47 protein-coding genes and 1 tRNA gene (2 of these 48 only partly in view) are annotated in these 57440 nt (G+C 70.6%); 32 read left to right on the plus strand and 16 right to left on the minus strand.

Annotated features, from left to right (window positions below; translation table 11 throughout):
• A protein-coding gene (locus tag HJ588_RS07855) for an ATP-dependent helicase (RefSeq protein ID WP_171153721.1) crosses the window boundary here: on the plus strand, positions 1-2021 show its 3' portion. The gene continues 1402 nt to the left of window position 1, outside the view; only the last 2021 of its 3423 coding nucleotides appear in the window; its start codon lies beyond the left edge, outside the window; the stop codon is at positions 2019-2021.
• Positions 2022-2342: 321 nt separating this feature from the next.
• Here the strand turns inward: HJ588_RS07855 and HJ588_RS07860 are convergent, their stop codons facing one another.
• The gene (locus HJ588_RS07860) at positions 2343-3704 is read right to left on the minus strand and encodes a phosphotransferase (protein WP_171153725.1); all 1362 of its coding nucleotides are present in this window, start codon (positions 3702-3704) and stop codon (positions 2343-2345) included.
• A 48-nt stretch (positions 3705-3752) separates the two neighbouring features.
• Here HJ588_RS07860 and nudC point away from each other — a divergent pair, with 48 nt between their 5' ends.
• The 4 genes from nudC to HJ588_RS07880 all read left to right on the plus strand — a co-directional run bounded on the left by nudC (position 3753) and on the right by HJ588_RS07880 (position 7850).
• A complete protein-coding gene (gene nudC / locus HJ588_RS07865; protein ID WP_171153727.1) occupies positions 3753-4673 on the plus strand; it encodes an NAD(+) diphosphatase in 921 nt (306 codons plus the stop codon).
• A gap of 8 nt (positions 4674-4681) precedes the next feature.
• Positions 4682-6841 carry an ATP-dependent DNA helicase UvrD2 gene (locus HJ588_RS07870; RefSeq protein ID WP_246241778.1) on the plus strand — a complete coding sequence of 720 codons (2160 nt, stop codon included), beginning with the start codon at positions 4682-4684 and terminating at the stop codon, positions 6839-6841.
• Between the two features lie 224 nt (positions 6842-7065).
• On the plus strand, positions 7066-7353 hold the full coding sequence (locus HJ588_RS07875) for a hypothetical protein (RefSeq protein ID WP_171153729.1): 288 nt from the start codon (positions 7066-7068) through the stop codon (positions 7351-7353).
• A 104-nt stretch (positions 7354-7457) separates the two neighbouring features.
• A complete protein-coding gene (locus HJ588_RS07880) occupies positions 7458-7850 on the plus strand; it encodes a WhiB family transcriptional regulator (RefSeq protein WP_425483534.1) in 393 nt (130 codons plus the stop codon).
• A gap of 362 nt (positions 7851-8212) precedes the next feature.
• Here HJ588_RS07880 and HJ588_RS07885 read toward each other — a convergent pair whose 3' ends face one another.
• Both HJ588_RS07885 and HJ588_RS07890 read right to left on the minus strand, forming a co-directional pair.
• Positions 8213-9532 (minus strand): AarF/UbiB family protein, encoded by a 1320-nt coding sequence (locus HJ588_RS07885; protein WP_171153731.1) that lies wholly within the window; start codon positions 9530-9532, stop codon positions 8213-8215.
• Positions 9529-10398, minus strand: a complete 870-nt coding sequence (locus HJ588_RS07890) for a hypothetical protein (RefSeq protein ID WP_171150735.1) — start codon at positions 10396-10398, stop codon at positions 9529-9531. The genes HJ588_RS07885 and HJ588_RS07890 overlap by 4 nt, the downstream gene beginning before the upstream one ends.
• 178 nt (positions 10399-10576) lie before the next feature.
• Between HJ588_RS07890 and HJ588_RS07895 the strand changes: the two genes are divergently transcribed.
• Entirely contained in the window at positions 10577-11140 is a 564-nt protein-coding gene (locus HJ588_RS07895) for a M48 metallopeptidase family protein (protein ID WP_171153733.1), read from the plus strand.
• Between the two features lie 28 nt (positions 11141-11168).
• On the opposite strand, the gene HJ588_RS07900 is transcribed toward HJ588_RS07895, so the two are convergent.
• On the minus strand, positions 11169-11696 hold the full coding sequence (locus tag HJ588_RS07900) for an NUDIX domain-containing protein (RefSeq protein ID WP_171153736.1): 528 nt from the start codon (positions 11694-11696) through the stop codon (positions 11169-11171).
• Positions 11693-13294: a zinc-dependent metalloprotease gene (locus tag HJ588_RS07905; protein ID WP_171153738.1), complete on the minus strand. Its 1602-nt coding sequence runs from the start codon at positions 13292-13294 to the stop codon at positions 11693-11695. The genes HJ588_RS07900 and HJ588_RS07905 overlap by 4 nt, the downstream gene beginning before the upstream one ends.
• A 208-nt stretch (positions 13295-13502) precedes the next feature.
• On the opposite strand from HJ588_RS07905, the gene HJ588_RS07910 reads away from it, so the two are divergent.
• A complete protein-coding gene (locus HJ588_RS07910) occupies positions 13503-13931 on the plus strand; it encodes a molybdenum cofactor biosynthesis protein MoaE (protein WP_171153740.1) in 429 nt (142 codons plus the stop codon).
• 14 nt (positions 13932-13945) lie between these two features.
• The gene (locus tag HJ588_RS19955; RefSeq protein ID WP_171153743.1) at positions 13946-15031 is read left to right on the plus strand and encodes a PDZ domain-containing protein; all 1086 of its coding nucleotides are present in this window, start codon (positions 13946-13948) and stop codon (positions 15029-15031) included.
• 43 nt (positions 15032-15074) lie between these two features.
• Here HJ588_RS19955 and HJ588_RS07920 read toward each other — a convergent pair whose 3' ends face one another.
• Entirely contained in the window at positions 15075-15629 is a 555-nt protein-coding gene (locus HJ588_RS07920) for a PPA1309 family protein (RefSeq protein WP_425483535.1), read from the minus strand.
• Between the two features lie 118 nt (positions 15630-15747).
• Here HJ588_RS07920 and HJ588_RS07925 point away from each other — a divergent pair, with 118 nt between their 5' ends.
• Positions 15748-18828 carry a UPF0182 family membrane protein gene (locus HJ588_RS07925; protein WP_246241779.1) on the plus strand — a complete coding sequence of 1027 codons (3081 nt, stop codon included), beginning with the start codon at positions 15748-15750 and terminating at the stop codon, positions 18826-18828.
• Between the two features lie 171 nt (positions 18829-18999).
• Positions 19000-19076 (plus strand) — tRNA-Met (locus tag HJ588_RS07930).
• A 186-nt stretch (positions 19077-19262) separates the two neighbouring features.
• On the opposite strand, the gene HJ588_RS07935 is transcribed toward HJ588_RS07930, so the two are convergent.
• Positions 19263-23555: a type VII secretion EssC family protein gene (locus HJ588_RS07935; RefSeq protein WP_171153749.1), complete on the minus strand. Its 4293-nt coding sequence runs from the start codon at positions 23553-23555 to the stop codon at positions 19263-19265.
• 251 nt (positions 23556-23806) lie between these two features.
• Here HJ588_RS07935 and HJ588_RS07940 point away from each other — a divergent pair, with 251 nt between their 5' ends.
• The 9 genes from HJ588_RS07940 (at position 23807) to prfB (ending at position 30234) form a co-directional block, all read left to right on the plus strand.
• A complete protein-coding gene (locus HJ588_RS07940; RefSeq protein ID WP_212755337.1) occupies positions 23807-24292 on the plus strand; it encodes a mycothiol transferase in 486 nt (161 codons plus the stop codon).
• 99 nt (positions 24293-24391) lie between these two features.
• Positions 24392-25615 carry a TadA family conjugal transfer-associated ATPase gene (locus HJ588_RS07945; protein ID WP_171153753.1) on the plus strand — a complete coding sequence of 408 codons (1224 nt, stop codon included), beginning with the start codon at positions 24392-24394 and terminating at the stop codon, positions 25613-25615.
• Positions 25612-26475 carry a type II secretion system F family protein gene (locus tag HJ588_RS07950; RefSeq protein WP_171153756.1) on the plus strand — a complete coding sequence of 288 codons (864 nt, stop codon included), beginning with the start codon at positions 25612-25614 and terminating at the stop codon, positions 26473-26475. The genes HJ588_RS07945 and HJ588_RS07950 overlap by 4 nt, the downstream gene beginning before the upstream one ends.
• Positions 26472-27404, plus strand: coding sequence for a type II secretion system F family protein (locus HJ588_RS07955; protein ID WP_343036637.1), 933 nt, complete (start codon positions 26472-26474; stop codon positions 27402-27404). Before HJ588_RS07950 ends, HJ588_RS07955 begins: the two co-directional genes overlap by 4 nt.
• Before the next feature lie 52 nt (positions 27405-27456).
• Positions 27457-27684 (plus strand): hypothetical protein, encoded by a 228-nt coding sequence (locus tag HJ588_RS07960; protein ID WP_171153758.1) that lies wholly within the window; start codon positions 27457-27459, stop codon positions 27682-27684.
• A gap of 4 nt (positions 27685-27688) precedes the next feature.
• On the plus strand, positions 27689-28090 hold the full coding sequence (locus HJ588_RS07965; protein WP_171153760.1) for a TadE/TadG family type IV pilus assembly protein: 402 nt from the start codon (positions 27689-27691) through the stop codon (positions 28088-28090).
• Entirely contained in the window at positions 28087-28569 is a 483-nt protein-coding gene (locus HJ588_RS07970; protein WP_171153763.1) for a pilus assembly protein, read from the plus strand. Before HJ588_RS07965 ends, HJ588_RS07970 begins: the two co-directional genes overlap by 4 nt.
• Positions 28566-29066 (plus strand): hypothetical protein, encoded by a 501-nt coding sequence (locus HJ588_RS07975; protein ID WP_171153765.1) that lies wholly within the window; start codon positions 28566-28568, stop codon positions 29064-29066. Before HJ588_RS07970 ends, HJ588_RS07975 begins: the two co-directional genes overlap by 4 nt.
• A 58-nt stretch (positions 29067-29124) precedes the next feature.
• Positions 29125-30234 (plus strand): peptide chain release factor 2, encoded by a 1110-nt coding sequence (prfB, locus tag HJ588_RS07980; RefSeq protein ID WP_171153767.1) that lies wholly within the window; start codon positions 29125-29127, stop codon positions 30232-30234.
• Positions 30235-30324: 90 nt separating this feature from the next.
• Here the strand turns inward: prfB and HJ588_RS07985 are convergent, their stop codons facing one another.
• Positions 30325-31098, minus strand: coding sequence for a hypothetical protein (locus tag HJ588_RS07985; RefSeq protein WP_171153769.1), 774 nt, complete (start codon positions 31096-31098; stop codon positions 30325-30327).
• Between the two features lie 176 nt (positions 31099-31274).
• Here HJ588_RS07985 and ftsE point away from each other — a divergent pair, with 176 nt between their 5' ends.
• From ftsE to HJ588_RS08020, 7 genes are all read left to right on the plus strand, one after another.
• Complete coding sequence (ftsE, locus tag HJ588_RS07990; RefSeq protein ID WP_171153772.1) at positions 31275-32003, plus strand: cell division ATP-binding protein FtsE; 729 nt, start codon at positions 31275-31277, stop codon at positions 32001-32003.
• Positions 32003-32923, plus strand: coding sequence for a permease-like cell division protein FtsX (gene ftsX, locus HJ588_RS07995; protein ID WP_171153774.1), 921 nt, complete (start codon positions 32003-32005; stop codon positions 32921-32923). The genes ftsE and ftsX overlap by 1 nt, the downstream gene beginning before the upstream one ends.
• A gap of 9 nt (positions 32924-32932) precedes the next feature.
• On the plus strand, positions 32933-34282 hold the full coding sequence (locus HJ588_RS19755) for a peptidoglycan DD-metalloendopeptidase family protein (RefSeq protein WP_171153776.1): 1350 nt from the start codon (positions 32933-32935) through the stop codon (positions 34280-34282).
• A gap of 67 nt (positions 34283-34349) precedes the next feature.
• Positions 34350-34847 carry an SsrA-binding protein SmpB gene (smpB, locus tag HJ588_RS08005; RefSeq protein ID WP_171153777.1) on the plus strand — a complete coding sequence of 166 codons (498 nt, stop codon included), beginning with the start codon at positions 34350-34352 and terminating at the stop codon, positions 34845-34847.
• A 66-nt stretch (positions 34848-34913) separates the two neighbouring features.
• Entirely contained in the window at positions 34914-36041 is a 1128-nt protein-coding gene (locus tag HJ588_RS08010) for a LolA family protein (RefSeq protein WP_171153779.1), read from the plus strand.
• Entirely contained in the window at positions 36019-37008 is a 990-nt protein-coding gene (locus HJ588_RS08015) for an ABC transporter ATP-binding protein (RefSeq protein WP_171153781.1), read from the plus strand. Before HJ588_RS08010 ends, HJ588_RS08015 begins: the two co-directional genes overlap by 23 nt.
• 26 nt (positions 37009-37034) lie before the next feature.
• A complete protein-coding gene (locus HJ588_RS08020; RefSeq protein ID WP_212755339.1) occupies positions 37035-37886 on the plus strand; it encodes an ABC transporter permease in 852 nt (283 codons plus the stop codon).
• On the opposite strand, the gene HJ588_RS08025 is transcribed toward HJ588_RS08020, so the two are convergent.
• The 5 genes from HJ588_RS08025 to HJ588_RS08045 form a co-directional block, all read right to left on the minus strand.
• Entirely contained in the window at positions 37876-40233 is a 2358-nt protein-coding gene (locus HJ588_RS08025) for a GNAT family N-acetyltransferase (protein WP_171153786.1), read from the minus strand. The genes HJ588_RS08020 and HJ588_RS08025 overlap by 11 nt on opposite strands.
• Positions 40230-41528 (minus strand): lysine N(6)-hydroxylase/L-ornithine N(5)-oxygenase family protein, encoded by a 1299-nt coding sequence (locus HJ588_RS08030; protein ID WP_171153789.1) that lies wholly within the window; start codon positions 41526-41528, stop codon positions 40230-40232. Before HJ588_RS08030 ends, HJ588_RS08025 begins: the two co-directional genes overlap by 4 nt.
• 14 nt (positions 41529-41542) lie before the next feature.
• The gene (locus tag HJ588_RS08035; protein WP_171153791.1) at positions 41543-43012 is read right to left on the minus strand and encodes a pyridoxal phosphate-dependent decarboxylase family protein; all 1470 of its coding nucleotides are present in this window, start codon (positions 43010-43012) and stop codon (positions 41543-41545) included.
• A gap of 169 nt (positions 43013-43181) precedes the next feature.
• On the minus strand, positions 43182-45740 hold the full coding sequence (locus HJ588_RS08040) for an FHA domain-containing protein (protein ID WP_171153793.1): 2559 nt from the start codon (positions 45738-45740) through the stop codon (positions 43182-43184).
• An 82-nt stretch (positions 45741-45822) separates the two neighbouring features.
• Positions 45823-47037: an FHA domain-containing protein gene (locus HJ588_RS08045; protein WP_171153795.1), complete on the minus strand. Its 1215-nt coding sequence runs from the start codon at positions 47035-47037 to the stop codon at positions 45823-45825.
• A 195-nt stretch (positions 47038-47232) separates the two neighbouring features.
• On the opposite strand from HJ588_RS08045, the gene HJ588_RS08050 reads away from it, so the two are divergent.
• Positions 47233-48702, plus strand: coding sequence for an NAD(P)/FAD-dependent oxidoreductase (locus HJ588_RS08050; RefSeq protein ID WP_171153797.1), 1470 nt, complete (start codon positions 47233-47235; stop codon positions 48700-48702).
• A gap of 54 nt (positions 48703-48756) precedes the next feature.
• Here HJ588_RS08050 and HJ588_RS08055 read toward each other — a convergent pair whose 3' ends face one another.
• Complete coding sequence (locus tag HJ588_RS08055) at positions 48757-48981, minus strand: hypothetical protein (RefSeq protein WP_171153799.1); 225 nt, start codon at positions 48979-48981, stop codon at positions 48757-48759.
• Between the two features lie 147 nt (positions 48982-49128).
• Between HJ588_RS08055 and HJ588_RS08060 the strand changes: the two genes are divergently transcribed.
• Both HJ588_RS08060 and HJ588_RS08065 read left to right on the plus strand, forming a co-directional pair.
• Positions 49129-50403, plus strand: a complete 1275-nt coding sequence (locus HJ588_RS08060) for a M16 family metallopeptidase (protein ID WP_171153802.1) — start codon at positions 49129-49131, stop codon at positions 50401-50403.
• Complete coding sequence (locus HJ588_RS08065; protein ID WP_171153804.1) at positions 50403-51752, plus strand: M16 family metallopeptidase; 1350 nt, start codon at positions 50403-50405, stop codon at positions 51750-51752. The genes HJ588_RS08060 and HJ588_RS08065 overlap by 1 nt, the downstream gene beginning before the upstream one ends.
• Here HJ588_RS08065 and HJ588_RS08070 read toward each other — a convergent pair.
• Entirely contained in the window at positions 51736-53085 is a 1350-nt protein-coding gene (locus tag HJ588_RS08070; RefSeq protein WP_171153806.1) for a threonine/serine exporter family protein, read from the minus strand. The genes HJ588_RS08065 and HJ588_RS08070 overlap by 17 nt on opposite strands.
• Before the next feature lie 185 nt (positions 53086-53270).
• On the opposite strand from HJ588_RS08070, the gene HJ588_RS08075 reads away from it, so the two are divergent.
• The 3 genes from HJ588_RS08075 to HJ588_RS08085 are packed head-to-tail and all read left to right on the plus strand — an operon-like array spanning position 53271 to position 56727.
• On the plus strand, positions 53271-54740 hold the full coding sequence (locus HJ588_RS08075) for an MFS transporter (RefSeq protein ID WP_171153809.1): 1470 nt from the start codon (positions 53271-53273) through the stop codon (positions 54738-54740).
• A gap of 35 nt (positions 54741-54775) precedes the next feature.
• Positions 54776-55432 carry an ArsR/SmtB family transcription factor gene (locus tag HJ588_RS08080; RefSeq protein WP_246241781.1) on the plus strand — a complete coding sequence of 219 codons (657 nt, stop codon included), beginning with the start codon at positions 54776-54778 and terminating at the stop codon, positions 55430-55432.
• Entirely contained in the window at positions 55429-56727 is a 1299-nt protein-coding gene (locus HJ588_RS08085; RefSeq protein WP_171153811.1) for an MFS transporter, read from the plus strand. Before HJ588_RS08080 ends, HJ588_RS08085 begins: the two co-directional genes overlap by 4 nt.
• 43 nt (positions 56728-56770) lie before the next feature.
• Here the strand turns inward: HJ588_RS08085 and gabT are convergent, their stop codons facing one another.
• Positions 56771-57440: the end of a 4-aminobutyrate--2-oxoglutarate transaminase gene (gene gabT / locus HJ588_RS08090; protein WP_171153813.1), read on the minus strand. Its footprint extends 671 nt past the window's final position; only the last 670 of its 1341 coding nucleotides appear in the window; its start codon lies beyond the right edge, outside the window; the stop codon is at positions 56771-56773.

The raw sequence follows: 57440 nt of genomic DNA on the forward strand, positions 1-57440 counted from the left end.
GCAGCGGCTTCGTGCCGGTGGTGGAAGCGCTGCGCGCCCGCAGCATCCCGGTCGAGGTGATCGGTGTGGGCGGTCTGCTCACCACGCCTGAGGTCGCCGACATCGTGAGTTTGCTGTGGGCAGTGCAGGATCCGACGCGCGGCGACCAGCTGATGCGGCTGCTCACCGGCCCGGCGGTGCGCCTCGGAGCGGCTGATCTCGACGGGCTCGGGGAGTGGGCCCGGACCATCGAGCAGCGCGACCGACCGCCCGTGCAGCGAGAGCAGGCGGACATCGAGAGTGAGACCCGTGACCGCGCGTCGATCATCGAGGCGCTCGAAGAACTGCCCGACGAGGACTGGCGCGGGCCGGCCGGGCAACGCATCGGCGCGGCCGCGCTGGGCCGACTGCACGGGCTTGGCAGGACGATCAAGCGGCTGCGCTCGCTGACGGGTCTGCCCCTCAGCGAGCTGGTCGTCGAGGCCGAGCGCGCGCTCGGCCTCGACATCGAGGTCCTCGCCATACCTGGTCAGACGCCGGAGACCGCCCGCGTGCACCTCGACGGATTTGCAGAGGTGGCAGCGAGTTTCGCGGCAGCGGCCGATCGGCCGACACTCGGTGGTTTCCTCGACTGGCTGGCCGCGGCCGAGCGTGAGGAGCGCGGTCTGGACCGGCCCAGCCTGGAGGCCGAGGCCCGAGCGGTGCAGGTGCTGACCGTGCACGCCGCCAAGGGGCTGGAGTGGGACCTGGTGGCGGCGCCCGGCATGGTCGAAGGCACCTTCCCGAGCCATTCGGGTGCGGTGACCTGGCACGAGGAGCTGCACGGCTGGAAGATCAGCGCCGACGGGCTGCCCGGCGATCCGAGCAGCTGGCAGGTCAATTCGGCCGAGTGGACCGGCGGACTCGACGGCGTGCCGTTCGACCTGCGCGGCGACGCGGAGGGTCTGCCGCAGCTGCGGTGGGCGGAGGCGAGCGACGCCCGCGAGCTGAAGGAGGCGGTGCTGGAGTTCCGGGCCGCGGCGGGCGCGCACGATCTCGACGAGGAGCGTCGTCTGGCGTATGTCGCCTTCACTCGCGCGCGGTCGGAGCTGTTGCTCACCGCCTCGGTCTGGTCGACCGCGGCCACACCGCGGATCACCTCGCGCTATCTCACCGAACTCGTGGACGCCGGTCTGCTGCAACTGGATCCGGCCGAGCCGATGCCCGAGCCGCCGCCAGGGGAGAAGAAGGTCGCCGACCCCAGGGGTGACGAGGACGCGACCGCGAGCTGGCCGGCTGATCCGCTGGCCCACCGGCGCGGGCAACTTGCCGACGGCGCGCTCCGGGTGCGCGAGGCGATCTCCGCGGGCACCGGACCGGATCTGCTGCCCCTCGACGAACGTGACCAGGAGATCGACCTGCTGCTCATCGAGCGAGACCGAGCGCGACGGCGCGAGCAGCGCCCGGTGCAGTTGCCGCGGCACCTCTCGGCATCGCAGGTCGTCGCGCTTGCCGACGACCCGGTGGAGTTTGCACGGCAGATCCGCCGGCCGCTGCCGTCGCCGCCCGCGCTCGCCGCCCGGCGGGGCACGGCCTTCCACGCCTGGATCGAGCAGCACTACGCGCGGGCGGCGCTCGTCGACGTGCTCGAGCTGCCCGGTGCCGCCGACGAGGACGCCGACGACGGTGCCGACCTGGAGACGCTCAAGGAGCACTTCCTCGCCTCGGAATGGGCCGCGCGCACCCCTGAGGAGATCGAGGTCGCGGTCGAGACCTGGATCGACGGCATCTCGGTGCGCGGCCGCATCGACGCGGTGTTCCGCCGGCCCGACGGAGGCTACGTCATCGTCGACTGGAAGACGGGGCAGCGGCCGCACGGCGCGCGAGCGGCGTCACGGGTGCTGCAGCTCGCGGCATACCGCCTCGCCTTCGCGCGCCTCCGCGGGGTGCCGACCGATCAGGTCGACGCCGCGTTCTACTACGCCGCGAGCGGGGAGACCGTCTGGCCCGACCTGCCGCCCGACGACGCGATCGCCCAGTTGCTGGAGGAGATTCCCGGCTGACGGGCGTGCGTAGGTCGCGATCGTCGCGACTTGTGCACGGTGCGGGCGGGTTCGGCGTGCGTAGCCCGCGATCGTCGCGACTTGTGCACGCTGCGGGCGGGTTGGGCGTGCACAGCCCGCAACCGTCGCGACTTGTGCACGCCGTGGGCGGGGTCGGCGTGCACAGCCCGCAACTGTCGCGACTTCTGCACGCGCTGGGCGAGTGCGGCGGGGGAGGCGTGCGCAGGCCGCAACCGTCGCGACTTCTGCACGCTGCGGGCGGGCTCGGCGTGCATAGCCCGCGAGCGTTGCGACTTCTGCACGCCGCGGGCGCCCGGGACGTCAGCGGCGTTCGGCGTCCTCGGCGTTCTCGGCGTCCTCGCCGTCCTCCAGCGGGTATGACGAGGGCTCCGGGCCCTCCTCGGCGTCGTCGTCCGGTCCGGTCTGCGCAGCTCCCGCAGTTCCCGTAGCCCCCGCGGCCGACGCCTCGCCCACCGACCGGGCAGACGTCTGATCCGCCGACCGAGCAGACGTCTGATCCGCCGAACGACCAGACGTCTCGGCCGACTCCTGAGCCGACTTCTGAGCCGAACCGGCCGCCGAATCACCTTGCGCACCAGCGATTTCCGGCTTCGTGTCCGCCTCGTCCGACACCTTGGCGATCGGGATCTCCACGGTCTCGTCGTCGGACTCGGCGTCGGTGAGTTCGACGACCTCGATGTCCTTCGGGTCGACCGCGGGGGCCGGCTCTTCCTCGACCGGGGCCGGACGACGCCGGCCCGGGGTCGGCGGCATCAGCGAGTCGTCGTCCTGCGTGGCCTCGTCGAGCCGGCGCAGCGCGGAGGCGCGCCGCCGGACGAGGTCGTCGTCGTCGGTGGAGACGGCGTCGAGCAGCGCGTTGACCCGCTGCAACTCGGCCGCCAGCCGCACCCGGCGCTCCAGGTGGGGGTCGGGTGCGTCGCGACGCGCCGCGGCATACGCCTCGAGCACGGTGTCGAACGACTCCGGCGGCGCCAGCACCGACAGCACCGCGAAGTCCTCCGCCGGGTCGGAGACGCCGGCGCGTTCCCACCCGGTGATCGCCGAGATGTCGCCGTCGACCAGCACGTGCGCCCCCTCCAGCGGGCCGTGCACCGTGCAGGTCGCGAACTTCCAGAGGGTGACCTCCTCCAGCGCCCGCTCCCAGCGGGCGAGCAGACCGGTCGGCACCTGACCGGTCGCCGCGGCCCGGTCGAGGGTCGCAAGGCGCCGCGCGCGGTAGGCGTCGGCGTCGTAGGTCGGCAGGCCGGCCTCCTCGACCACGCGCGGGTCGACGTCGTGCAGCACCGCGAGCGCGCTGCCGACCGCCCGGGCGAGGTCGCCACCGGCGGGCAACTCCCGCCATACCGACGGGGTGCCGCGCAGCCGCGGCTGCACCGCGATCGTCGACCCGTCGTCGGCGGTGATGCTGCCCTCGATGCGCGGCAGCGCATAGGGCAGCCGCTTGGCGAGCAGCTTCAGCAGGGCGTCCGACTGCTCCATCTGCGCGCCGGCCGCGGTGCTGAGACTGGCCCGGACCACCCATTCCTTGTCGTCGTCGGTCGTCAGGTAGGCCACCTGGAAGCGATCGTCGCGATGGGTTTCGGTGCCCTGCACCATCGTCGGGCGCATGCGGGGCACCGCAGCGCTGGCGAGCGCGGCAAGGGCGAGCGGACTGCGAAGCACGGGCCCCACGGTATGCCGAACCGGCGGCATAACCTGGATGGCGTGCCCATGGCTTTCGATCTTTCCCTTTCTCACACCACCCTCGACCGCGGTTCGGAGCTGCGCCGCGACCCGGGCCTGCTGCCGCGGCTGCTCGCCGACCCCGCGACGGGTGTGCTCGAGCTGCACGGTGACCGCTTCCCGGTCAGCGACGACGGGAAGTCGCTCCGCCTGCGACCGCCCGCGCCCGGTGACGCCGACGAGCTCGTGGTCTACCTCGGCGAGGTGTCCGGGCGCTCGGTGATCTGTGTCGTGCTGCCGCGCGACGACGACAGCAACGACCTCGCTGATCTCGCCACGCTCCGCCAGGTCGGTGCCTCACTCGGGCCGAACCACATCGGCATCGCGGTGACCGCGATCGGGATCGCCAATTGGCATGCGGCCCAGGGGTTTTGCTCGTTCAGCGGGCACGCGACCGAGGTTGGCGAGGCGGGCTGGCTGCGGCACTGCCCGGGATGCGGCCGCAACCACTACCCGCGCACCGATCCGGCCGTGATCATGTCGGTCGTCGACGCCGACGACCGCATCCTGCTCGGGCGCGGTCACAACTTCGCCGGCAAGGGTATGTCGGTGCTCGCTGGTTTCGTGGAGCCCGGCGAGTCACTGGAGGCCGCCGTCGCCCGCGAGGTCATGGAGGAGGTCGGAGTGCCAGTCACGGACGTGCAGTTCCTCGGCGACCAGCCGTGGCCCTTCCCGGCGTCGCTGATGATCGGGTTCACCTGCCGCGCCACCGCGACGAAGCTCACCCTCGACCCGGTCGAGATCGCCGACGCCCGCTGGTTCACCCGCACGGAGCTGGCCGACGCGGTCGCCGACGGCGAACTGCGCCTGTCGCCGCGCCTGTCGATCGCCCGGCACCTCATCGAGCACTGGTATGGCGGGGCGATCGACCAGCCCGCCGGCGACCCGTTCCTGCGATCCGCCCGATGAGCATTCCGATGCCCAGCCCCATGCCGCCGGCCGGCGCAACCACCGCCGACGACGTCCTCGCCGGCCTCGACCCCGAGCAGCGCGAGGTCGCGAGCAATCCGCTCGGGCCGATGTGCGTGCTGGCCGGCGCCGGCACCGGCAAGACCCGGGCCATCACCCACCGCATCGCCTACGGCGTGCACTCGGGCGCCTACCGCGCCGATCGCGTGCTCGCGGTGACCTTCACCGCCCGCGCCGCGGGCGAGATGCGCACCCGGCTGCGCGGCCTCGGGCTGCCCACCGTGCAGGCCCGCACCTTCCACTCCGCCGCGCTCCGCCAACTGCAGTATTTCTGGCCCCAGGCGATCGGCGGCCCGACGCCGACCGTGCTGAAGCAGAAGGCACCGGCCGTCGGTGAGGCCGGCGCGCGGCTGCGCCTGGAGCTGGACCGGGTGGTGATCCGCGACCTGGCCGCCGAGATCGAGTGGGCCAAGGTGTCGATGCTGACCCCGGAGACCTACCGCGACGCCGCCGCCCGCGCCGGCCGGTCACCCGCCGACCTCGACCTGACCGCGATGGCGCGGCTCTGGGAGACCTACGAGGAGGTGAAGTCGGCGCGGGGCGTCATCGACTTCGAGGACGTGTTGCTGCTGATGGCCGGGGTGCTGGCCGACCGGGAGGATATCGCGGCGACGGTGCGCGGCCAATACCGCCACTTCGTGGTCGACGAATACCAGGACGTCAACGCCGTGCAGCAGGCACTGCTCGACCAGTGGGTCGGGCAGCGGCCCGACCTCTGCGTGGTCGGTGACCCGGCGCAGACCATCTACTCGTTCACTGGCGCGACGCCGCGCCACCTGCTCGACTTCGCCCGGCGCCGCCCGGACACCCGCACCGTGCGGCTCGTGCGCAACTACCGCTCGACCCCGCAGGTGGTGGGCCTGGCCAACCTCGTCCTCGACGCCGGTCCGCGGCGCGCGGACTCGGTGCAGCTGCAGGCCCAGCGCGATGGCGGCCCGGTGCCGACCCTGAGTGCGCAGCCCGACGACGACGCCGAGGCGTCATACGTCGCTGCGGAGGTGAAAAAGCTTCTCGCGCAAGGGGTTCCGGCCAGTGAAATCGCCGTCCTCTATCGGGTCAACGCGCAGAGTGAGGCGATCGAGCAGGCGCTGTCGGCGGCCGACGTGCCCTATCTGGTGCGCGGCGGCGAGCGCTTCTTCCAGCGCAAGGAGGTGCAGCAGGCGATCGTGTTGCTGCGCGGCGCGGTCCGCGGTGACGACGGCAGTGAGCCGCTCGGCCGGCTGGTCCGCGACATCCTGACCGGGGCCGGCTGGTCCCCGCAGCGCCCGGCGGGCGGCGCGGTGCTGGAGCGCTGGCAGTCGCTCAACGCCCTTGCCGAGCTCGCGGACGATCTGGCCGCCGCCGGCGAAGGTGTGCGCATCCGCGAGCTCGTCGCCGAGCTCGACCGCCGTGCCGGCGAGCAGCACGCCCCGACGGTCGAGGGAGTCACGCTCGCGTCGCTGCACGCGGCCAAGGGCCTGGAGTGGGACGCGGTCTTCCTGATCGGCTGCTCCGACGGGCTCATCCCGATCTCACTCGCCGAGGGGCAGCAGGCGATCGAGGAGGAGCGCCGGCTGCTGTATGTCGGGCTCACCCGCGCCCGCACCCACCTCGCGCTGAGCTGGGCCGCCCGCAACCCCGGCGGCCGGGCGACCCGGCGACCGTCCCGATTCCTCGACGCGGCCGCGCCGGTGCTCGGGGAGGGTGCGCGCAGCACCCCCAAGTCGGCGAAGTCGGCTGCTCGTGCGGGCGGCCGGGGCACCAAATCGGTCAAGCCGCGCACCTGCCGCACGTGCGGCGCGACGCTCGAGTCGGCCGCCGAGCGCAAGATCGGCCGCTGCAACGACTGCCCGGCGACCTATGACGAGGCGCAGTTCGAGGCGCTGCGCACCTGGCGGCTTGAGGTCGCCACGCAGAGCAAGGTGCCGGCGTTCGTCGTCTTCACCGACGCGACGCTGGTGGCCATTGCCGAGCGGCAGCCCGCCGGCGCCGCGGATCTGGCCCGCATCTCCGGCGTCGGCAAGCACAAGCTCGACACGTACGGCGACTACGTCCTCGCGGTGCTGGCCGGCGACGACCCGACCGAGGTCGCCACCCGATGCGTGACCGATCGCGCCGCATCGGCCTGACCGCATGCGCACACCGGGAGACGTTTGCGGCATACAGGCGCGTGAAAAGCACTGTCACGCAAGGGTTTTCAACAAACTTCGCATCCCGGGGAAACTTTTTCGTTAATTAAGTTGCTCGTGACAATGAGCACGCCGTAGCCTGAAGCACGTCCAGCCCAGACGTCTCGGTGGCGCGCTGGGGACCGCGAGAAGCGAAAGGAGGGTCGGCAACGATGGGAAACATCATGATGCCGCTGCTGTGTGAAACACGCGCCGCGATGACCCCTGCCCTCCTCGCCACGCCGGCCCTCAAGCCCGCGCGTGCTGGATTCGAGGGCACCGCTCTCTTCGCGACCAACGCCAGCAACGGCATCGGCGGTCAGTTCATCGTGCGTGACCGCGCCCTCGCCTTCGGTGCCCGCATCACGGGCGAGGTCTCGGTGCAGGTCATCGATGGCGATGTGCCGACCTACCACAACTCCAAGTTTGCCGGCGGTGTCAGCCGTTCCGCAGTGGGGAGACCCCCCGTCTGAGGCGACAACTCAGACAGGTCCTTCCAGGCCGCGGAACCCGACACCAGGGTCCGCGGCCTTTTTCGTGTCGCAGGCCGTCCATCCACCACAAGGAAGCCCAGCTCATGTTGCCGAGCACGACCACGAAGAACGCAGCACCCGCCCACCAGGCAGGTGCCGAGCAGGAAGGACCCCGCACCCGGGGTCGTCACGACAAGGAGGTGCCACCGATGATGCTCACCGATCTGATAGACGCCACCGAGTTGGCCGCGCAGTGCGGCGAGCGGCTGCCCTGCCGGGTCAATGACCCGGAGCTGTGGTTTGCCGAGCGCCCGGCCGACCTGGAGTTCGCCAAGTCGCTGTGCGGCGACTGCCCGCTGCGGGAGGCCTGCCTGAGTGGTGCCCTCCAGCGTGAGGAGCCCTGGGGAGTCTGGGGCGGCGAGCTCTTCGAGCAGGGCGTCGTGATCCCTCGCAAGCGGCCGCGTGGCCGTCCGCGCAAGCAGACCGTGGCCGCGTGATCGCCGTGATGTCCGCTCGTCCGGTCGCGTCGTCGACCAACTCATCAGCCCGTATGACGGAAGGCCGGCGCGCCCTCGCCGGTGGGTGCCGGTCTTCCGTCATACGCGAAAATGCTTGTGACGAAAAGGTTCTCACCATGTTCCAGTTGCTGAGGGTCGAGCCCCTGCGGGCTCGGCACCCGGGCGCGCCGCCGCCGGGGCGGCAGCCGCACCGCACACCGCCGGTGCGTAGACCGTCCCCGACGACCGTGCCCACGGAGTGAAGATGCGCAGCCGCGACAGCGCGGCACCGATAGTTGGACCGAAGCCGGCCACGGCTCACCGTGGCCGGCTTCGTGCTGTCCGGGCAGGAACGGGCCGGCTCAGAGCGCCGGCAGGTCCGACCCCGGGACGTTGGCGTCGAATATCTCCCGTGCCGGCACGGTGCCGCCGATCTGGCAGAGCACCGCGATGCCGCCCAGCCACGCCCGGTGGATCAGCACGTAGCTCGGCGGCAGGTTGAGTCGCAGGCCGACCGTGAAGGTGGCGTTGCGCGGGTCGTTGAGGTAGTTGAAGATGCCGCGCAGCCAGTCGCGGTCGAAGTGGAAGTCGTTGCTGCGCAACGGTTTCAGGAAGATGCCGAGGTAGTCGAGGACGTCGTCGGCGTCCACGTCGATCGAGGGCTTGACGAAGCCTTCGTCACGCAGGCCCTCCAGCAGTCCGTCGGCGTCACCGCGCACCGCAGCGGTGATGAGCTCGCCCATCGCCGGCGGCAGGCCGTCCGGCAGGCGGTTGACCGCACCGAAGTCGAGCACGCCCAGGCGGCCGTCCGGCAGGAGACGGAAATTGCCGGGGTGCGGGTCGGCGTGCAGCAGGCCGGCACGCTCGGGTCCGCCGACCAGGAACTCGAAGTACCGGCCGGCCGCCAGGTCACGCTCCTCCGGCGTGCCGCTCGCGATGATCTCCGACAACGGCTTGCCCTCGAGCCATTCGCCGACGATCACCTTGTCGGTGGCGGTCACCACCTGCGGCACGAAGAAGTGCGGGTCGTCCGCATAGGCCTCGGCGAACTGCTCCTGCATCGCCGCCTCGAGCCGGTAGTCGGTCTCCTCGGCCATCCGGCCCTTGAGCTCCTCCAGGATCGGCGCGACCTCGAGGCCGGGGATCCAGCCGGTGCTCATCCGCGCGACGCGGGACAGCTGGTTGAGATCGGACAGCAGCGCCTCCGCCGCACCCGGGTATTGCACCTTGACCGCGACCTCGCGCCCGTCCCGCCAGGAGGCGTGGTGGACCTGACCGATCGACGCCGCCGCGCGCGGGGTCTCCTCGAATTCGGTGAATTTCGAGCGCCACCGGGTGCCGAGCTCGGCGCGCAGGGTGGCGTGCAGGGACTTGGCGGGCATCGGGGGAGCGGTGTCCTGCAGCTTGGTCAGCATGCCCCGGTATGGCGCAGCCAGATCCTCGGGCAGTGCGGCCTCGAACATCGACAGCGACTGCCCGAACTTCATCGCGCCGCCCTTGAGGCTGCCGAGCACCTTGAACAACTGCTGGGCGGTCTGGGCCTGCAGCTCCGCGGTGACCGCCTCGGCCGGCCGGCCGCCGACCCGCTTGCCGAGCCCGACGGCGGCGCGGGCACCGAAGCCGATCGGCAGCGTCGCCAGCTGGGCAGCACGGACGACGGTCTTGCGCGGCAGATCACTCACCCCGTCATTGTCTCCTGTCGCTCGGCGGAGCCACAGCAGGCGGGGTGCACCGGCCACAGATGGTGCAGCAGGCGCGGGCGCGGGCTGCGCATCGAGAGGCTGACCCCGGCCGGCAGCGGCTCGCCGGTGACCAGGCCACGCACGATCGTGCAGACCAGCCCGGCCGCCATGGCGGCGATCTCCGGCGGGGCGCCGACCGGTGCGTCGGTGCCCGAGGGCGCGGTCCGGGTCGCCGCCCACGCCGCCCAGCTCGGGTCGCGATCGGCGCGGTGCAGGTCCAGACAGTGCAGGCAGGGCCCGCTGCCGGGCCGGATGAGGGGGCCGACCGTCAGCCGGTCGCCGGAGACGATGACCGGCAGTTGCCGGACCCCGCTGCGCTCCCAGGCCCCGGCGGTCCACGGCGGCAGCGCGTCGACCGCGGGCAGCACGACGAGGTCGGGACGGTCGTGCTCCCGGGCGGGGTGGGCGAGTCGGGCAGTGGCGAGGTCGTCGGTGTCGACCTGGGCGACGCAGGTGCGCAGGGCGCGGCCGACCGCGTCCGGCACGCTGCCGGTGGCGAGCACCGCCACGTGGCCGGCCGGGGCGGTCTCCGGCGCGAGCGCGCGAGCCGCGTCGTGCAGTTGGGCGACGACCGCGGCCCACCGCTGCGACGATGCGGCGACGCCGTCGAGCCGGTGCAGCTGCAGCGCCGGGCCGAGGCTGACGATCGCGGTCGCCTCGGCGGTGCTCAGCCCGGAGAGGACCAGACCTCCGGGCCGCGCGCCCTCCAGCAGGACCTCGCCCCGGCCGTGGCGTCGGGGGCGCAGTGCGGCGGTGACGGGTGCTGCATCGGCAGCTGTGGTGTGGGCGCTGGATGGTGTGGGCATGGTCGTCGGCCTTCTCGGGGTGCGGCCCGGGCGGGCCGCGCGGAAGGTGTCACGGTGCCACCGATCCGCTCACCGGTGCCGGGCGTTGTCCACAGGGGGGGGGTGACGTCGGGCGGCGCATCCACAGGGTCCCGCTCGGGTTGTCGCCTTTGTCACCGCGGTGGCCTAGGTTCGAGACATGGAGTCGTCGTCGCCGCGGGTCGAGGTGCGGCGCTCGACGCGACGCCGCCGCACCGTCTCGGCCTACCGCGAGGGCGACCGCATCGTGGTGCTGATGCCGGCCCGGGTGTCCAAACGCGAGGAGACCCGGCTGGTCGAGGAGATGGTGCGCAAGGTGCTCGCGCAGGGCGCCCGCCGGCCGCGCAGCGACGAGGACCTGATGCGGCGCGCGGGCCAGCTGTCGCAGCGCTACCTCGGCGGCCTCGCCCACCCGGTGTCGGTGCGCTGGGTCGGCAACCAGCGATCCCGGTGGGGTTCGTGCACGCCCGCGAACGGCACGATCCGGCTGTCCGACCGGCTGCAGGGCATGCCGGAATACGTCAGCGACTACGTCCTGCTGCACGAGCTGGCGCACCTGCTGCAACCCGACCACGGCAAGAGCTTCTGGGCGCTGCTCGAGGGCTACCCGCAGCTGGAGCGCGCTCGCGGTTATCTCGAGGGCGTCGCGTTCGGGTCGGGGATGCCGCCGCCGGAGACACCCGACGACGTCGACGCCGACGAAAGCACCGAGACGCTCTTCTGAGGCGTCAGCGCAGCGCCGTTCTGAGGCGTCAGCGCAGCGCCGCGATGCACGCGGCGAGCCCCGGGTCGGTGTCGTCCGGGAGTGCGTCGACCGGCCACCAGCGCACGTCGTCGGACTCGTCCGAGACGGCGATCGCGGCATCCGGCGGGGCGGTCGCCGCGATGCGCAGGTCGAGGTGCGAGCGGCAGCGCCCGAAGCTCTCGGCGAGCGTGTGCCGGTCGAGGAAGAGCGCGCCCGGCACGGCACGCAGTCCGGCGATGCCGGACTCCTCGGTCGCCTCACGCAATGCGGCGTCCACCACGGTGGCGTCGCCCGGCTCGAAGTGCCCGCCCGGCTGCAGCCACAGCCGGGCCTTCTTGTGCAGCACCAGCAGCACGTGGCTCCCGTCCGCGGAGAAGACCACCGCGCTCGCGGTGAAGTGCTCCGGCGGTCCTTCCCGGCGCAGCCCCGCATCGCCGTATGACGAGAGCTGCGCCAGGAACGCATCGCGTTCGGGCGACGGCGGCGCCGCGGTCAGCACCGCCCGGGCGTCGGCCGCCAGGCCGGTCGCGCTCACCTGGCCGGACCGGCGCCGGTGTCGCCCTCGTCGCTGCCGGTGTCGTCGCCTGGCTTGCCGTCACCTGTTGTGTCGTTGCCTGTCTTTCCGTCGCCCTGGCCGGTGTCGTCGGCGTCGTCGCTGTTGCTGGTGCTGTCGGTGCGGGAATCGCCCGAATCGCCGGAATCGCCTTCGCCGGAGGCATTTTCACCGCGTTCGGCGTCGAGCTCGGCGGTGCCCTGGGCGAGCAACGCCTCCAGCGCCGCGTCGACCTCGTCGGGCTGCGTGGGCTCGGCGTCCGGTGACTGCCGGCGCTGCACATAACCGGCCGGGTTGTCCAGGTCGTCGGCGGTCGGGGCGAAGTCGGGGTGCTTCCACGAGGCGTCGCGCTCCTCGGTGCCGAGCGCCTGCTCCAGCGCGGTGAAGACGTCGGCGGCGTCCCGCAGCCGTCGCGGCCGCAGCTCCAGGCCGACCAGCGAGGCGAAGACCCGCTCCGACGGACCGCCGGTCGCCCGGCGGCGGCGCACCGCCTCGGTCAGCTGCGCGGTGTGCGGCAGGTGGTCGCCCGCGGCCTCGTTGGCGACGACCTCGACCCAGCCCTCGACGAGCGCGAGCAGCGTCTCCAGGTGGGCGAGCGCGCGCTGCTGCGCCTCGGACGGCTCCGGGCTGAACAACGACCCCTGCAGCGCCTCCTGCAGCGCGGCCGGGTCGGACGGGTCGGCACCGGCGACCGCCTGCTCGATGCCCTCGGTGTCGATCGAGATGTCCCCGGCATACGACTGCACGGCGGCGATCAGCGCCGGCCCGAGCCATGGCACGGAGGCGAAGAGTCGCGCCCGGGCCGCCTCGCGGACCGCGAGGTAGAGGTGCACCTCGCCGGCGTCGATGCCGAGCCCTTCGGCGAACTCGGCCACGTTGGCCGGCAACATCGCAACCCCGTCGACGAGCGGCAGCCCGACCTCCGTGCCGCTCACCAGGTCGCCGGCGAGCGCGCCGACGGCCTGACCGACCTGCGCGCCGAACATGCCGGCGCTCATCCGGGCCATCATCGGCTGCATCTGGCCCATCAGCGCAGCCGGGTTCATCCCCGGCGGCAGCCCGAGTTGTTCGGAGTCGCCCGGGCCGAGCCGGCCCAGCTGCTCGCGCATCGCGGACTCGATCGCACCGTTGACGCCGTAGGCCACCGGCTCGACGAGCTGCCGCCACATCGGCATCGTCTCCTCGACCCATTCGGCGCGGCTCAGGGCCTTGGCCGGCCCGGCGGCCGGGAACTCGGTCACCACGTCGAGCCAGAGGTTGGCCACCTGCACCACCTGGTCGACGTCGCGGGCCGTCCCGGCGCTGACGCTGCTGTCGCCCTCGGCGGCAACGGTCTTGCGCGCGACGTCGGTGGCGAGTTCGACGTTGAAGGCGCCGTCGGCCGGGCCGGACATCATCGCCTGCAGCTGGCTGCTCAGCGCCTGCATCATCGACGGGTCGAGATCCTGCACGCCCATTTGCTGCAGCGCGTCGGCCAGCTGCTGGTTGCCGGTGTCACCGCCCAGCACCTGACGGAGCAGCTCGGACAGGTCCGGCTGGTTCGGCTCGTCGTCGGGACGCTCGGGTGGGTTGTTCGACATGTCATCTCCTTGCCACGAGGGTGGCGGCATACCCTCGGTCCGTCCGCCGGTATGCCGTGGGGCGGTCACCGAGTGCAAGTCTTCCTTGTGAAGTACATAACCACGAAGGAGCGGATGTGAGTTCCACCGGGCGGCCGCGTTCGCTCCCGGCGCAACCGGCACCGGGCAGGATGGCGGTCGGCATACGGCCGACGGAGAGGATGACGCGATGACCACGGGCGACCCGCGGGTGCGCATGGCCGACCTGAGCGACGGCGAGCTGTCGGTCACCGACGTGCTCGGCGCGGTGAGCGATCCGGGTGCCGGGGGCATCGGCCTGTTCGTCGGGCAGGTGCGCAGGCAGGACCACGCCAAAGCCGTTGAGCTGCTTGATTATTCGGCCCATCCGTCGGCGATCGACGAACTCCGCAAGGTCGGCGAGGAGGTGCTCACCGACGACATCACCGCGCTCGCCGCGGTGCACCGGATCGGGCGTCTGCGGGTCGGCGATCTCGCGGTGGTGGTGGCCGTGAGCGCACCACACAGAGGGCCTGCGCTCAGCGTCTGCACAGCGATGATCGACACTCTCAAAGCGCGGGTGCCGATCTGGAAGCACCAGGTGTTCCTCGACGGATCAGACGAATGGGTGGGTTTGTGACGCAACAAGGTGGTGTGAGCGGAGCCGACCCGTCGGCGCAGCCGCCAAGGCAGCGCTCGCTGAGCACCCGCAACATCGTCGTGCTCGTCACCGCGGTCGTGGTCATCGTCGCGATCGCGGCGCTCAACCTGATCCACGTGCCGGTCGCGATCCTGCGGCCCGGGCCGGTCACCAACACGCTGGGCAAGGTCGACGGCAAGCCGGTGATCGAGGTGCAGGGCGCCAACACCTACCCGACGTCCGGCAGCCTCGACTTCACCACCGTGTCGATGGCGGGCGGTCCGCAGTATCCGGTGAGCGTGATGGAGTGGATCCGGGCGAAGCTGGACGACCAGGCCCAGATCGACCCCGAGGACCGGTGGTTCCCCAAGGGCATCACCTCCCAGCAGGTGCAGCAGCAGAACACCGCCGAGATGACCAACTCCCAGCAGACCGCCGAGGTCGTGGCGATGCGGGCGGCGGGGGTGAAGGTGCCGGAGACGATCACCGTGGCTCAGCTGCAGGCCGGCGCCGCCGCCGAGGGCCGGCTGAAGCAGGGCGACACCCTGGTGAAGGTCAACGGGGTGACCGTGCAGAACCTGCAGTCGGTGGCCGACGCGATGCGCACGGTCAAGGCGGGCAGCACGGTGGCGGTCACGGTCAGCCGCGGTGGCAAGCAGCAGCAGCTGCAGGTGCCGACCGCTGCGGGCGACGGCGGCCGGGCGGTGTTCGGCATCGCGATCACCCCCAAGTACACGTTTCCCTACCAGGTGAAGGTCAACGCCGGGGATGTCGGCGGGCCGTCCGCGGGCACGATGTTCACGCTGGCGATCTACGACCTCATCACGCCGGGCCCGCTGACCGGCGGCAAGAAGATCGCCGGCACCGGCACGATGAGCGAGGACGGCGCCGTCGGACCGATCGGCGGCATCACCCAGAAGATGCAGGGTGCCAAGGACGCCGGCGCGCAGTTCTTCCTGGCGCCGGTGAGCGACTGCAGCGACGCCAAGGGCAACATCCCCAAGGGCCTCACCGTGGTGAAGGTGGCCACCTTCAACGACGCGCTGACCGCCGTGAAGCAGATCGGCACCGGCAAGACCAGCGGCTTCCCGAGCTGCTGACGCCCCGCGCCGGAGCGACCCCCGCCGGCTCAGTCCTGCAGCGTCAGTCCTCCAGCGTCACCTGGAGCGCGTGCACCAGGCCGGGTGCGATGTCGTTGCCGATCGCGACCTTGTCGTCGCTGTCGTTGGCGCGCTGCCGCAGCAGACACACCGACTCCCCGTCGCGCAGCACCGCCACGAGCAGCCGCACGTCGGAGCGATCGGGGTGTGCGGCGAGCGCCTCGGACGCCTCCTCCGGTTTGTCCGGCAGATCGCGCTCGGCCTCCGGCGGCACCACGATCCGCTCGATCGCGAGCGCGACGCCGTCGACCTCCGGGGGCCAGGCGAGCTGACGCAGCAGTGACTCGATGTTGGAGGTCTGCGGCACGCCCTCCTGCTCGATCGTGCTGTATGCCGCAGGATCCGCCGCCCCTAGCTGCTCGGCGAGGGCCGGCTCGCGCTGCAGCAGGTCGGCGTTGCGGGCGATGGCGAAGAGCCGCGGCGCCTGGTCCCAGCCGGCGGCCGCGACGTGCCGCTCGGTGTCGACCGCCGCTTCGGCGAGCGGGCTGAGTACGGGCTTCACCTGGGGCGTCGAATCATCCTGCGGCATACGGCCCATGCTGCCGCATCCGGCCGCCGCGACCGATCTGCGGGGCCGTCTCATAAGTCGCCGGGTTAAGTTGTCCTCGACGAAGTTGCCCCACCCGCCTCATGAACCCCGGAACCCGAGGTCCACGTTGAGTTCTTCGGACGACGCCGCAGACAGCGGCAACGACCAGAGTCCAGACCACCCGCGCGTCAACTTCGGGCGGGTCGGGGTCACCCGGGGCCGCCGGCTGCTGATCGCGGTGCTGGCGGTGATCGCACTCGTCGTGCTCGTGCAGGTGTGGGCCAACGTCTGGACCACCAAGCTGTGGTTCGACAGCCTCGGCTACTCCGCGGTCTTCCGCACCGAATACCTCACCAAGGGCACGATGTTCGTCGCCGGCGGTCTGCTCACCGGCCTGCTGATCTTCGCGAGCATGCTGATCGCCTACCGCAGCCGCCCGCTCTACGCGCCGGCGACGCCGGAGCTGGACAACATGGACCGCTACCGGGAGGCGATCGAACCCTTCCGCAAGGTCGCGTTCTGGGTGATCCCGATCCTCTTCGGGCTGTTCGCCGGGTCGGCCGCTGCCGGGCAATGGAAGCTCGCGCTGCTGTGGCTCAACCGGCAGAGCTTCGGGGTCAAGGACCCGGAGTTCCACAAGGACGTCGGCTTCTACGTCTTCACCCTCCCGTGGCTGCAGCTGATCCTCAGCTACCTCACGATGGCGCTGATCCTCTCGCTGGTCGCGGCCGTCGTGATGCATTACCTCTATGGCGGCATCTCGTTGCAGGGCGTCGGAGTGCGCACCACCAGCGCAGCCCGGATCCACCTGTCGCTGATCCTCGCGGTGCTGGTGCTGGGACGGGCGCTCGCCTACTGGCTGGGGCGCTACGACCAGACGGCCCGCGACAACTCGTTGTTCACCGGCATCGACTACACCGCCCAGAACGCCGTGCTGCCCTCGAAGGCGCTGCTGGCCGGGGCGGCGCTGATCTGTGCGGCGCTGTTCGTGGCCACGATCTGGACCCGCACCTGGCGGCTGCCGATCGTCGGGCTGGCGTTCCTGCTGGTCTGCGCGATCGTGCTCGGCGCGATCTATCCCGCGCTGGTGCAGCGCTTCCGGGTGCGGCCGTCCGAGCAGTCGCTGCAGTCGCCATACATCAGCCGCAACATCGAGGCGACCAAGACGGCATACGGCCTGAACAACGTGAAGACAGAGACGTATTCGCCGGTCACCGACACGAACCGCAACCAGCTCCAGAAGGACCAGGCGACGGTGCCGGGGATCCGGTTGGTCGACCCGTCGATCGTGTCGCCGACCTTCCGGCAGCTGCAGGGGCAGCGCAACTACTACCAGTTCGGCAACACCCTCGACGTCGATCGTTACTCGGTCGACGGCAAGAGCCAGGACGCGGTCGTCGGGGTGCGCGAGCTCGACCTCGACGGGGTGCCGCCGGCGCAGCGCAACTGGGTCAACGACCACACGGTCTACACGCACGGCTTCGGTTTCGTGGCGGCCAAGGGCAACGAGCGCACCGCGGACGGCCAGCCGGTCTTCATGGAGTCGAACATCCCGCCGCAGGGTGATCTCGGGAAATACGAGCCGCGCATCTACTTCGGTGAGTCCTCGCCGCAGTTCTCGATCGTGGGCGGCCCGGCGAACGGGCCGAAGCGCGAATTGGACTATCCCGACTCCAAATCCGGCGGTGAGCAGCGCACGACGTACACCGGCGGGGGAGGGGTCGGGGTCGGTTCGTGGAACCGCCGGCTGGCGTATGCCGTGAAGTACCACGACTACAACTTCTTGTTCTCCGGGTCGATCAACGACCGGTCGCGCATCCTCGACACCCGCAACCCGGTCGACCGGCTGAAGAAGGTCGCGCCGTGGCTCACGGTCGACGGCGATCCCTACCCGGTGGTCGAAGACGGCCGCATCGAGTGGGTGGTCGACGGCTACACGACTTCGGCGCAGTATCCGAACTCCCAGCTGCAGTCGCTCGGCAATGCGACCGCCGACTCGCTGACGACGACCTCGGAGAACCTGCGCACGCTCGCGGGCGGCCGGGTCAACTACATCCGCAACTCGGTCAAGGCGACCGTCGATGCCTACACCGGCAAGGTGACGATGTATGCCTGGGACGAGAAGGACCCGGTGCTCAAGGCGTGGATGAGCGCGTTCCCGGGGACGGTCAAGCCGATGTCGCAGATCTCGGCGGGGCTGATGTCGCACCTGCGCTACCCGGAGGACCTGTTCAAGGTGCAGCGGGAGCTGCTCACCAAATATCACGTGACCGACCCGGGCCAGTTCTTCCAGGGCAACGACCAGTGGCAGATCCCGACCGACCCGACGAGTGAGGGCGCGCAGCAGCCGCCCTACTACCTGTCGCTCGCGATGCCGGGGCAGTCGACGCCGACCTTTTCGCTCACCACGACGTTCATCCCGACCGGCACCCGGCAGAACCTGTCGGCGTTCATGGCGGTGGACGCCGACGCCGGCTCGACCGCGGGCCAGAAGCGTCCGGGTTACGGGGTGTTCCGGGTGATCGAGATGCCGCGGAACGCGACCGTGAAGGGCCCGGGGCAGTTCCAGAACGACATCAACTCCTCGCAGGCGGTGTCGCCGACGACCGGGCAGACGCTGTCGCAGTTCCTCACCTACAACAAGCAGGTCGGCTCGCAGGTGCAGGAGGGCAACCTGCTCACGCTGCCGATCGGCGACGGTCTGCTGTATGTCGAGCCGATCTACGTGCGCGCGGCGGGCAGCACGTCGTTCCCGCTGCAGAAGGCGGTCGTGGTGGAGTTCGGCGACAACCTGGCCTGGGACGTCACGCTCGACGGCGCGCTGAACGAACTGTTCGGCGGCCAGTCCGGCGCCACCGCCGGCGACGAGGGGACGGCGCCCCAGTCGACCCCCGCACCGAGCCCGTCGGGGTCGGCGTCGCCGACACCTTCCCCGAGCGGCAGCGCGTCGCCGACGCCGAGCGGCAACCAGTCGCTGCAGCAGGCGCTCTCCGACGTGCAGAAGTGGTACGACCAGGGGCAGGCCGACCTGAAGAAGGGCGACTTCGCGGCATACGGGAAGTCGCAGGAGGAGCTGAAGAACGCGATCAAGCGGGCGATCGACGCCCAGGGCGGCACCGGCTCCGCGCCGTCGGGCGGCGGTGGCGGCGGCAGTGGGTCCGGTGGCTCGTCCGCGAAGCCGTCGCCCTCGCCGACGTCGACCCGCTGAGTGGGGCCGGCCGATCGGTGGGTGGGGCTGGCCGGTGGGGCGTGCACAAGTCGCGACGGTTGCGGGGTGTGCACGCGTACGGCGAGATGCGCACCACGGTGAGCGGATCCGGGGCTGCTGAGTGCTCGATTTGGTCTGAGGGGCGGCTGCCCGTAAAGTGGTGTTCACCGACGCGGGGTGGAGCAGCTCGGTAGCTCGCCGGGCTCATAACCCGGAGGTCGCAGGTTCAAATCCTGCCCCCGCTACCAAATCCCGTCGGGATGGAAATGGGCCGGACTCTTGCGAGTCCGGCCCATTTCGCGTGTCGTAGGTCCTACGGGGGCCGGTCGCCCTCGCGCTCCCGAGTGACGTCGGATTGCGACGAGCGACGACGTTCGCAATGACTGACGTCGAGGTATGGACGTCACTCACTGCGACGGACGTCAGTCGGCGAGTCAGGACGATCGCTGCGGGGCTCCACTCACATCATCACTGTCAGTTGGCGAGGCCGAGTCCGTCGCGACCTGGATCTCGACCGCTCGTCCACGTATGACGAGGGCTCCGTGGCCAGGGCGCGGTTGGTCGGGCGGCCCGAGGTCGACGCCGAGGAGTTCGCCGTCCCGGCGGCCGGGTTGCAGGATGAGGCCGGTCTGTCGTCGGCGCAGCTCGGCGAGCAGGCCGCGGAACGACCCGGCCAGGGTGCTGGTCTGTCCGCTCACGCACACGATGCCGCCGGTCTGTCTGCTGCGGCCGAGGTGTTCGAGCAGGAGGTCCTCGATCGGGGACCCGAGCAGTTCGTCGACGTCGTCGGCCAGCACCCCACCGTTCGGATGCGCGCTGAGCCAGCCGGCGACCGCGGCCGGGTCGTTCGCAGCGAGAGCGTCGACGGGGCCGGGCAGGTCCCCCGGCTCGGCGCGGCCGGACAGCCAGCAGACCGGCCGGTCCGGGGCGAGCCGGTCCGCGATCGTGCGCAGTGTGGTGGTGCGACCGCTGCGCGGCGGTCCGCAGACCAGGGCGGCGAGCTCGCCGGAGGCGTCCAGCGGCAGGCCGACCGGCGCCGGGTCCTCACCGCCGATGCCGATCGTGAGCTCGCGAGGTCGCTGCGTCAGATCGGTCAGCGGCACATGAGTCGGGACACTGTCGAAGCGGCGGATCCCGACCGCCGACATTGACGTGGCCAATGACGAAATGTGTTGCGCAGCAGTCATTTCCGGGACCGGCGCGGATCGCCTCGCGATCTGCACCTCGACCGCGTCAGGCGTCGTCAGGGCGCGGCCAGGTGGCATGCGGTCGGGCAGTTCCGCCGGACGCAGACCGAGCAGCCCCGCATCCGAGCGATCGGCAAGGCGCAGCACCAACCTGCTCGGGAAGACACTCGTCACGCGCCCGGCGAACAGCCCACGGCCACCGCTGACCAGCGCGTGGATGCCGACCGCCGGACCGTCGCGGAGCACCTGGAGCAGGTAGTCGGTGAGCCGGCCCAGAGTGACCTCGTCGCTGCTGTCGGTGAACGACTCCCAGCCGTCGATGAAGAGCAGCACCCGGTGCGGCGCGCGATCCCCGCTGAAGGAGGCCTGCTGGCGCGCGCGGACCTCGGCACCCAGCCAGCGCACCAGCCGTGACAGCCGGGCCGTGCTGTCCGGGCGGATGACCGCGCCGACCTGAGGCAGACCGGCGAGCGCACCGAGCGCGCCGGAGCCATCGATCACATAGGCCGCCAGGCCCCCGTCCGGCCACCGCAGTGCGGCCTCGATCGCGACCGTGCGGACCGCCTCGGTGCGCCCCGACCGCGGGCCGCCGATGATCGCGAGGTGGCCGTCGGTGTCGGGGGTCCACGCGAGCGTGCAGGTGGTCTGCTCGTCCGGCAGGTCGGCCAGCGCGAAGTCGATGGCATCGGCCGGGGCGTCAGCGCCCAGCACCGTGCGGCGCCGGCCGGACAGGTCGCGCACGTCGAGCAGGTCGGGCAGCGGCGGCAGCCAGGGCGAGGCGGGCACCGTGAGGTGCCTGTGCTTGGCGGCGGAGCGGATGGCAGCGACGGTGCGTTGCAGGTCGGTGGGCCCGCAATCGGCGGTCGGGGTCGCGTCCCACAGTGGAGCGCCGCCGGGCCACGCGACCCGCCCCACCCGCACGTCGACACCAGCCGTTGCGCTGCGACCTCCGATGCGGGCGGTCTGGAAGTCCACCGGCGCACCGCCGCCGGTCCGCACGATCGCCCGTCCCGGCTGGGTCGCCGCCAGATGGGCAGCGCGGCCGGTCCCGATCACGTCCTGGGAGTCGGCCTCGTCACGCACCCGCAGCGCGATCCGCAGATTGACGTTGGCGCGGATGTCGGCCGACACCACTCCCGCGGGTCGCTGAGTCGCCAGCACGAGGTGGATGCCGAGCGAGCGGCCGACCGCGGCGAGCCGCACCAGGCCGGTGATGAAGTCCGGCAGTTCCTCCGCCAGCACCCGGAACTCGTCGATCACCAGCACCAGGCGTGGCAACGGCTCGGTGCCGGGGACCGCGCGGTAGTCGTCCAGGTCCTTCGCGCCGACCGCGGCCAGCAGTCGCTCGCGGCGGCGTACCTCTGCGTCGAGGGAGTGCAGGGCACGCTCCGTCAGGTGTGCGTCCAGGTCGGTGACCAGGCCGACGGTGTGGGGCAGTTGCGCGCAGTCCTTGAACGCGGCGCCGCCCTTGTAGTCGATGAGCACAAAGACGAGGGCGTCCGGCCGGTTGACCAACGCCAGAGAGGTGACGAGCGTCTGCAGGAGCTCGGACTTGCCTGCGCCGGTCGTGCCGGCGATGAGCGCGTGCGGCCCGTCGACGCTGAGGTCGATCGTCAGCGGCCCCTCCGGGCCGACCCCGAGCAGTGCGCAGGTGGTGCCGTCGGAAGCCGCCCATCCGGCGGCGACGGATGCCGGATCGGTCGGGTCGCCCGCCTGCTCCGTCGCCCAGAGCGTGAGCAGGGAGGAGCTGTCCGGCAGCGTCGTGTCGCGGGGGCCCGGGCTTGCGTCGGTCAGCGTCGCGAGACGCCGGCCGACGGCGCGGCACAGGTCGGCGGTGGGCAGATCGGGCCGGCCGGCGACCGTGCCGTCCGTGCCATGTCCGCCGTCCGTGGTCACGGTCATCGTGGTCGGACCGTCGGCGCGCACGGTGGAGGCGCATTCGGCCGGCAGTGATCCCGCATCCTCGGCGAGCGCGATCACGCAGACTCCCGTAGCGGGTCCGTCCCGCAACAGCCGGGCAATCTCGGCCCGCCCCGCGAGCTCAGCGCTGCCGTCGAGCACGACCACCGTGTGCACCGGCGGGTCGTCCTGGCGCAAGCCGAGCGACGGCGCCCGCTCGGGCAGCAACGCCAGCAAAGCCGGCGCGAGACGTTCGTCGTCGGTCTCGGCATCCAGGATGTTCGCGGCGGCAGTCGGGTGAATCGCCAAGTGCGGCAACGGAATCGCCCAGTTCCACCGGTGCCGCGACGCTGCCGACGCGCAGACCACGAGGACGCGCACGTGCAAGGGGGAGTGCCAGGTCGCGACCTGCAGGACGATCGAGTCCGCCACGCGCCGCCGGTCGGAGCCGCCGATCCCGACCACCCGAAGCTCGTCGAGCCGGACCGCGACCGGTGCATCGCGCAGCGGTGGGACGTCGGCGGCGCTGCCCGCCATGCCGTGCGACGCGACCCGCACGTGGCTCGCGATGGTGCCGATGCCCAGTCGACAGGTGAGGAAGTCGGCGTGGCCGGGCGCGCGTGCCCACAGTCGTTCGTCCCGGGCGACGGCCGACCGCAGGGTCTCGGGCAGCGGCGGCGTGATCCTCCGGAGCAGCGACAACTCCGTGGCACACGCGGACCGTCGGCGCTCCTCGACCTCCCGGGTGGCGACCTCGTGCCGCCGGGCCGCTTCCTTGGTGCGTGCCGAGCCGCCGCGTCGGTCGGAGACGTGCTGCCCGAGCATCATCAGCGGGCTGAGCAGCGCGAACATCAGGAAGATCGGATTGCGCAGCACGACCAGCATCACCCCGGCGAGCACCAAGGGCAGCAGCAGCATCGCCCACGGCAGCCGGCGACGCTCCTCCGGCGTGGGCGGCGCCGGCAGGGTGAGCTCGACCGTCGGCACGCGGAGTGGTCGACGCGGCGGACGACGCACGGGGATGCGGCAGGAGTCGTCGACGGCGTCCGTCGGCGGAGTCGCGGCGCGCCGCTCCAACGTCAGGGTGGTCGAGCCGGCGCGCAGCCGTGCACCGGCCCGCAGCTCGGTCGGGCGCCCCGCGGCGATGAGCGCGTCATCCACGCGGCTGCCGTTGGTCGAGCCGGCGTCGGTGACCACCGACCTGCCCTGGTCGACCGCGACCAGCAGATGCGCGCGCGACAGGTCCGGGTCGGCCAGCACCAGATCGGCGTCGGTCGCACGGCCGATCCGTTGCACGTCGGCGGTCAGCGGGATCCGCGCGCCGGTGCACGGGCCCTCGATCGCGACGAGCTCGAGCAGGTGCGCGTCCGGCGTTGCGGTCGGCGCCGCGGCGACCACCGCGGCATTGAGCAGAGGCGGCTCGCCGATCACGTGGGACTCGAACACCTCCTGATCGCCGATGTATGACGGGAGCGGCACCGCCATACCCGCCGCGGCGAGGGCCGCCCGCGCCTCGCCCCAGCACGCCCCCTCCGGGACCTGCAGCACCACCTCGACCGGCTCGCACGCGTCGGCCGGCAGCAGGCTCAACCGCAGCGTGCGGCTGCCGGCGGTCGGCGGGGCCTGCGCGTGCGTGGTCATGCACGGAGTCTGCGCCGGACGCACGCCGGGCCGCTGCGCCGCGACCGCATCCTGTGGACGACCGGGTGAGGACGCCGGGGGATGTGGACCGAATTGCTTCCAGCGGACAACGTCGGAAGAAGCGGTCCACCTCGGTCCCGCTCAGCCTCGCCGCGCTCGACACGAACCGGTAGGTGTCGATGTGCGGCCACCTCGCCCGTCACAGTGATGGCGGCGCAACCCGCGACCGCCATACGACTCAAGGAGCGCCCGTGTCCGAACTCGACCAAGAACTGCTGTTGGCCTCCCTCGCCGCGCAGCGGCGGCACGTGCTGTCCGCCTTCCACGGACTGGACGAGGACCAGTTGCACCGCAGCGTCCTCCCGTCCGGATGGACCCCACTCGCGCTGGTGCACCACCTGACGATCGACGTCGAGATGTGGTGGTTCGGCGCGGTGGTCGACGGCGACGCCGCCGTGCGCGCCGAGATCGAGGCGGCTGACGGATGGCGTCCGCCGGACGTCCCGTCGGCCGAGATCTTCCAGCGGTATGCCGCCGCCTGCTCGCGCTCGGATCAGATCGTGCGGGCGCGCGGTCTCGCCGCGGATCTCGCGTGGTGGCCGGACGACCAGCCTCGTCATCTCGACAACGTCCCCGGGGTCGTGCTGCACGTCATCGCCGAGACCGCGGCGCATGCCGGTCACGCGGACGCGGCCGCCGAGCTCCTCGACGGCAGGCAGTGGCTGGTGCTCGACTAGGGACGTCGGGTGGCCCGGGTGAGGACGCCGGGGGATGCGGACCGAACTGCTGCCTGTGGACAACGTTTTCGACCCCTTGCCATGTGGCTTGATGAAGCCATGAACGGTGCGGACGTCATCGAGGACGAGGTGCGGGAGCTGATCCGTCGGCAGCGCCTCGACCCGAGTCGGGATCAGCAGGTGCTGCACGCCCTGGTGCGTGACGCCGTGCAGGACTACGAGGAGCGCAGCCTGCACGGCGGTCTCGCGCCGCTCGGGGACCGGGAGGCCGCGACCCAGCGGGTGCTCGACGCGGTGCTCGGGTTCGGGCCGCTGCAGCCCTATCTCGACGACCCGACGGTCGAGGAGATCTGGGTCAACGAGCCGCAGCGGGTCTTCGTGGCCCGCCACGGGGTCGCCGAGCTCACCGCGACGATCCTGTCCGAGGAGCAGGTCCGCAATCTCGTCGAACGCATGCTGAAACCGTCGGGGCGACGCATCGACCTGTCGTCGCCGTTCGTCGACGCAACGCTGCCCGACGGGAGCCGTTTGCACGTTGCGATCCCGGACATCACCCGCAGTCACTGGCTGGTGAACATCCGCAAGTTCGTGGCGCGAGCTCACGGCCTGGACGATCTCGTGCGGCTGGGCACGCTCACCCAGCCCGCCGCCCGATTCCTCGGCGCCGCAGTCGCTTCCGGCCTCAACGTGCTCGTCGCCGGCGGCACCCAGGCCGGCAAGACCACAACCCTCAACTGCCTGGCTGCGGCGATCCCGTCGTCGGAGCGGGTCGTGTCGTGCGAAGAGGTCTTCGAGCTGAAACTCAGTCTTCGGGATTGGGCGGCGCTCCAGTGCCGTCAGCCGAGCCTCGAGGGCACCGGCGAGATCCCGCTGCGCCGCCTGGTCAAGGAGGCGCTGCGGATGCGCCCGTCGCGCATCATCGTCGGCGAGGTGCGCCAGGCCGAGAGCCTCGACCTGCTGATCGCGCTCAACTCGGGATTGCCGGGTATGGCGACGCTGCACGCAAATTCGGCGCGCGAGGCGATTGTGAAGATGTGCACCCTGCCGTTGCTCGCCGGGCCCAACGTGAGTTCCACCTTCGTGGTCCCGACGGTGGCCGCGTCGATCGATCTCGTCGTCCACCTCGCGCTCGACCGCGACGGCAAGCGACGGGTGCGGGAGATCGTCGCCGTGCCCGGGCGCATCGAGGGCGATGTCATCGAGCTCGCGGACATCTTCGTGCAACGCGGTGGCCGGTTGGTGCGTGGCAACGGATTCCCCACGCACGCAGAGCAATTCGAGCGCGCAGGGTATGACGTCGCCGAGCTCCTGGGGGACCGATGACCACCGTCATACCGCTCATCCTCGGCGCAGGCCTGTTCTGCGTCTGGTGGTCGTGGTGGCCTCGGCCCGAGGCGGCCGACCAGGCCCGCCGGGTGACGGTCTGGGACCGGCTCGACGACGAGATCGTGCAGGCCGGGCTCTCCGGACTCGGCCGTGCCAAGCTGCTGTGGGTCTGCGCCGGATGCGGGGCGCTGGTCTTCGTGCTGGCCATGGCGATCACTGCCGTGCCGGCGGTGGCGCTCGCCTTCGCGGTGATCGCGGCATACGCACCGATCGCCTGGATGCGTGGGCGGGCCCGCCGGCGACGCGCGCAGTTGCGCGACCTCTGGCCCGACGTTGTCGACCACATCGCGTCCGCGGTGCGCGCCGGACTCGCCCTGCCGGAATCCCTCAGCCAGTTGGCGATTCGCGGTCCGGAGCAGCTGCGGCCGGCGTTCGCCGAGTTCGCGCACGACTACCGCGCGACCGGCCGCTTCCACGAATGTCTCGACGCCTTGAAGTCCCGGCTGAGCGACCCTGTCGCCGACCGTCTGGTGGAGTCGCTGCGCATCGCTCGCGAGGTCGGCGGCACCGACCTCGGCAAGTTGCTGCGCACCCTGTCGAGCTTCCTGCGGGACGATGCGCGGACCCGCTCGGAGCTGGAAGCCCGGCAGTCCTGGACAGTCAACGCGGCACGGCTCGCCGTGGCAGCACCGTGGATCGTGCTGGCAATGCTGGCAACTCGCGGTGACTCGCTCGCGGCCTACCGACAGCCGGCCGGGGTCGCCGTGCTGGTGGTCGGCACGGCGGTCACGGTGGTCGCCTACCGCATCATGCGGCGCATCGGGCGGCTGCCGGTCGAAGCGCGGGTGCTGCGGTGATCGCGACCTACGCCTGGGTGGGCGCGCTCTGCGGCGCACTCGTCGCCGGCGGCCTGATCCTCGTCTTCGCCGGCCTGCCGATGCACCGCCGACCAGATCTCCTGGCGCGCATCGAGCCCTATGTCCGCGACAGTCCCCGGCCGTCGCGACTGCTGGCGCGGTCCACCGACCAACTGGACGTCAACCAGGTCCTCGCGCCGCTGCTGCGGCGGGTCGGTGTGGCCGTCGACCACGTGCTGGGCGGCACCGCCTCCGTGCGGCTGCGTCTCGAACGGTCCGGCCAGCCGGCGGACGTCGAAGGGTTCCGGGGGCAGCAGGCGCTCTGGGGCCTGGCCGCCATGGTGATCGGTGGGTTCTACGTCTCGCTGACCTTCGTCGGCGGCAACGGCTCGGTGCTGCGCGGTGTGGTCATCCTGGTCGTCGCCTTCCTCGTCGGCGTCATCGTGCGCGACCAGCTGCTGACCCGGGCCGCCGAGCGTCGCGAGCAACAGCTGATGGCCGAATTCCCTGCAGTGGCAGAGATGTTGGCGCTCGCCGTCACGGCCGGTGAGGGCGCGGCCGCGGCGCTGGAACGGGTCGCCGGACTCTCCTCGGGGGAGTTGTCCGGCGAGCTCGCCCGCTGCCTGGTCGACGCTCGCGCGGGGTCCAGCCTGCCGGAGGCGTTGCAAGGCCTGGCCGACCGCACCGGATTGCCGAGCTTGGCTCGATTCGTCGACGGCATCGTCATCGCGGTGGAGCGCGGCACTCCGCTCGCCGACGTGATGCGCGCGCAGGCCCAGGACGCCCGCGACGCGAGCAAGCAGCAACTGCTCGAGCTCGGCGGACGACGGGAGCTGCTGATGATGGTGCCGGTCGTCTTCCTCGTGCTCCCGGTCACCATCGTCTTCGCCGTCTTCCCCGGCCTCGACGCCCTCAATCTCTCAGGCTGATCGTCCCCGAAACCAGTTGACAAACAACGATATCCATCATCAGGAGGAAGAAATGACAACTATCGACAAGCTGCAGTCCCGTGCTCTGCTCGCCTTCCACGACGTGCAGGTGCGCTACGCCCGGGCGGTCGCCGAGCGCGAGCGGGGAGACGTGCCCGGCTGGGTGCTGATCACCATCATGACGGCGGGCCTGGTCACCGCGCTCTGGGCGACCGCGCAGGGCACGCTCACCAGCCTGTTCAACACCGCGGTCCAGAGCGTGACCGGCGGCGGACGCTGAACCGATGCCGACCGGCGGGTGGCGACTGCCCTCCGATGCCGAACGCGGCTCTGCCGTCGCGGAATTCGCGATGGTCGGCGCGCTGGTCGTGCTGTTCTTTCTGGCGGCATTCCAGCTCGGGTTCTCGCTCTACGTGCGCAACACGCTGATCGAGAACGCCGCCGAAGGCGCCCGCTACGGGGCACGCGCCGACGCGACCCCGCAGCTGGGTGCCGAGCGGGCCCGCGAGCTGATCGGAGCGAGCCTGTCCGGACGCTACGCACGGAACGTGTCGGCAACCGTCGAGGCCGAGGGTGGCGCGCAGGTGGTGCAGGTGACGGTGCGTGCACCGTTGCCGATCATCGGCCCGTTCGGGCCATCCCAGTCGTTGACCGTCTCCGGTCGGGCATACGAGGAATCCCAATGATACGCAACGCTTTTCGCCATACCTGCGCGCGAGTCCGGCGACGAGTGGGGGACGGGGAGCGCGGTAGTGCGCTGGTCGAGTTCATCGTGATCGGGGTGCTGCTCACCCTGCCGGTCTTCTACCTGGTGATCACCCTCGCCAGGCTCCAGGCCGGCACGTATGCCGTGGCCGCCGCCGCGCGGGAGTCGTCGCGGATGTTCGTCACGGCGCCCTCGGACGCCGCCGGTGCCACCCGGTCGCAGGCAGCGGCGGCGTTGGCCTTCCGCGACCAGGGGTTCGGCGGGCAGGGGAGCGTGCGGGTCGCGTGCACGCGCAGCCCGTGTCTCAGCCCGGACGGCACGATCGACAGCGCGGCCGACCTCGACGTGCCGCTGCCGCTGATCCCGGACTTCCTGCGCGGCGCCGTCCCGTCGTCGGTGCACCTGCACTCGCGGCACGCCGAGTCCGTCGACCGCTACCGCGCTCCGGGCACGCCATGAGCGCCCATCACCCCACGCGCAGCGCGCGTTCCGCGGTGCGGGCGCGGCTGCCGGGACGCGGTGACGACGCCGGCCGGGTCGTGCTGCTGATCGCGGGGCTCTTCGCCGTGCTCGGCATGCTGATCGTCGGCGGGATCAACGTGACCGCACTGCAGCTGGCCCGGGTGCACGTGCTGGACGCGGCCGATGCCGCGGCGGCCGACGCGGCCGACTCGGTCGACGAAGCCGGCATCTACCGCGGCGGCGTCGGTGAGCAGCTGCGCCTCTCCGATGCCGACGTGCGCACCACCGCGACCCGCAGCCTGGCCGGTCAGCCGGTCCCCGCTCACGTGCTCGGCTGGCAGGTTGCCGGCGGGGCGGTCGCCGCGGACGGCCGGACGGCGGTCGTGCGAGTGAGTGCCGTCGTACGGCCGCCGATGCTGGCGGGTCTCTGGTCCGGGGTCTTCGGTGACGTGCACGTGTCGGTGCAGTCGCGCGCCCGCGCCGACGTCGGCTGATCGCGCTCAGATCGCCGCGGTTCGCCGCACCGGTAGCGACGCCGTACCCTGTGAGGTTGTGGCTACCGACTTCCCCGCAGAGATCAAGGCGTTGCGCACGACCATGGGCTCCGTCCGTGACGTGACCGACCTCGACACGCTGCGCACCCAGATCGCCGACCTCGAGCAGCAGTCGGCCGCGCCGGGCCTGTGGGACGACCCGGAGTCGGCGCAGCAGATCACCAGCCAGTTGTCGCGCGCCAACGCCGAGCTGGAGCGGGTCGAGACGATGGACAACCGCATCGACGACCTCGAGGTGCTGGTCGAGATGGGCCAGGAGGAGAACGACGCCGACACCCTGGCGGAGGCCGAGAAGGAACTCACCGACCTGCAGAAGGCGGTCGGCGAGCTCGAGGTGCGCACGCTGCTGTCGGGGGAGTACGACCAGCGTGAGGCCGTCATCACGATCCGCGCCGGCGCCGGTGGTGTCGACGCAGCCGACTTCGCCGAGATGCTGCTGCGGATGTACCTGCGCTGGGCCGAGCGGCACGGCTACCCGACCAAGGTCATGGACACCTCGTATGCCGAGGAGGCCGGCCTCAAGTCGGCCACCTTCGAGGTCAACGTGCCCTACGCCTACGGCAACCTGTCGGTCGAGGCCGGCACGCACCGCCTCGTGCGGATCAGCCCGTTCGACAACCAGGGCCGCCGGCAGACCAGCTTCGCGGCGGTCGAGGTGATCCCGCTGATCGAGCAGACCGACTCGATCGAGATCCCGGAGAACGAACTCAAGATCGACGTCTTCCGCAGCTCCGGCCCCGGCGGCCAGTCGGTCAACACCACCGACTCGGCAGTGCGTATGACGCACATCCCGACCGGCACCGTGGTGTCGATGCAGAACGAGAAGAGCCAGATCCAGAACCGCGCCGCCGCCCTTCGCGTCATGCAGTCGCGGCTGCTGCTGCTGAAGCGCGAGGAAGAGGCCAAGCAGCGCAAGGAGCTGGCCGGCGACTCCACCGCGAGCTGGGGCGACCAAATGCGTTCCTACGTGCTGCACCCCTACCAGATGGTCAAGGACCTGCGCACGGAGTACGAGGTCGGCAACACCTCCGGCGTCTTCGACGGCGACATCGACGCGTTCATCGAGGCCGGCATCCGCTGGAAGCGCAACCAGGAACGCGCCGCCTGATCAGCTCCGGCGGCTCAGCTCCGGCAACCCGGCGGGGTCCGCGGCGGCGCCGTCATACGTGATCTGACTGCGGCCGTAACTGGCCGCGCCTCAGGCGCCGGGGCAGCTGGGCGCCTTCTTGAGGGCCGCGGCTGCGGACTCGTAGTCCTTCAGCGGCTTCTTCGCGGCGCTGATGCGGTTGAACCACTCGCCGTAGTAGGCGCTCGGGTCGTGCTGCTTCTGCATCGTGTGGGTCATCTGGACCTGGTGCTCCTTCCACTGGGAGTTGAGCACCGAGCCGGTCGACGCAACCTTGGCGAGCGCGCTCGCCCGGTTGCTGCACTGCTCCATCGGCGTGCGGTCGGCGGCCGGGACCGAGGCGGTGCCGTCACAGCCGGCGGCCTTGTCGTAGGCGGTCTTGTCGGAGTCGAACGTCTTGACGTGCCCCGGGCCGGCCGCCTTGGTGTCGGCCCAGACCTTCTTCGCTGTGGCCTCCGACACCTTGCCGGCGTCGTAGTCGATCTGGGTGTAGACGTGGCCGGACCAGTCCTTGTAGACCGCGTCGGCGGCCTTGGCGAGGCTGTCGCCGGCCGCGACCTTGGCGCGGCATCCGGTCAGCGCGGCCGACGCCCCGGCGTCGCCGGTCGGGCTCGTGTCGGTGCCGGGGCTGGTGGTGTCGCTCGCTCCGTCCGGGGCGGGCGCGGTCTCGCCGCTCGACGACGAGCCGGCGTTGGTGGGTGAGTTGTCGCGATTGACCCCGAACGCCCAGCCGCCGATGCCTGCGGCGAGCAGCACGGCGATCACCGCCGCCACCAGCCAGCCGCCCTTGGCCCCGCCCCCTGCACTACCGGCCGCTCTGTGCCGGCCCCTGCTCCTGTCCGTCACGGTTGTCTCCCTCTCTGCGCGTCGCTGCGCCGCACCAACCTTAGCCACCTGTCCAGAACTGTGCACAGGATCGGTGCGTCGGTCGTTCGTTCGGCGCGCCTGCAGGACCGCGGTCGTGCCGCGTCATACGGTGTTGACGCCCACCCCGCTGACCATGAAATGGCCTCCCCGCGCACATGATTCGTCTCGAACACGTCACCAAGAGGTATGACGCGGGCGGCGCACCCGCGCTGGACGACGTGACCTGTGAGATCACCCGCGGCGAGTTCGTCTTCGTGGTCGGCACGTCGGGTTCGGGCAAGTCGACGCTGATGCGGCTGGTCACCCGTGAGGTGTCGCCGACGAAGGGTTCGGTGCTGGTCGCCGGTCGTGACCTGGTGGCGTTGCCCGATCGGCAGGTGCCGGCGTTGCGCCGGGAGATCGGCGTGGTCTTCCAGGACTTCCGGCTGCTGGAGGGCAAGACTGTCTACCAGAACGTCGCGTTTGTGCTGCGGGTGCTCGGCACCAAGCGGCACCGGATCAAGCAACTCGTGCCGGAGACGCTCGACCTGGTCGGGCTGGACGGCAAGGCCGGCCGGTTGCCGCACGAACTCTCCGGTGGCGAGCAGCAGCGCGTCGCCATCGCCCGTGCGGTGGTCAAGAAGCCGCCGATCCTGCTCGCCGACGAGCCGACCGGAAACCTCGACCCCGAGACCAGCGCGGAGATCGTCACGGTGCTCGACCGCATCAACAAGACCGGCACGACCGTCGCGATGGCGACCCACGACCAGGGCATCGTCGACGACTTCCGCAAACGGGTGCTCGAGCTGTCCGACGGCGTCCTCGTGCGCGACGAGGCGAGCGGCGGCTACACCCGCGGTCTCCCGGCGTATGACGAGACCCGCGCCAGGGAGGGCGACGCCTGATGCGGGTGACGTTCCTGCTCGGCGAGGTCGCCAACGGCATCCGCCGCAACGCCTCGATGATCATCTCGGTCGTGCTCGTGTCGATGATCTCGCTGTTCTTCCTCGGCGCCGGCCTGCTGGCGCAGCGCGAGGTGAGCGTGGCAAAAGGCTTCTGGTACGACAAGATCCAGGTCTCGATCTTCTTCTGCACCAACCAGTCCACCCAGGTGCAGTCGTGCACCGGCGGCGCCGCGACCAAGGCCCAACAGGACCAGGTGAAGAGCCAGCTCGACGGCATGAAGCCCCTGGTCGAACGCGTCTACTACGAGTCCTCGGCCGACGCCTACCAGCGCTTCAAGCAGCAGTTCCGCAACAGCCCCTACCTGTCCGACGTGTCGGCGGATTCGCTGCCTGCGTCATACCGGGTGAAACTGTCGGATCCGGACAAGTACTCCGACGTGGTCGACGCCTTCCGGGGGCAACCCGGGGTCGAGGCGGTGAGCGACCAGAGCCGGGTGCTCGGCACGTTCTTCAAACTGCTCAATGTCGTCAGTGTCGGTGCCGTCGGCCTGGCGGCGGTGATGGTGATCTGCGCAATCCTGTTGATCACCACCACGATTCGTCAGGTCGCCTACTCCCGCAGGCGGCAGGTCAGCATCATGCGGCTGGTCGGGGCCTCGGCGACGGTGATCTATCTGCCGTTCGTGATGGAGATCCTCGTCGCGACGCTGCTCGGCGCGGCGCTGGCGATCGGTCTGCTCTGGGCGCTGGTGCATTACGGCGTCGAGGGCCTCTTCAACACCCGCGGGTCCGGTGGCGACCTGGTCAGCATGATCGGCACCCAGGACGTGTGGGACTTCGCGCCGTGGCTCGTGGCCGGCGCCATCGTGATCGCGCTCGCCACGGCGTGGTTGACCCTCCGACGGTTCCTGCGGGTGTAGGGAGTGCGTATGTCGTTCGCGCGCAACACGATCCGGCGTCGCGTCGTCGGCACCGCGACGGGCGCGGTGCTGGTGGCGCTGTTGGCGACGGCCGGGCAGGGCGCGCAGGCGAGCCCCGACCCCAAGAAGCCGCAGCAGTCGAGCGTCGACAAGCAGAAATCAACAGTCGACAAGAAGATCAGCGACACCCAGGCCAACCTCGACGACACCTCCGCCAAGCTGATCAACGCCAACAACGCGCTGACCGCCACCAACGCGAAGGTGAAGACGGCGCAGACCAACCTGACCAACGCCAACACCAACCTGACCAACGCGCAGAACCACCTGTCCGACATGCGCGCGCAGCTGGCGATCGCCCAGGCCGACGAGACCAAGAACCAGAAGGACCTGGCGACCAACACCAAGCAGCAGGCCAAGTCGAAGGTGCTGGTCGGCGGCATCGCCCGGCAGAGCTATATGTCGGGCGGTCTCGGCAACTGGGAGCTGACCCTCAACGTGCTCTCGGGCACGGGCGACGCGACCTCCCAGCTGTCGCTCGCCGACGTCGTCATGCGGCAGCAGAGCGGGGTCCTCACCCGGCTCGCCAGTGAGCAGGCCGCGGGCACCGCCGCCGACGACCGGCTGAGCGCGACCCGGCGGCGCATCTCGACTCTTACGGTGCAGGCGAGCAACGCCGAGACCAATGCCAAGACCGCGCAGACCAATGCGACCAACGCCCGCAACGCGTTGCTGACCCTGCAGAAGACGCAGCGGACGCAGCGTGACAACCTGCAGAAGCAGAAGACCGCCGAACTCGCCGACCTGAAGTCGCAACAGGCCGAGTCGGCGCGGCTGGCGGGCGTCATCCGGGCCCGCAACATCGCCGCGGCCAAGGCGGCGAAGCGCCCGCCGCAGACCGCCACCCAGCCGGCGAAGCCGCCGGCGCAGGCGGCCGCCGCCGGCAAGTCCTCCGGTGGTGGGGTGCTCGCCGCGCCCATGCCGCTCGGTGCGGTCGTCTCCGGCTTCGGCTGGCGGGTCAACCCGGTGCTCGGCGTACGCCTGCTGCACGAGGGTGACGACTTCCCCTACGCCTGCGGCACACCGGTGTATGCCGCGGGCAACGGCACCGTCGTGCAGGCCAGTTACGACAGCGTCGGCGGCAACCACGTGCTGATCGACCACGGTTATCTGGGCGGCACCAACCTGGCGAGCTACTACGCCCACTTCCAGTCGGCGGCCGTGGTGTCGGCGGGGCAGAAGGTGTCGCGCGGGCAGCTCATCGGTTATTCGGGCACCACCGGGCGCTCGACCGGGTGCCACATGCACTTCGGGGTGCTGGCCAACGGTGCTTACGTCAATCCGGCGCCCTGGATCAGCTGACCCCGGCCGGCGGGCGACCCGGCACTGACGCGGGAATCCAGTTGCGCCGCCTCCGTAAACTGGTGGGATGGCCAAGAACGCGAAGAAGTCGGCGAAGAACGAGCCGGCCAAGAAGGTCGTCGCGACCAACCGCAAGGCGCGTCACGACTACCTGATCGAGGACACCGTCGAGGCGGGCCTGGTGCTGACCGGCACCGAGGTCAAGAGCCTGCGGATGGGTCGCGCGTCCCTGGTCGACGGTTTCGCCTCCGACCGGGGCGGTGAGCTCTGGCTGGAGAACGTCCACATCCCGGAGTACCTCAACGGCACCTGGACCAACCACTCGGCCCGGCGCCGGCGCAAGCTGCTCATGCACCGCCACGAGATCGAGAAGCTGCTCGGCAAGTCCCGCGAGGCCGGCCACACGCTCATCCCGCTGTCGATGTATTTCAGCGACGGCGGACGGGTGAAGGTCGAGATCGCGCTCGCCAAGGGCAAGCGGCAGTATGACAAGCGGCAGGCGCTGCGCGAGCGGCAGGACCAGCGCGAGGCCGAGCGCTCGATGTCGCTGCGCCGCGCGCACTGACGGCGTCCCTCACCGGCCACTTGCCGCTGTCGGCCACGTCACAGCTTCGCGGCTTATGCTCGGGGAATGAGCGGACTTCTCACCCGACGTCCCGCACTTCGCTGGATCGCACCCGGCGCGGCGCTCGCGGTCGTCGTCACCGGCTCCCAACTCGCGGCCCACTGGCCGGCCGACGCGGCCACCGACCTGCAACCACGCACCGCGCAACAACTCCTCGTCGACCTGCAGCAGGCGAAGCCCACGGCCCTCTCCGGCACGGTCCGGGCGACCTCGTCCCTCGGGCTGCCGCAGTTGCCCGAGTCGGTGACGAGCGGGAGCGGCAACGCCTCACCGCTGGCGCTGCTCGCCGGCAGCCACACCGCCAAGGTCTGGTATGACGGCAAGACCTCCGCACGGGTCGCGCTGCTCGGGGACGGCTCGGAGACAGATCTGGTGAGCAACGCCAAGGGCCTCTGGCTGTGGCAGAGCGCCGACAAGTCGGTCGTGCACGTGCCGGTGCCGGCCGCGCGCGGAGGCGCGCAGCGTGCGGCGGGTGATGACAAGACCTCTCAGCTGCCGGCCGAATTGAGCACCCCTGAAGGCGTGGCGTCCTGGGCGCTGCGCATGCTCGACCCGTCGACCGCGGTCACCACGAGCAGCAACGAGCGCGTCGCCGGCCGGGCCGCCTACCAGCTGGTGCTGACCCCGAAGACCGCCGGCACCAAGATCGGCTCGGTGCGCATCGCGATCGACGCCGCCAACCAAACCCCTTTGCGGGCACAGGTTTTCGCCAAGGGAGCCGGCAAGCCCGCGGTCAACGTCGGCTTCACCTCCGTCGACTACGGCAAGCAGCCGGCGAGCCGGTTCGACTTCACCCCGCCGCCGGGTGCGAAGGTCACCGAGGCGACCCCGCACGCCGCGAAGGCGAAGGGCGCGAAGCCGGAGGCTACGGCGCGCTCGGCCACCCCGCCGCGCCTGATCGGCAAGGACTGGGCGAGCGTCGTGGTCGGCAAGCTGCCGCCCAAACAGACTGTCGCCAAGGACGACTCGTCGCTGCAGTCGGCGCTGCGGCTGCTGCCGGAGGTGTCCGGCAGCTGGGGTCGCGGCCGCCTGCTCGACACCGCGCTCGTCACCGCAGTCATCACCGACGACGGTCGTTACGCGGCCGGAGCGGTGCCTGCTTCGACGCTATATGCCGCCCTCAGCCGCGGCTGACCCCGCCGCCGCAGAAGCGGACGGCCGATCAGGTGGCTCGCCATACGCTGTTGAAACGCGAGGACTGACAAAGGTTTTCGGCAAGCAACGCGCAGTCGACGGCGTCGACCTGCGGGTGCCGTCCGGCAGCGTCTACGGCTTCCTCGGCCCCAACGGCTCGGGCAAGACCACCACGATCCGGATGCTCATGGGGCTGGTCGCGCCGACGAGCGGCGACCACGACATCCTCGGGCAGCCGATGCCGGCCGAGCTGACCAGCGCGCTGCACCGGGTCGGCTCGCTGATCGAGGGGCCGGCGTTCCACGCGCACCTGTCGGGCCTTGCCAACCTGCGCCGTCTCGACGCCGCCGACGCCCGGTCCGACGCGCGCACCAGCGCGGCCCGCATCGGCGCCGCGCTGGAGCGCGTCGGCCTGGAACCCGCTGCGAACAAACGCTTTCGGGCCTACTCGCTCGGCATGAAGCAGCGCCTCGCGATCGCGGCGGCCCTGCTTGCGCCCCGAGACCTGCTGGTCCTCGACGAACCCACCAACGGCCTCGACCCGCAAGGCACCCGGGAGGTGCGGCACCTCGTTGCCGGCCTCGCCGCCGACGGCATCACCGTGCTGATCTCCAGCCACCTGCTGGCCGAGATCCAGCAGATCTGCACCCACGTCGGAGTCATGAGCGCCGGGAAGCTGGTCGCGCAGGGCGGCATCGACGAGCTGCGCGCCGGTCAGACCGCAGAGCTCGTCGTGCACACCCCGGACCCGGCCGACGCGATGCGGGTGCTGAGCACGGCCGGCGTCGCCGCCCTGGCCGCCGACGGCGAGGTCGTCACCGGTCAGCCCGGCGGGCTGCCGCCCGAACGCCTGGTGGCCGAGCTCGTCGCCGCAGGTGTGCGGGTGCGACGCTTCGGCATCGACCGGCCCAGCCTCGAGGACCTCTACGTCTCGCTCACCGGCGAAGGCTTCGAGGTGCGTCAATGAAAGCCGCCCCACGAAGTTCTCCGCTCGTGCCTCGCTCCGATACCTCGCGAGGACCCCGAATCACCACTGCACGATTCCTGCGGTCCGAGCTGCGGCTCATCGCCGGGCGCCGGCGCAATCAGGCCGGGCTGCTCGTGCTCATCGCGATGCCGGTGCTGCTCGCCGTCGCGGTGCGGCTCACCGAGGACAACCCGAGGGGCGGCGGCCCGCCCGGGTTCATCGACCAGATCGTCGGCAACGGCGTCTTCGTGGCGTTCGCGGCACTGACCTTCGAGATCACCATCTTCTTCCCGCTGGCGATCTCGATGATCAGTGGCGACGCCATCGCCGGCGAAGCACACTCCGGCACGCTGCGCTACCTGCTCACCGTGCCCGCCGGACGGGTGCGCGTGCTGACCGTGAAATACCTTGGCATCGTTGCCGGTTCGCTGGTCGCTGCCTTCGCCGTGGCGATCGTCGGTGCGGCGGTGGGCACCACGATCTTCGGCACCGGGTCGCTGACGACGTTGTCCGGCACCCAGATCCCGCTCGGCACCGGCCTGGGGCGACTCGCCCTGTCGACCGCCTACGTCGCCCTCGGCCTGTGCGCGCTCGGAGCGGTCGGCCTCTTCCTGTCGACACTGACCGAGCAGCCCATCGCGGCGACCGTCGCGCTCATGGTGGTGACTTCGGCGATGTGGGTGCTCGACGCCATACCGCAGTTGTCGGGGCTGCACCCGTGGCTGCTCGTCGACAAGTGGCCGGCGTTCGCCGACCTCATGCGCGACCCGCCCGACTACTCGGCAGTGACGCAGGGTGCGCTCGTCGATCTCGGCTATATCGCGGTGTTCCTGCTCGCCGCTTGGGCGCGGTTCGCCGGCAAGGACATCACGAGTTGAACCCGGCGATGGGATTGCGCAGAGTGCCGACGAGCTGCAGTGCACCGGCCGGATCGGCGAGGTCGACCATCTGCTGGTTGTCGCGCAGCTGCAGCCGGTTGAGGCAGGACAGCGCGAACTCCTCGGCGAACAGGTCGAATTGCTCAAACCTTGCTCGCAGGTCCGGCTCCGAGCACTGGTAATCGGCTGCTGTCTGCGCGACCGTCGCCCAGAAGTCGTCCGCCGCGATCAGCCCCTCCTGGTGCAGGATCGCGCTCAGGTGGCGCAGGAAGCAGTCGAAGACGTCGGTGAAGATCGACAGCAGCTGCACCTGCTCGGGCACGTCGGCCCGCACGCGCTCGACCGCCTCGGGCAGCGGAGTGTCGGGGGACATGACCGCGATCTCCTCGGCGAGGTCCTTCATGACGACCCGCTCGACCGCGCCGTCGTTCAGCACCAGGATGACGTTCTCCCCGTGCGGCATGAAGACCAGTCCGTAGCGGTAGAAGCAGTGCAGCAGCGGCACCAGGTAGGCGTCGAGGTAGCCGCGCAACCACTGCGCGGGGGTGAGACCGGACTCGTCGATCAGGGCCCCTGCGACCGACTGACCGTCCGCGTCGACGTGCAGCAGTGCCGCCATGGTGGAGAGCTTGCGGCCCGGCTCCAGCTGCGGCACTGGGCTCTCCCGCCACAGTGCCGCGAGCATCTTGCGATAAGGGGAGTAGCGGTCGGTCGCCTGCTCGAACTGGGTTGCGTGGTAACCGATTGCGGCCCGCTCGCGGATCACGCCGACGCCCGTGCGCTTCAAGGTGTCGTCGGCGGCGATGAGGTCGGCGAGCCAGTCGTTGATCGCCGGTGTCGCCTCCATGTATGCCGCGGACAGACCGCGCATGAAGCCCATGTTGATCACCGAAAGTGCCGTCTTCACATAGTGTTTCGAGGGGTCACTGGTGTTGAAGAAGGTGCGCACCGACTGTTGCGCGCGATAGGCATCGCGCCCTTCCCCGAGCAGGACGAGCCGTTGCCCGGCGACCTCGGCCGCGAAGGTGACCGACAGCTTGTTCCACCACTGCCAGGGGTGCACCGGGATCAGCCGATAATCGTCCGGGTCGAGGTCATGGGCCCGCAGCTGCCCTGCGAAGTCGTCGACCTGCGCGCCGAGCTCACCACGGATGAACTCGTCGTATGACGTGTCGCGGCTGCAGGTGAAGGTCGCGAGGTCACGTCGGGCGGCCAGCCAGAGCAGCCGCACCGGTTGCCCGGACTCCGGTGCGAACGCTTGATATTCGTGCACGCCCCAGCCGACGCGGCCGCTGTTGGCGATGAAGCACGGATGGCCGCTCAGCATGCCGGCCTCGATCGCCTGGAAGCCGGCCGCCAGCAGCTCCCGGCTCGTCGGCGGTGTGCCGGACAGCTTGAACGCGACCGCGGAGAGCGTGGATGCGATCTCCTCCAGATAGACCGGGAGCACCTGGTCGGACAGGCCGAGCTCGGTGCGGAAGTCGAGCACGCACTGCATCAGGTCGAGCGGTCGCGGCGCGCCGTCGACCGTGCAGGTCACCGAGTCCGCGTCGATCTGCCAGTGATCGAGCGGGAGCCGCTCGGCCGCGAACGAATAGACGACGCGGCCGGCCTCGGCAGTGATCGTCCAGCGCTCACCGTCTTGTGCGATCGGCTCCAGCAGGCGCTCGTGGCTGAACTCCGAGAGTGCCTTGGTGAGCAGAAGCCTGTTGGCGGCCGCCCAGTCGTGCGGGTTCAGATGGGCGACGGCAGTGTGGGCAGGTGTGCGGTATGGCGTTGTCATCTCTACTGATTCGTGGTTGGTGAAGTCTTCGCGGGTGCAGATGCTGAGAAGCGCGGTCTTGGCCGGCAGGGCGACCTCGCGCAGTGGTGTGAAACCCACCGCGGCGTTGAGCCGGTGCACGGCCGTGTTGCGGATGTCGGGTTCGACGACGACTCGCCGCACGGTGTCGTCGGCGAAGATCGCCGACAGCACGGCGCGCAGCACCGATCGGGTGAAGCCGTGCTTCGGGCGGTCGGTGGGCGCGACCAGGAAGTGCATGCCGACGTCGCCGGGCTCGGCGGCGTGCACGCCGACCAGCTCGACGCGGGCCGGGTCGTAGCGCTCCATCAGGAACGCCGGCACGCCGTCGACCAGACCGAGGAAGGCCTCGTGGTGCCGGTCGTCCGCGATGCGCCGGTATTCGCGCTCGACGTCGGCGACCGACGCGTCGGCCATCATCCAGAACGTCGCCTTGGGATGCGTGACCCAGGAGTGCAGCAGCGTCGCGTCGGCGGCGGGCTCGACCGGGCGGACGCTGAATTCGCCGTGGTGGTCGCGGTATACGCGGGTCGGTGCCGGCGTCATGAGATCGCCCCTGCCGGTGCGCCGAACTCCTGGAAGGCGATCGACTTCTCCACCGGGTAGACCTCGCGGCCGGTCAGCTCGCGCACGATGCACGAGTTGCGGTAGGCGCCCATGCCGAGATCGGGGGAGGAGACGCTGTGCACGTGCTCGCCGGCGCTCTGCACGAAGACGCTGCGTCCGTCGCGATCGACGGTGTAGTTGCGGGCGATGTCGAAGCGGCCGCGGCGGTCGAAGCGCAGCCGGTCGCGGATCGGTGCGAGGAAGTCCGGCATCGGGTGGTGGTAGCCGGTGGCGAAGACCAGCCCCTCGGTCTCGAGCGTGAAGCGCCGGTCCTGCTCGTGATGGTGCAATCCCAAGGTGTAGCAACCGGTTGCGGCGTCGTAGGAGGCTTGCTCGACGGAGGTGTTGGTGAGGAGCCGGGTGGTCGGGCTCGAGTGCAGACTCTGCGCGTAGAGCTCGTCGAAGATGTCGTTGATCAGGTCGGCGTCGATGCCCTTGGACAGCGCCTTCTGCTGGCCGGCGAGGCGGTATCGGTCGTCCTCGGGCAGGCCGCTGAAGTAGTCGATGTAGTCCGGTGACGTCAGCTCCAGCGTGAGCTTGGTGTATTCGAGCGGGAAGAACCTCGGTGACCGGGTCACCCAATTGAGTTGGTAGCCATGGGTTTCCCGCTCGCCGAGCAGGTCGGAGTAGACCTCGGCCGCACTCTGCCCGCTGCCGACCACGGTGATGCTTCGCTTGGCCTGCAAGGCGGCCTTGTGGTCGAGGTAGTGCGCGTTGTGGATCGCATCCCCGGCCAGTCCCGCCGCTGCGGGCGGCAGGTAGGGAGCGCTCCCGGTGCCGAGCACGAGTTTGCGCCCGTGATGCTCCACGAGCTCGCCGGAGTCGGCGCGCTGCGAGACCACCCGGTAGCTGCCGCGGGCCTCGTCATACGTCACGGACCGGACGTCGTGCCCGAAGCGGACGCTGCGCAGCCCGTCGGCGGCCCAGCGGCAGTATTCGTTGTATTCGCGGCGCAGCGGGAAGAACGACTCGCGGATGTAGAACGGGTAGATGCGGCCTCGCTGCTTCAGGAAGTTGAGGAAGCTGAACGGCGAGGTCGGGTCCGCGAGCGTGACCAGGTCGGCGAGGAAGGGCACCTGCAGGGTGACACCGGGCAGCATCATGCCGGGATGCCAGTCGAAGGACGGCCCGCGTTCGAGGAAGACACCCTCGACGTCGGTGAGCGGCTCGGTGAGGCAGGCGAGTCCGAGGTTGAACGGCCCGAGGCCGATGCCGATGAAATCGTGTGTGGTCATTGCGTTCCCGGTTTTCACGAGGCCAGAGACGGCTGGGCGGACAGGTGCTCCGACGCGTAGCCGGCGATGAGCGCCACCACCTCGGCGATGTCGGCGAGGGTGGTGCGCGGATTGAGCAGGGTGAACTTCAAGAAGGTGCGCCCGTCGACGGTGGTGCTGGCGATCATCGCCTCGGCGTTGGCCGAAAGCGCCGCGCGGGCAGCCAGATTGGCCTCGTCCGTGCCGGCGAAGCGGAAGACCACCGTGCTGAGGTCCGACGGGGTGACGACCTCGAAGCGCGGGTCGGACGCGACGAGGCGGTGCGCTTCGCCCGCACGGTCGATGACCCGGTCGAAGAGCTCGCCGATCGCGTCGGCGCCCATGACCCGCAGCGTGAGCCAGAGTTTGAGGGCGTCGAACCGGCGGGTCGTCTGCAGGCTCTTGTCGACCTGGTTGGGGATGCCGGCGCGCGTCATACGGACCGGGTTGAGGTAGTCGGCGTGGTGCCGGCCGGCGTCCATCCACTCGCTGCGGCGGACGAGGAGCGCGCTGGCGCTGATCGGCTGGAAGAACGACTTGTGGAAGTCGACGGTCGCGGAGTGGGCGCGCTCGATGCCGGCGAGCAGTGACCGCCGGGTGGGGGACACCAGCAACCCCCCGCCGTATGCCGCATCGACGTGCAGCCACAACGGCGCCGGTTGCTCGTGCACGACCTCGGCGATCTCCGCCAACGGGTCGATCACCCCGAAGTCGGTGGTGCCCGCGGTGGCGACGACGGCCATCGGGATGGATCCCTCCGCACGGGCGCTGTCGATCGCGGCGCGCAGCGCGTCGACGCGCAGGCGGCGATGTCCGTCGGTGGGGATCGGCACCACGGCGTCCGGATGCAGGCCGAGCAGCCGCGCAGCGGTGCGCACGCTGAAATGGCTGTCCGCAGAAGCGAATACGCGCAACCGGGGGAGCGCTGCAGTGCGGTCGGTGGCGTGCCGGCTCCCCACCGCGTGCTCGCGGGCGAGGTAGAGGGCGTGCAGGTTGGACTGGGTGCCGCCGCTGGTGAAGATGCCGTCCGCGGCGGCCGCGTCGAAGCCGAGCCGGTCGCAGGTCCACTGGATCAGCCGCTGCTCGATGAGGGTCCCGCCGGCGCTCTGGTCCCACGTGTCCAGAGACGAATTCACCGCGCTGGCAACGGCATCCGCCGCGAGTGCGGGAAGGACGACCGGGCAGTTGAGGTGCGCGAGGTAGCGCGGGTGGTGGAAGTAGACCGCGTCGCGCAGGTAGAGCCGGTCAAGCTCGCGCAGGGCGCTCGCGCAGTCGCTGGTCGGCTGCTGCAGGTCGACCGCGTCGACCTCCCGGCGGAGGGCTTCGTGGTCGATGCCGGAGAAGGTGGCGTCGCACTCGGCAAACGTCGCCGAGACGGCGCCGATGGCACTGATCAGATCGCGTTCATATCTGGCCGGGCTGTGTCCGTCGAGCAGGAAGTCGGCCGGATCAGGGGGCAGGGACATTGCGTCCTCTCGTCGCTGACAAAGGCAAGGCTAACCTAACTACAAGACGATTGGACGATGCAAGATGCGGCGCGTCACATCGACCGGCGCAGCGTGCACGACAACGCGAACGGCCCTGGGAACATTGGGTTCCCAGGGCCGTTCGAGAGGCCGTGCGTGAGTGGCAGGCTCAGTCGGTGCTCTTGCGGGTGAGCCGCCAGAGGGTGATCGCGGAGTAGAGCGCGGCGAGCACGAGCAGCATCACGATCGACAGCGTCCAGACGCCGGCGGAGTGCTGCCACAGCGGGTCGTCCTGGGACAGCAGGATCGTGCGAACGTCGGTGGTCGAGGCCGACGCGGCATACCCCCAGCGAGCGGGCGTCAGCCAGGAGACCTGTTCCAGCCCGGGCCGGCCGTTGACCGGGAAGAGGCCACCGCACAGCGCGAGCTGGGCCATGATCGAGATGACGAGGGCGGGCATCGCCTGCTCGGACGTACGCACGACGCTGGACAGCAGCAGGCCGAGCGACGCCGCGGCGAAGGCGGTGAGCCAGCAGGCGACGATGATCTCGACCGTCGACGAGCCGAGCAGCACGGCACTGTCCGGCATCGGCTTGCGCAGGCTGACGAGCAGCACCATGAGGATCGACTGGAGCAGCGTGAGCACGCCGAAGATCGTCAGCTTGCCCCACAGGTAGGCCTGCGGTGAGAGCCCAACTGCCTTCTCGCGGTTATAGATTGCCCGTTCGCCGACGAGCTCACGGATGGTCGCGGCCGTGCCCATGAAGACCGCGCCGATGATCAGGAAGACCAGCAACTGGAGGGGCTCGGTGGTGTGGAAGCGCACCTGCCCCGGGCCGGGTCCGATCGGCGGCTGCTGACGCAGGCCGTAACTGCCGGGCACCAGCATCGCGACCAGCGCGAGAGCGATCGGCAGGACGAGCATGAAGATCGAGTAGCCCCGGTCGGCGAGTATGACGCGCACGTGCCGCCGGGCCAGGGTCGACAGCTGGGAGGGGATGCTCTGCTGCCGCGGCGGCTTCTCCAGCGGGGGAGCCTCCCGGCGCGGAGCGCTGAGCGGCCCCTCGACCTGCTCGTCCTCCATCGGTGACTCCCGGAAGCGCTGCTGCGCGCCGTCCGGGTCGCCGGTGACGGCGTTGAAGACGTCGGCGTAATCCCTGGCGCCGAAGAACGGCAGGAGGTCGCCGGGCGGTCCGAAGTAGGCGACCTTGCCGCCGGGGGCCAGCAGCAGCACCTTGTCGCACACGTCCAGGTTGGCGACGCTGTGCGTGATGACCCCGACCGTGCGTCCGCCGTCGGCCAGGCCGCGCAGTGTCTGCATGACCTGCTTGTCGAGGCCCGGGTCGAGACCAGAGGTGGGCTCGTCGAGGAAGAGTAGCGACGGCTGGGTGAGCAACTCCAGCGCGACCGAGGTGCGCTTGCGCTGGCCGCCGGAGAGCTTGTCGACACGGGTGTCGGCGTGCTCGGTCAGTCCGAGCTCGGCCATCACCTCGTCGACCCGCTGGTTGCGCAACTCGTCCGGCAGGTCGTCGGGGAAGCGCAACTCGGCGGCGAAACGCAGCGCCTGCTGCACGGTCAGCTGTCGGTGCACGACGTCGTCCTGCGGGACGACGCCGATGCGGTGCCGCAGGTCCTGGAAGTTGCTGTAGAGGTCGCGACCGTCGTAGTAGACCTCGCCCTCGGTGGCCGGCTGCGAGCCGATGAGCGCCTTCAGCATCGTCGACTTGCCGGCGCCCGACGGTCCGATGATCGCCAGCAGGCTCGAGCCCTCCAGGGCGAACGACACGTCGTCGAGCAGCTTCTTGCCGCCGTCGAGGGTGAAGCTCAGGTGGTTGGCCACGAAGTTGACGTCGCCCTCGTCGACGCTCGCGACCAGCTGGCCCTGCCGGACGGTGAAGCGCGAGTGGCCGATCGCGAGCAGGTCGCCCTCGCCGAGCCGGCCGGCGGTGACGCGCTGACCGTTGATGTAGGTGCCGTTGCGGCTGCCCAGGTCGTGCACCTCGAAGCCGCCGCCGGACGGCACGAGGCGGGCGTGCTGGCGCGAGGCGAGCAGGTCGTCCAGGACGATCTCGTTCTCCAGCCCGCGGCCGATGGTGATCGCGCGTCCGGTGCCGTGGCCGCCGGCCCCCGGCTCGACCGGCATGACCTGCGGCACCGAGCCGGTGACGGTCGCGCGGCTGCCGGCCGCGACCGGCGTGCGTTGCTGGATCGGGCCGCTCGGCAGGGAGTAGCGCTCGAAGACCACGCCGGTGTTGCTCGGCGCCTTGGGCAGCGGGGCGACGCCCTGCTTCTTGCGCGGAAGCGGGCCGCTCTTGGCGGAGTGCGCTGCCGGCGCGTGCGTCTCGTGGCGCGACTGGCCGGCCGCCGCCGGGGTCGAGGTGACCGACGCGGTGGCCGCGGCGCCCGGCATACGGGCGGCGACCCCTGCCGGTGCCGACCGCAGCCCGACCTGCGGGCCGGCGGCACCGCCGAGGCGCAGCTGGCTGCCGGGCCCGAGGGCCATCGGTGCGCCGATGCGCTCGCCGTCGACGAACGTGCCGTTGGAGCTGCCCAAGTCGGTGACGGTGAGCGTGGCGCCGGTCAGCCGCAATTCGGCGTGCCGGCGGGACGCCAAGGCGTCGGTGATGACCAGGTCGCAGTCCAGGCCCCGCCCGATGACTGCGGTCTGACCGGATGTGAGTGAGATCGTGCGCCCTTCGCACGAGACCTCGACGGTGGTTGTGGCCACAGCGGCGCGTCCCCCATGTGTGTCGGCTTGACGCGGTCGCGCGTCCCTTCCCGGCTGCACACCTTAGTGGGGCGCGGCTCGGTCAGATGTTCAGCAACCAGCCGTCCCGCACTTCGAAGGTCGCCGCGCCGATGCCGATGCGGTCTCCCTCGGACAGATGCGTGCGTTCGACGCGACGCCCGTTGACATAGGTTCCGTTGCGGCTGCCGAGATCCTCCAGCACCAGACCCTCGGCGTCGGCGGTGATGCGCACGTGCTGACGCGACACCAGCATGTCGTCCAGCACGATCGAGTTGTCGCGTCCGCGACCGATCGTGAGCGCGTCGTCGCCGGGCTCATCCTGCGGGGTCGGCTCCGGCACGGCCGGGGTGGTGACGGTCTGCGCGCGGGCGATGTCGGCGTCCTGCTGCGGTGCCGGGGTCTCGCGCGCCGGCTCGTATGCCGGTGCCGGCGCTTCGGCGGCCCGCGGTGCTTCGGCGGGTCGCTGCGCCTCCCGCGCCTCTCGGGCCTCGGGTGCGAACGACGGTGCCTCCTGCGCAGGCGGATTCGCTTGCGGCGCAGGCGCATTCGCCTCCTGAGCGGGAGCCGGGTTGCCGGGAGCTGCGGGAGGAGGAGTCATGGGAGCAGGAGCGGCCGAACCGCGGGATGCCTGCCAGTCGCCGACGACCTCTTGTGCGGTCGGCGCGGCACCGGAGGACACCCATGGCTGTTCCGGCTGTGCCAGCTGTTCAGCCTGTTCCGGCTGCGGGGCTCGCTCGGGGGCCGACTGGCCGGGCTGCTCGGGCTGGTCGGCGCCGGTCGACGGAGCCGGGCGGTAGGGCGCCGGGGCCGGTGCCTCGGAAGCGGGGGAAGCAGGGGGAGCAGCGGGTGCCGCGGCGAAGGCCGTCGGGCCGTCCCACGCGGGCGCGCCGGACGCCGGCTGCGGCGGACCCCACTGGATCTGCGCCGGCTCGGCCGGGGCCGAGTAGCCGTAGTGCGGCGTCTGGCCGTAATCCTGCTGCTGGTACCCCTGCTGGCCGTAACCCGGCTGGCCGTAATCCTGCTGCTGGTACCCCTGCTGGCCGTAACCCTGCTGGCCGTACCCCTGCTGCCCGTAGCTCGGTTGCTGCGACTGCCCCGGCTGCCCGGTCCACGGCTGGTCGGCCGGCGGGCGACCGTACTCGCCGCCCGCGGGCCCGTCGCCCTGCGGCGGCCGGCCGTAACCCGGGGCGGGCGCGCTTCCGTCATACCCACCGGGCTGCGAGGGGTGGGACTGCTCGCCCCACTGCTGCTGCGAGGGGTCGTTCGGGTTGCTCATCAATGCCTCCGGGACGAACGGCGTGGGCTCCGGCAAGGGTAACGCTCCAGTGAAAACGCACACATCTTCCACGAAATCGGAAGTCCGGTCCCGGCTCGGATGTTGAACCATACGGAAACCGGCGCATGCGACCACTAGCGTGGGAAGCCGGATTCGGGCGGCCGACAGGTCGTCACGCGACGGAGGTAGGTGCAGATGTCTGAACTCAACGAAACCGGGCCCACACTCGACGAAACCGGGCCCGGCGCGGCCGCGAAACCGGCTCACGGTCACGTGCCGACCGGTCGCCCCCGGGTGGTGATCATCGGCTCCGGGTTCGGCGGATTGTTCTCGGCGCGGGCGTTCGAGCACGCCGACGTCGACGTGACGTTGATCTCGTCGACCACTTACCACCTGTTCCAGCCCCTGCTCTACCAGGTGGCCACCGGCATCCTGTCCGAAGGCCTGATCGCCCCGTCGACCCGCGAGGTGCTGGCGAAGCAGAAGAACGTCGAGGTCGCCTACGGCAAGGTCGTCGACATCGACCTGCAGGGGCAGACGGTCACCGCCACCGCGCTCGGCACCGACACCATCTACGACTACGACTCGCTGATCGTCGCCGCAGGCTCCGGCCAGTCCTACTTCGGCCACCCGGAGTTCGCCGTCTACGCACCCGGCATGAAGAGCATCGACGACGCGCTCGAGTTGCGCGGCCGGATCTTCGGCGCGTTCGAACTCGCAGAGATCGCAGCGGCTTCCGGGCGCCACCAGGACCTCGAGCGGCTGATGACCTTCGTCGTGGTCGGTGCCGGCGCGACCGGCGTGGAGATGGCCGGTCAGATCGCCGAGTTGTCCAAGCGCACGCTGCCGCACGACTTCCGCAACATCGCCTCCGAGGACGCGCGCATCATCCTGATCGACGCGGCCAACGCCGTGCTGCCGTCGTTCGGCGACCACCTCGGCGCCAAGGCCCGCAAGAAGCTCGAGTCGATGGGCGTGGAGGTGTTGCTCGACACCAAGGTGACCAACGTCGACGCCGAGGGCATCGAGGTCGAGACCGGCGACGGTGCGCACCAGCGCATTCCGGCGCTCACCAAGGTCTGGGCGGCCGGCGTGCAGGCGAGCGAGCTGGGCAAGACCCTCAGCGAGCAGAGCGGCGCCGAACTCGACCGGGCCGGCCGCATCAAGGTGCAGCCCGACCTCACCCTGCCCGGCTATCCCAATGTGTATGTCGTGGGCGACATGATCTCCCTGGACAATCTCCCGGGTGTCGCGCAGGTCGCGATCCAGGGCGGCAAGTTCGCCGCCAAGCAGATCCTGCACCGCCTCAAGGGGCAGCCGACCGACGAGCGGTTCAAGTACTTCGACAAGGGCTCGATGGCGACCATCTCGCGGTTCAGCGCGGTGGCGAGCATGGGCAAGCTGCGCTTCTCCGGCTTCATCGCCTGGTTCATGTGGCTGGCCGTGCACCTGTTCTACATCATCGGCTTCAAGAGCCAGCTCGGCACGTTCTTCCACTGGGCGGTGTCGTTCCTCGGCCGCACCCGCGGTGAGCGCACCGCGACCGAGCAGCAGATCTTCGCCCGAAATGCGTTGGACGAGAGCGGTTTCGAGGCGAAGGTGCCGCTCGGCAGCGGCCGGGCGCTTCCCGAGCGCACGCCCGACCCGAAGCGCGACGCCGGCTGATCGCGCGCCGGTCGTCATACCTCGTTGTCGTATGACGACCGGCGCCGCGGCGGGTCAGCCCTCGTGCTTCTCGAGCGCGACCAGCACGCCGGCGGTCGCGAAGTACTTGTTGGAGCCGAGGTCACGCACGGTCTTGATGCCGAGCAGTTCCTTCAAGGCCTCCGTGTGACGCGGGGTCAGTCCGGCGAGGGCGTCGACGGGCGCGTCGAGGATGTCCTTCAGCTCCTTGTCCTCGTAGGCCTTGTCGAGCTTCTTGGCGAGGTTGACCGAAACTGCCATGAGCATGCCTCCTGATGGGGGATGGAAAGCGCGGCCGGGCGGTCCCGGCGGTGCCAGGTCGATCGTGCTCCAGGGGGTCGCCGCGAACAAGGTCTCCGGGCGAACTCCCAGGAGTTGTTCAGCCGGCGCGCCGCGTAGGGTGCGGGCATGCGGCCTGACTACCCGATCGCCACGCACCGGCTGGACAACGGCCTGCGCGTCGTCGTCTCACCGGACCACTCCGTGCCCACGGTGGCCGTCAACCTCTGGGTGGGCGTGGGTTCGCGGCACGAGCAGCCCGGGCGCACCGGTTTCGCGCACCTCTTCGAGCACCTGATGTTCCAGGGCTCGGAGAACGTCGCCGAGGGGGAGCACTTCGCGGCGCTGATGGCGCAGGGCGCGCAGCTCAACGCGACCACCTGGGTCGACCGCACCAACTACTTCGAGCTGGTGCCGACCGGCGCGCTCGAGCTCGCACTCTGGCTGGAGGCCGACCGGCACGGCCGGCTGCTCCCCGCGGTCACCCAGGCCAACCTCGACAACCAGCGCGACGTGGTGAAGGAGGAGAAGCGGCAGCGCTACGACAACATGCCCTACGGCAACGCCTTCACCGAGCTGACCGAGCTGGTCTTCCCGGACGGGCACCCCTATCACCACTCGACGATCGGCTCGATGGACGACCTGGACGCCGCGACCGTCGAGGACGTGCACGCGTTCTACCGGCAGCACTACCGGCCGGACAACACCGTGCTCACGCTGGTCGGCGACATCGAGCCCGAGGCCGGATTTGCCCTGGCCGCAAAGTATTTCGGCGAGCTCACCAACCCCGACCATCCGCCCTCGCCGCCGCTCGACCCGCCGCTGCCGCCGCTGGACAACCCCGAGCGGCTGGAGCGGGTCGCCGACGTCCCCGCCAACCGGGTCTACCTCGGCTTCCGGTTGCCGGCCGGCAACACCGACGACTTCATCACCTCCGAGGTCACCTTCGACGTGCTCGCCGGGCTCGCGACATCCCGGCTCTACCGCCGGATGGTGCGCGGCGACCAGGTCGTCACCCACGTGTCGCGCAACGCCGGCGGCCGGGTCGACGGCACGTCGATGGGTGCGCTGGTCTTCGACGTGGCCGACGGGGTGCCGGTCGAGCAGGCCGAGAAGATCGCCGCCGAGGAGCTCACCCGGCTGGCCGCCGAGCCGCCGACCGATGCCGAACTCGAGGCGGCCCGCGCCGACGTCGAGCGCTGGTGGCTGCAGAGCCTGGCCCAGCAGGACGAACGCGCCGACGTGATCAGCGCCGGCATGCTGCTCTACGACGACCCGCACCAGCTCAACACCTACCTCGACCGCGTCGCGCGGGTCACCCCGGAGGACGTGCGACGGATCGCCGCCACCTATGTCCGGCCCGACGCCGCCGCGACGGTGGTCTACCGCAAGGAGCAGAACTGATGGTGCAGCCCCGTCCGGCCGTCGCAGCGGCGGAGCCGTGGACCTTCCCGGCGGCGACGCAGCACACCCTCGACAACGGGATGCGGGTGCTGCTCTACAACCGTCCCGGGCAGCACATCACCTCCACCCGCCTGGTGGTGCCGGTGCCGCTCTCGGTCGAGCCGCGGCAGCTCGAAGGTGTCGCCACGCTCGTCTCGCGCACCATGGACGAGGGCACCGCGACGCACACGGCCGACGAGCTCGCCGAGCTCTTCGAACGCGACGGCATCGCGCTCTCTGCCGGCTATGGCGCACGGGGCATGACGGTCGAACTCGAAGCAATGGCAAGCCGATCCGCGCGCGGATGGGAGCTGCTCACCGAGAGTCTGCGTGAGCCGGTCTTCCCGCAGGAGGAGGTCGACCGCCACCTGCGGCAGCGCCTCGCGGAGTATGACCAGGAGCAGGCGTCGCCGACCGCCCGCGCCGCGCTGGAGTGGGCTGGGGTCTTCTACGACCAGGCGTCGCGGGCCGCCCGGTCGGCCGCCGGTCTGCCCGACACCGTGCGGGCGATTACCCGGGACGACGCCGTCCGCTTCCACGCCGACTGGGTGCGCCCGGCCGGCGCGACCGTCGTGGTCGCCGGCGCGCTCGACGAGGCGGCGACGCTGGACGCGCTCAACCGGTCGCTCGGGTCCTGGCAAGTGAACGGCGAGGCACCCCAGTCGGATTCGCCCGCCGCGATCGTCGCCGAAGGTGGCCCGCGCATCCGTTTCGTGGACCGTCCCGGCGCAGTGCAGACCGAGATCTACGTCGGCTCGTTCGGGCCGGACCGGCGCGACGCACACGGCTGGGCGCCCTATCCCGCACTCGGCTTCGCCGTCGGCGGCTCGCCGGGCGCGCGCCTGGACGCGGTGCTGCGCGAGGAGAAGGGCTACACCTACGGCTTCCGCGCCGGCTTCCGGCCGCGTGCCGCAGGTGGGGTCTTCGTCGCGTCGGGGTCGGTGCGCAGCGACGTCACGGTCGAGGCCACCGAGCTAACCCTGTCGATCCTCGACCAGGTGTCGGGCAAGCCGCTCACCGACGAGGAGACGCGGTCGGCGGTCGACTACATCGGCAAGACCGCCCCGGCCCGCTACGCGACCGCGGACGCCGTCGCCGACGAGGCGGCCGCGCTCGAACTCGACGGGCTGTCAACGGAGTTCGTTTCGTCATACCTCGCGCAGCTGGCGGGGCTGACCGCTGACGACCTCAACGCAGCCTGGGGTGCGTGGGCGCAGGAGCCGCGCACCGTCGTGCTGGTCGGGGACGCCGAGGCCCACGCCGACGGGGTGCGGGCGCTCGGTCGCGGTGAGGTCACCGTCGTCCGCTGACGCGCTCCGAGCTATGACCGGTATGACGGCGCGACCGTGACGACCGGGCGGTCAGGGGGCCGACCAGTCGCGGCCCGGACAGCCGCTGCTCGAAGCGTCGCGCCTCGCGGCTGAGCGGCTGGGCGATGTACTCACCGAGGATGACCCCGGCGCCGAGTGCGATCGCGATGACCGCCGCGTTGACGAGGTCGATGAGGCCGCGCGCGGAGTTCTCCGAAAGGATCGCCAGCCCCCGGTAGATCGCGAGACCGGGCAGCAGGGGCACCACCCCGGAGACGACGATCGCGAGGGTCGGCACCCGCACCCGGCCGGCGATCGCGTAGCTGATCAGACCGACGAGGACCGCGGCGAGCGCGGACGGCCAGGCGACACCGAGGCCGCCGAGGTAGCCGAGCGCAAAGGTGGTGCTAGCGAGGCCGCCGACCAGGGCGATCGGCAGCAGTGAACGCAGGGGCGCGTAGGACGCGAACGCGAACGCGGCCGCGGTCACCGCGCCGCCGACGGTCATCAGCGGGGTCGCCGAGTAGATCGAACTGCCCGGTGTCACCCGCGGCATCTCCATCCCGACCGCGTTGGCCAGCGTGAGGCCGCCGCTCACCCCGGCGATCGCGCCGGCGGTGGCGAGGGTCGCCTCGAGCAACCGGGCCATCGAGGTGAGCGGGAAACCGGTCAGTGCGTCCTGCACGGCACCCATGAAGCTCACGCCGGCGAGCAGCAGGATGATGCCGGCGCTGATGATGCGGCTGGGTTCGTGGCTGAGGTGGGTCGCGGAGACGAGCACCGCCAGCACGGTGGCGAGCAGGCCGCCGGCGACCTGCTGGTAGAAGACCGGCAGCCGGCGTCGGGCGAGCGCACGGGTGCTGACGTCGATGAGGATCGCCCCGATGAACGCCGTGACGACGACGATCGGGGTGGCGCCGAGCATGAGGCCGACGCCGACGCCCATCACGCCCCAGCCGAGCGTGGCCGCGCGGCGGGAGCGGGTGTGACCGGAGGAGACGATGCGGGCGAGCTCGGCGCGCGCGCCGTCGCGGTCGATCCGCCCGGCGACCAGGTCGCGCACGAGCTGGTCGACGAGGGTGAGGTCCTCGTAGTCGATCTCGCGCTGCACGACGTTGCGCACCTGCAGCACGGTCGGCTGATCGGGCGACTCCTGGTGGGTCAGCTGCAGCTCGGTGAACGTCACACTCGAGCTCACGCCGCGCAGCCCGCAGGCGAGCGCGACGTTCTGCATCTGGATGCTCACGTCGGCCGCACCGGCGCCGGAGGAGAGCAGTAGTTCACCGACGCGCAGGCCGAGATCCAGCGTCAGATAGGTGTCCTCATTGGTCATCGCAGGCAAGTGTGACGGGTTCCATGCCGCGGCGCGAAATCGCCCGGTATGACGCGGGTTTCGCACCGCTTAGACAGCCTATGACAGCCGTCCGGGAGGCGTCTCGGTTTGACGCTAGACGTAGTCCTTGAAAACGTCGTGTGGCCCGTTTTTCCACATCCGACCCATTGAGGAGCACCCCCGGAGTGCAGACGCTCGAACCACTCGAGGAACCCAAGGAGTACGCCGTCAGCGACGTCGTCGTGACCGAACCCGGCGTCATCCGACGGGCGATCGGCGCTGCCGCCGTCGGCAACGTCACCGAGTGGTACGACTTCGGCGTCTACGCCTACTTCGAGCCGACGATCAAGGAGGTCTTCTTCGACGGCCTCAGCGACACGGCCGGCACGATCGCGACCTTCGGCCTCTTCGCGGTGGCGTTCCTGGTGCGCCCCTTCGGCGGGATGTTCTTCGGCCCGCTCGCCGACCGCATCGGCCGCAACAAGGTGCTGGCGATCACGATGGTGCTGATGGCACTCGGCACCTTCGCGATCGGCTGCATCCCGAGCGAGAGCTCGATCGGCATCTTCGCGCCGTTGCTGCTGCTGGTCGCCCGGCTCGTGCAGGGCTTCTCGACCGGCGGTGAGTATGGCAACGCGATGACGTTCATCGCCGAATACGCCCCCGACCGCAAGCGCGGCTTCTGGGGCAGCTGGCTGGAGTTCGGCACCTTCACCGGCTACCTCTTCGGCGCGATCATGGTGACGGCCGCCGACGCGGCCCTCACCCACGACCAGCTCGTCTCCTGGGGCTGGCGCATCCCGTTCCTCATCGGTCTGCCGCTGGGACTGGTCGGTGTCTACCTGCGCACCAAGCTGGCGGACACCCCGGCATACCTGGCGCTGGAGAAGGAGAGCGAGCAGCGGGAGAAGGAGAACAAGACCGGCGGTGAGCTGCGCCAGATCCTGCAGCTGTGGCCGTTCATGCTGGTGTGCATGGGCCTGGTGCTGGTCTGGAACGTCACCAACTACATGCTCACGTCCTACATGCCGACCTATGTCACCGACACCCTGCCCAAGGACGGCGCGGTCTCCTCGTCGACGTCGCAGGTCATCCAGATCGTGGTGATGGCGTTGGCGCTGCTCACGATTCCGTTCCTCGGCATGCTGTCGGACAAGGTCGGCCGCAAGCCGGTCTGCTGGGTCGGTGCGGTCGGCCTGGTCGTGCTCGGCCTGCCGATGATCGCGCTGGTGCGCTCGCAGACGACCGTCGGTGTCTTCGCCGGGCTGCTGATCATGGCGCTGCTGCTGATCTGCTTCTCCTCGACGATGCCCTCGACGTTGCCGACGCTCTTCCCGACGAAGGTGCGCGGCGGCGCCCTGTCGATCGCGTTCAACGTGTCGATCTCGTTGTTCGCCGGTACGACGTCGGTCGTCGTCGGCGCGCTCGTCAGCGCGACCGGGGACCTCAACTGGCCGGGCTACTACCTGGTCGCCGCCGGCCTGATCGGCATCGTCTCGGTGGCCTTCCTCGCCGAGCCCAACGGCCGCAAGATGTGGGGTTCGCCGCCGGCGGCCGCGACCAAGGAGGAGGCCAAGGAGATCGTCCGCGCGCTCCGCAAGCGCCTGCCTCGCCGGCCCGGCAAGGGTCCGAAGGACGGCCCCGCCCCGGCGTAGGACGCCCACCCGCACGGAGGACTGCAAAGAAATGTTTGCAAACATTTCTGTGCAGTCCTACTCTGCGGGGTATTACGAAACGGCCGCACGGCGACGAGTCCGCCGCCCGGAGCACCCACGTCGAGCCCGACCTGGGGCAGCTCAAGGCGCTCGCCCATCCGGTGCGGCTGCGCATGCTCGGCATGCTGCGCATCGACGGCCCGGCCACGGCATCCCAGTTGGCGCAGCGCCTCGGGCTCAACTCCGGGGCGACCAGCTACCACCTACGCCAGCTCGCCGAGGCCGGCCTGATCACCGACGACGAGTCGCGGGGCAGCAAGCGGGACCGCTGGTGGAAGGCGGCACACCGCACCACCACCACCGAGCCGTCCAGGGTGGACGACCCGGAGGAGCGGGCGGTGATGGGCAGCTACCACGCGGTCGTCGCGCGCTCCGCGTCCCAGGAGATCGAGCGGGCGGCTGCCGAGGTCGAGGAGTTGCCGCGCGAGTGGCAGGACCTGGTCGAGGCGAGCGACTGGCACGCACGGCTGACGCCCCGCCAGGTGCGGTGCATCAAGGATGCGGTGCACGAGATCCTCACCGACGGCACCGCCGGCGACGACGAGAGCGCCGACGCGGCGCTGGTCACCTTCCAGTTCCACGCCTTCCCGCGGCCGGGCACGCTGGTGCACCGTGATGACGCCGAATCATGAGCAGCCGCAAGCCTTTCGTCGGACTGGCAGTCGCCGAGACCTTCTCGATCTCGGGCACCCGGCTCGCACAGATCGCGGTGCCGTGGCTGGTGCTGACCACGACCGGCTCGGTGACGTGGACCGGCATCGTCGGCTTCGCGGAGATGCTGCCGTATGTCGCGGCCAAGGCCCTCGGTGGCCCGATCGTCGATCGCGTCGGCGCCAAACGTGTTGCGGTCACAGCAGACTCGTGCAGCGTGCTGATCGTGGGCCTGGTGCCGGTGCTGCACTGGCTGGGCTGGCTGCACCTCGCGGTCCTGGTGCCGATCGCCGTGCTCATGGGCCTGGTCCGTGGGCCGTCGGACGGTGCCAAGCAGGCGCTGGTGCCCGCGGTGGCGGACGCGGCCGGTTTGCCGTTGGAGCGAGTCACCGGGGTCGCCGGGGCGATCGAGCGGCTCGGCGGCACCGTCGGTGCGGCAGCGGCCGGTGCAGTAGTCGCGTTTGTCGGTGCACCGCAGGCGTTGCTCGTCAACGCGATCACCTTCGCCGTCGCCGCGACCTGCGTCGGCTTCCTTGTGCCGCAATCGGATTCGCATGCTGACGGGCGGGAGGCCCGGTCGTCATACCTCGCCGATCTGCGCGCTGGGTGGCAGTTCCTGCACGGGGATTCGGTGCTCGTCGGCATCACGGTCATGGTGTCGCTGACCAACCTGCTCGACCAGGCGTGGAGCGCTCTCCTGCTGCCGGTCTGGGCCCACGACACCGGGCGCGGTGCGGGAGCCGTCGGCCTCGTGCTCGCCGCGCTCTCCGGTCCTTCGATCCTCGGCTCGCTGACGGCGGCGGCGCTGGGGGAGCGGTTGCCGCGGCTGCCGGTCTACCTCGCCGGATTTCTCGTGGTGGGTCTGCCGCGCTTCGCGCTGTTCGCGTTCGACCTGCCGGTGTGGGTGATGGCCGTCGTGCTGGCGGTCGGCGGATTCCTTTCCGGCTTCTGCAATCCCGTGCTCGGTGCGGTGATCTTCGAGCGGATCCCGGCGCCGCTCGTGGGTCGGGTGAGCGCGCTCAGCACCTCGTTGTGCTGGTCGCTGATCCCCTTTGGCGGACTGCTCGGTGGCGTGCTGGTGGGTGCCGTCGGGCTCCGGGTGGCGGTGCTCGTGACCGGCGTCGCCTACTTCGCGGTGTCGCTGATGCCGTTGTGGCGCAAGAGTTTCCGCGAGTTCGGCCGCCCGTCACCCCCTGCAACGCGACTGACGGCTCCCTCGGCGACTGACGGTCCGATGAAGGCGTCGGTCGGCGAGGAAGCCGTCACTCGGGGGTGAGAGCGCCGGCCGTGGGTGAGCGCGTCGGCGGCGCGTGAGCGCGTCAGCCGAGTGCGGCGAAGGCCTCGCCCAGCACGTCCAAGCCCTCGAGCAGCAGCTCGTCGCTGATCACCAGCGGCGGCAGGAGGCGGATGACGTTGCCGAATGTGCCACAGGTCAGGATGATCACGCCCTGCTCGTGGCAGCGCTTGGCGACGGCCGCGGTCAACTCGGCGTCCGGCTCCTTGGTGCCCGGCTTCACGATCTCGATCGCCAGCATCCCGCCGCGGCCCCGAATGTCACCGATGGCAGGGGTTTTCGCCTGCAACTCGCGCAGCTTGACGGTCGCGACCCGCTCGATCTCGGCAGCGCGGCCGAGCAGGCCGTCCTGCTCCATCGTGTCGATCGCCCCGAGGGCTGCGGCGCAGGCGACCGGGTTGCCGCCATACGTGCCGCCGAGGCCGCCCGGGTGGACGGCGTCCATCAGCTCGGCGCGACCGGTGACCGCGGCGAGCGGGAGGCCGCCGGCGATGCCCTTGGCGGTGGTGACCAGGTCGGGCACGACGCCCTCGTGGTCGACCGCGAACCACTCGCCGGTGCGTGCGAAGCCGCTCTGCACCTCGTCGGCGATGAAGACGATGCCGTTGGCCTTGCACCAATCGGCAATAGCGGCAAGGAAACCCGGCGCCGGCACGATGAAACCGCCCTCGCCCTGGATCGGCTCCATGATGAAC

Origin of the sequence: Flexivirga aerilata (assembly GCF_013002715.1) — a bacterium.
Classification (GTDB): domain Bacteria; phylum Actinomycetota; class Actinomycetes; order Actinomycetales; family Dermatophilaceae; genus Flexivirga; species Flexivirga aerilata.

What these genes read in the sequence shown, in the direction of transcription:
- nudC (WP_171153727.1), top strand. Translation starts at nt 3,753, where the DNA reads ATGGCTTTCGATCTTTCCCTTTCTCACACCACCCTCGACCGCGGTTCG.
- HJ588_RS07870 (WP_246241778.1), top strand. Translation starts at nt 4,682, where the DNA reads ATGCCCAGCCCCATGCCGCCGGCCGGCGCAACCACCGCCGACGACGTC.
- HJ588_RS07875 (WP_171153729.1), top strand. Translation starts at nt 7,066, where the DNA reads ATGATGCCGCTGCTGTGTGAAACACGCGCCGCGATGACCCCTGCCCTC.
- HJ588_RS07880 (WP_425483534.1), top strand. Translation starts at nt 7,458, where the DNA reads ATGTTGCCGAGCACGACCACGAAGAACGCAGCACCCGCCCACCAGGCA.
- HJ588_RS07890 (WP_171150735.1), bottom strand. Translation starts at nt 10,398, where the DNA reads ATGCCCACACCATCCAGCGCCCACACCACAGCTGCCGATGCAGCACCC.
- HJ588_RS07895 (WP_171153733.1), top strand. Translation starts at nt 10,577, where the DNA reads ATGGAGTCGTCGTCGCCGCGGGTCGAGGTGCGGCGCTCGACGCGACGC.
- HJ588_RS07905 (WP_171153738.1), bottom strand. Translation starts at nt 13,294, where the DNA reads ATGTCGAACAACCCACCCGAGCGTCCCGACGACGAGCCGAACCAGCCG.
- HJ588_RS07910 (WP_171153740.1), top strand. Translation starts at nt 13,503, where the DNA reads ATGACCACGGGCGACCCGCGGGTGCGCATGGCCGACCTGAGCGACGGC.
- HJ588_RS07920 (WP_425483535.1), bottom strand. Translation starts at nt 15,629, where the DNA reads ATGGGCCGTATGCCGCAGGATGATTCGACGCCCCAGGTGAAGCCCGTA.
- HJ588_RS07935 (WP_171153749.1), bottom strand. Translation starts at nt 23,555, where the DNA reads ATGACCACGCACGCGCAGGCCCCGCCGACCGCCGGCAGCCGCACGCTG.
- HJ588_RS07945 (WP_171153753.1), top strand. Translation starts at nt 24,392, where the DNA reads ATGAACGGTGCGGACGTCATCGAGGACGAGGTGCGGGAGCTGATCCGT.
- HJ588_RS07950 (WP_171153756.1), top strand. Translation starts at nt 25,612, where the DNA reads ATGACCACCGTCATACCGCTCATCCTCGGCGCAGGCCTGTTCTGCGTC.
- HJ588_RS07960 (WP_171153758.1), top strand. Translation starts at nt 27,457, where the DNA reads ATGACAACTATCGACAAGCTGCAGTCCCGTGCTCTGCTCGCCTTCCAC.
- HJ588_RS07965 (WP_171153760.1), top strand. Translation starts at nt 27,689, where the DNA reads ATGCCGACCGGCGGGTGGCGACTGCCCTCCGATGCCGAACGCGGCTCT.
- HJ588_RS07970 (WP_171153763.1), top strand. Translation starts at nt 28,087, where the DNA reads ATGATACGCAACGCTTTTCGCCATACCTGCGCGCGAGTCCGGCGACGA.
- HJ588_RS07975 (WP_171153765.1), top strand. Translation starts at nt 28,566, where the DNA reads ATGAGCGCCCATCACCCCACGCGCAGCGCGCGTTCCGCGGTGCGGGCG.
- ftsE (WP_171153772.1), top strand. Translation starts at nt 31,275, where the DNA reads ATGATTCGTCTCGAACACGTCACCAAGAGGTATGACGCGGGCGGCGCA.
- ftsX (WP_171153774.1), top strand. Translation starts at nt 32,003, where the DNA reads ATGCGGGTGACGTTCCTGCTCGGCGAGGTCGCCAACGGCATCCGCCGC.
- HJ588_RS19755 (WP_171153776.1), top strand. Translation starts at nt 32,933, where the DNA reads ATGTCGTTCGCGCGCAACACGATCCGGCGTCGCGTCGTCGGCACCGCG.
- smpB (WP_171153777.1), top strand. Translation starts at nt 34,350, where the DNA reads ATGGCCAAGAACGCGAAGAAGTCGGCGAAGAACGAGCCGGCCAAGAAG.
- HJ588_RS08010 (WP_171153779.1), top strand. Translation starts at nt 34,914, where the DNA reads ATGAGCGGACTTCTCACCCGACGTCCCGCACTTCGCTGGATCGCACCC.
- HJ588_RS08015 (WP_171153781.1), top strand. Translation starts at nt 36,019, where the DNA reads ATGCCGCCCTCAGCCGCGGCTGACCCCGCCGCCGCAGAAGCGGACGGC.
- HJ588_RS08025 (WP_171153786.1), bottom strand. Translation starts at nt 40,233, where the DNA reads ATGACGCCGGCACCGACCCGCGTATACCGCGACCACCACGGCGAATTC.
- HJ588_RS08030 (WP_171153789.1), bottom strand. Translation starts at nt 41,528, where the DNA reads ATGACCACACACGATTTCATCGGCATCGGCCTCGGGCCGTTCAACCTC.
- HJ588_RS08035 (WP_171153791.1), bottom strand. Translation starts at nt 43,012, where the DNA reads ATGTCCCTGCCCCCTGATCCGGCCGACTTCCTGCTCGACGGACACAGC.
- HJ588_RS08045 (WP_171153795.1), bottom strand. Translation starts at nt 47,037, where the DNA reads ATGAGCAACCCGAACGACCCCTCGCAGCAGCAGTGGGGCGAGCAGTCC.
- HJ588_RS08050 (WP_171153797.1), top strand. Translation starts at nt 47,233, where the DNA reads ATGTCTGAACTCAACGAAACCGGGCCCACACTCGACGAAACCGGGCCC.
- HJ588_RS08055 (WP_171153799.1), bottom strand. Translation starts at nt 48,981, where the DNA reads ATGGCAGTTTCGGTCAACCTCGCCAAGAAGCTCGACAAGGCCTACGAG.
- HJ588_RS08060 (WP_171153802.1), top strand. Translation starts at nt 49,129, where the DNA reads ATGCGGCCTGACTACCCGATCGCCACGCACCGGCTGGACAACGGCCTG.
- HJ588_RS08065 (WP_171153804.1), top strand. Translation starts at nt 50,403, where the DNA reads ATGGTGCAGCCCCGTCCGGCCGTCGCAGCGGCGGAGCCGTGGACCTTC.
- HJ588_RS08070 (WP_171153806.1), bottom strand. Translation starts at nt 53,085, where the DNA reads ATGACCAATGAGGACACCTATCTGACGCTGGATCTCGGCCTGCGCGTC.
- HJ588_RS08085 (WP_171153811.1), top strand. Translation starts at nt 55,429, where the DNA reads ATGAGCAGCCGCAAGCCTTTCGTCGGACTGGCAGTCGCCGAGACCTTC.